At 43.6% G+C, this 57,671-nt stretch carries 54 protein-coding genes and 1 tRNA gene (1 of these 55 only partly in view); 19 read left to right on the forward strand and 36 right to left on the reverse strand.

Going from position 1 to position 57,671, the window contains the following annotated elements:
- Nucleotides 1-185, forward strand: partial view of a M14 family metallopeptidase gene (locus tag P855_RS0115410; protein ID WP_028784412.1) — the 3' end only. 937 nt of this gene lie to the left of the window's left edge; 185 of the gene's 1,122 nt are visible here — the last part of the coding sequence; its start codon lies beyond the left edge, outside the window; it ends in the stop codon at nucleotides 183-185.
- A gap of 101 nt (nucleotides 186-286) precedes the next feature.
- Nucleotides 287-637: a DoxX family protein gene (locus P855_RS0115415; RefSeq protein WP_028784413.1), complete on the forward strand. Its 351-nt coding sequence runs from the start codon at nucleotides 287-289 to the stop codon at nucleotides 635-637.
- A 107-nt stretch (nucleotides 638-744) separates the two neighbouring features.
- Here the strand turns inward: P855_RS0115415 and P855_RS0115420 are convergent, their stop codons facing one another.
- From P855_RS0115420 to P855_RS0115430, 3 genes are all read right to left on the reverse strand, one after another.
- Nucleotides 745-939: a DUF378 domain-containing protein gene (locus tag P855_RS0115420; RefSeq protein WP_028784414.1), complete on the reverse strand. Its 195-nt coding sequence runs from the start codon at nucleotides 937-939 to the stop codon at nucleotides 745-747.
- Between the two features lie 273 nt (nucleotides 940-1,212).
- A complete protein-coding gene (locus tag P855_RS0115425; RefSeq protein WP_028784415.1) occupies nucleotides 1,213-2,310 on the reverse strand; it encodes an NAD(P)/FAD-dependent oxidoreductase in 1,098 nt (365 codons plus the stop codon).
- A gap of 148 nt (nucleotides 2,311-2,458) precedes the next feature.
- Complete coding sequence (locus P855_RS0115430) at nucleotides 2,459-2,791, reverse strand: DnaB-like helicase N-terminal domain-containing protein (RefSeq protein WP_028784416.1); 333 nt, start codon at nucleotides 2,789-2,791, stop codon at nucleotides 2,459-2,461.
- 203 nt (nucleotides 2,792-2,994) lie between these two features.
- On the opposite strand from P855_RS0115430, the gene P855_RS0115435 reads away from it, so the two are divergent.
- The 3 genes from P855_RS0115435 (at nucleotide 2,995) to P855_RS0115445 (ending at nucleotide 4,520) form a co-directional block, all read left to right on the forward strand.
- On the forward strand, nucleotides 2,995-3,189 hold the full coding sequence (locus P855_RS0115435; RefSeq protein WP_028784417.1) for a hypothetical protein: 195 nt from the start codon (nucleotides 2,995-2,997) through the stop codon (nucleotides 3,187-3,189).
- A 2-nt stretch (nucleotides 3,190-3,191) separates the two neighbouring features.
- Nucleotides 3,192-3,317 (forward strand): DUF6254 family protein, encoded by a 126-nt coding sequence (locus P855_RS22565; RefSeq protein ID WP_235062658.1) that lies wholly within the window; start codon nucleotides 3,192-3,194, stop codon nucleotides 3,315-3,317.
- Nucleotides 3,318-3,629: 312 nt separating this feature from the next.
- On the forward strand, nucleotides 3,630-4,520 hold the full coding sequence (locus tag P855_RS0115445; protein WP_028784418.1) for a fructose bisphosphate aldolase: 891 nt from the start codon (nucleotides 3,630-3,632) through the stop codon (nucleotides 4,518-4,520).
- A 62-nt stretch (nucleotides 4,521-4,582) separates the two neighbouring features.
- Here the strand turns inward: P855_RS0115445 and P855_RS0115450 are convergent, their stop codons facing one another.
- Genes P855_RS0115450 through P855_RS21565 form a run of 3 tightly spaced genes read right to left on the reverse strand, consistent with a single transcriptional unit; the run spans nucleotide 4,583 to nucleotide 6,550 of the window.
- Nucleotides 4,583-5,026, reverse strand: coding sequence for an SgcJ/EcaC family oxidoreductase (locus tag P855_RS0115450; protein ID WP_028784419.1), 444 nt, complete (start codon nucleotides 5,024-5,026; stop codon nucleotides 4,583-4,585).
- Between the two features lie 20 nt (nucleotides 5,027-5,046).
- Complete coding sequence (locus P855_RS22140) at nucleotides 5,047-5,241, reverse strand: hypothetical protein (protein WP_152526247.1); 195 nt, start codon at nucleotides 5,239-5,241, stop codon at nucleotides 5,047-5,049.
- 25 nt (nucleotides 5,242-5,266) lie between these two features.
- The gene (locus P855_RS21565) at nucleotides 5,267-6,550 is read right to left on the reverse strand and encodes a GNAT family N-acetyltransferase (protein ID WP_051353251.1); all 1,284 of its coding nucleotides are present in this window, start codon (nucleotides 6,548-6,550) and stop codon (nucleotides 5,267-5,269) included.
- Nucleotides 6,551-6,730: 180 nt separating this feature from the next.
- Between P855_RS21565 and P855_RS0115465 the strand changes: the two genes are divergently transcribed.
- The 3 genes from P855_RS0115465 (at nucleotide 6,731) to wrbA (ending at nucleotide 11,107) form a co-directional block, all read left to right on the forward strand.
- The gene (locus P855_RS0115465) at nucleotides 6,731-8,665 is read left to right on the forward strand and encodes a DUF2075 domain-containing protein (protein ID WP_028784420.1); all 1,935 of its coding nucleotides are present in this window, start codon (nucleotides 6,731-6,733) and stop codon (nucleotides 8,663-8,665) included.
- 254 nt (nucleotides 8,666-8,919) lie between these two features.
- The gene (locus tag P855_RS21570; RefSeq protein ID WP_051353252.1) at nucleotides 8,920-10,056 is read left to right on the forward strand and encodes a thermonuclease family protein; all 1,137 of its coding nucleotides are present in this window, start codon (nucleotides 8,920-8,922) and stop codon (nucleotides 10,054-10,056) included.
- A gap of 439 nt (nucleotides 10,057-10,495) precedes the next feature.
- Nucleotides 10,496-11,107, forward strand: a complete 612-nt coding sequence (wrbA, locus tag P855_RS0115480; RefSeq protein WP_028784421.1) for an NAD(P)H:quinone oxidoreductase type IV — start codon at nucleotides 10,496-10,498, stop codon at nucleotides 11,105-11,107.
- A gap of 122 nt (nucleotides 11,108-11,229) precedes the next feature.
- Here the strand turns inward: wrbA and P855_RS0115485 are convergent, their stop codons facing one another.
- The 4 genes from P855_RS0115485 to P855_RS0115500 form a co-directional block, all read right to left on the reverse strand.
- Nucleotides 11,230-12,219, reverse strand: a complete 990-nt coding sequence (locus P855_RS0115485) for a LacI family DNA-binding transcriptional regulator (RefSeq protein ID WP_028784422.1) — start codon at nucleotides 12,217-12,219, stop codon at nucleotides 11,230-11,232.
- A gap of 69 nt (nucleotides 12,220-12,288) precedes the next feature.
- Nucleotides 12,289-13,119 (reverse strand): carbohydrate ABC transporter permease, encoded by an 831-nt coding sequence (locus tag P855_RS0115490; RefSeq protein WP_028784423.1) that lies wholly within the window; start codon nucleotides 13,117-13,119, stop codon nucleotides 12,289-12,291.
- Between the two features lie 18 nt (nucleotides 13,120-13,137).
- On the reverse strand, nucleotides 13,138-14,025 hold the full coding sequence (locus P855_RS0115495) for a carbohydrate ABC transporter permease (RefSeq protein ID WP_028784424.1): 888 nt from the start codon (nucleotides 14,023-14,025) through the stop codon (nucleotides 13,138-13,140).
- Nucleotides 14,026-14,194: 169 nt separating this feature from the next.
- Complete coding sequence (locus P855_RS0115500) at nucleotides 14,195-15,427, reverse strand: sugar ABC transporter substrate-binding protein (RefSeq protein WP_028784425.1); 1,233 nt, start codon at nucleotides 15,425-15,427, stop codon at nucleotides 14,195-14,197.
- Nucleotides 15,428-15,661: 234 nt separating this feature from the next.
- On the opposite strand from P855_RS0115500, the gene P855_RS0115505 reads away from it, so the two are divergent.
- Together P855_RS0115505 and P855_RS0115510 are read left to right on the forward strand one after the other, a co-directional pair.
- Nucleotides 15,662-17,824 (forward strand): glycoside hydrolase family 3 N-terminal domain-containing protein, encoded by a 2,163-nt coding sequence (locus tag P855_RS0115505; RefSeq protein ID WP_028784426.1) that lies wholly within the window; start codon nucleotides 15,662-15,664, stop codon nucleotides 17,822-17,824.
- A 119-nt stretch (nucleotides 17,825-17,943) separates the two neighbouring features.
- Entirely contained in the window at nucleotides 17,944-18,387 is a 444-nt protein-coding gene (locus tag P855_RS0115510) for a VOC family protein (RefSeq protein ID WP_028784427.1), read from the forward strand.
- 70 nt (nucleotides 18,388-18,457) lie between these two features.
- Here the strand turns inward: P855_RS0115510 and P855_RS0115515 are convergent, their stop codons facing one another.
- Entirely contained in the window at nucleotides 18,458-19,084 is a 627-nt protein-coding gene (locus tag P855_RS0115515; RefSeq protein ID WP_028784428.1) for an NUDIX hydrolase, read from the reverse strand.
- A 169-nt stretch (nucleotides 19,085-19,253) separates the two neighbouring features.
- On the opposite strand from P855_RS0115515, the gene P855_RS0115520 reads away from it, so the two are divergent.
- The 4 genes from P855_RS0115520 (at nucleotide 19,254) to P855_RS21875 (ending at nucleotide 23,107) form a co-directional block, all read left to right on the forward strand.
- The gene (locus P855_RS0115520) at nucleotides 19,254-20,222 is read left to right on the forward strand and encodes a M20/M25/M40 family metallo-hydrolase (protein WP_028784429.1); all 969 of its coding nucleotides are present in this window, start codon (nucleotides 19,254-19,256) and stop codon (nucleotides 20,220-20,222) included.
- A gap of 160 nt (nucleotides 20,223-20,382) precedes the next feature.
- Nucleotides 20,383-21,681, forward strand: a complete 1,299-nt coding sequence (locus tag P855_RS0115525; protein ID WP_028784430.1) for an MFS transporter — start codon at nucleotides 20,383-20,385, stop codon at nucleotides 21,679-21,681.
- A gap of 131 nt (nucleotides 21,682-21,812) precedes the next feature.
- On the forward strand, nucleotides 21,813-22,460 hold the full coding sequence (locus P855_RS21145) for a hypothetical protein (protein ID WP_028784431.1): 648 nt from the start codon (nucleotides 21,813-21,815) through the stop codon (nucleotides 22,458-22,460).
- 191 nt (nucleotides 22,461-22,651) lie between these two features.
- On the forward strand, nucleotides 22,652-23,107 hold the full coding sequence (locus tag P855_RS21875) for a staygreen family protein (protein WP_084315718.1): 456 nt from the start codon (nucleotides 22,652-22,654) through the stop codon (nucleotides 23,105-23,107).
- On the opposite strand, the gene P855_RS0115535 is transcribed toward P855_RS21875, so the two are convergent.
- From P855_RS0115535 to rlmH, 5 genes are all read right to left on the reverse strand, one after another.
- Complete coding sequence (locus tag P855_RS0115535; RefSeq protein WP_028784432.1) at nucleotides 23,061-23,348, reverse strand: hypothetical protein; 288 nt, start codon at nucleotides 23,346-23,348, stop codon at nucleotides 23,061-23,063. The two genes, P855_RS21875 and P855_RS0115535, sit on opposite strands and share 47 nt — an antisense overlap.
- A gap of 289 nt (nucleotides 23,349-23,637) precedes the next feature.
- Nucleotides 23,638-23,775 carry a hypothetical protein gene (locus tag P855_RS22290; protein ID WP_161628826.1) on the reverse strand — a complete coding sequence of 46 codons (138 nt, stop codon included), beginning with the start codon at nucleotides 23,773-23,775 and terminating at the stop codon, nucleotides 23,638-23,640.
- 78 nt (nucleotides 23,776-23,853) lie between these two features.
- Entirely contained in the window at nucleotides 23,854-25,452 is a 1,599-nt protein-coding gene (locus P855_RS0115545; RefSeq protein ID WP_084315719.1) for a malate:quinone oxidoreductase, read from the reverse strand.
- A 253-nt stretch (nucleotides 25,453-25,705) separates the two neighbouring features.
- A complete protein-coding gene (locus tag P855_RS0115550) occupies nucleotides 25,706-26,806 on the reverse strand; it encodes a flavin monoamine oxidase family protein (RefSeq protein WP_028784435.1) in 1,101 nt (366 codons plus the stop codon).
- Between the two features lie 68 nt (nucleotides 26,807-26,874).
- Entirely contained in the window at nucleotides 26,875-27,354 is a 480-nt protein-coding gene (gene rlmH / locus P855_RS0115555; protein WP_028784436.1) for a 23S rRNA (pseudouridine(1915)-N(3))-methyltransferase RlmH, read from the reverse strand.
- 154 nt (nucleotides 27,355-27,508) lie between these two features.
- Here rlmH and P855_RS0115560 point away from each other — a divergent pair, with 154 nt between their 5' ends.
- Entirely contained in the window at nucleotides 27,509-28,414 is a 906-nt protein-coding gene (locus P855_RS0115560; RefSeq protein ID WP_028784437.1) for a Gfo/Idh/MocA family protein, read from the forward strand.
- A gap of 107 nt (nucleotides 28,415-28,521) precedes the next feature.
- On the opposite strand, the gene P855_RS0115565 is transcribed toward P855_RS0115560, so the two are convergent.
- The 3 genes from P855_RS0115565 to ltaE all read right to left on the reverse strand — a co-directional run bounded on the left by P855_RS0115565 (nucleotide 28,522) and on the right by ltaE (nucleotide 32,458).
- Nucleotides 28,522-29,775 (reverse strand): S8 family serine peptidase, encoded by a 1,254-nt coding sequence (locus P855_RS0115565; protein WP_028784438.1) that lies wholly within the window; start codon nucleotides 29,773-29,775, stop codon nucleotides 28,522-28,524.
- Between the two features lie 160 nt (nucleotides 29,776-29,935).
- Nucleotides 29,936-31,192 carry a S8 family peptidase gene (locus P855_RS0115570; protein WP_028784439.1) on the reverse strand — a complete coding sequence of 419 codons (1,257 nt, stop codon included), beginning with the start codon at nucleotides 31,190-31,192 and terminating at the stop codon, nucleotides 29,936-29,938.
- 243 nt (nucleotides 31,193-31,435) lie between these two features.
- Nucleotides 31,436-32,458, reverse strand: coding sequence for a low-specificity L-threonine aldolase (ltaE, locus tag P855_RS0115575; RefSeq protein ID WP_028784440.1), 1,023 nt, complete (start codon nucleotides 32,456-32,458; stop codon nucleotides 31,436-31,438).
- Nucleotides 32,459-32,686: 228 nt separating this feature from the next.
- On the opposite strand from ltaE, the gene P855_RS0115580 reads away from it, so the two are divergent.
- Nucleotides 32,687-33,562 carry a DMT family transporter gene (locus P855_RS0115580; RefSeq protein WP_028784441.1) on the forward strand — a complete coding sequence of 292 codons (876 nt, stop codon included), beginning with the start codon at nucleotides 32,687-32,689 and terminating at the stop codon, nucleotides 33,560-33,562.
- 38 nt (nucleotides 33,563-33,600) lie between these two features.
- Here P855_RS0115580 and P855_RS21150 read toward each other — a convergent pair whose 3' ends face one another.
- Nucleotides 33,601-35,358 carry a glycoside hydrolase family 3 protein gene (locus P855_RS21150; protein WP_051353253.1) on the reverse strand — a complete coding sequence of 586 codons (1,758 nt, stop codon included), beginning with the start codon at nucleotides 35,356-35,358 and terminating at the stop codon, nucleotides 33,601-33,603.
- 465 nt (nucleotides 35,359-35,823) lie between these two features.
- Between P855_RS21150 and P855_RS0115590 the strand changes: the two genes are divergently transcribed.
- Nucleotides 35,824-36,021, forward strand: coding sequence for a cold-shock protein (locus P855_RS0115590; RefSeq protein ID WP_028784442.1), 198 nt, complete (start codon nucleotides 35,824-35,826; stop codon nucleotides 36,019-36,021).
- A 202-nt stretch (nucleotides 36,022-36,223) separates the two neighbouring features.
- Nucleotides 36,224-37,642 (forward strand): alanine/glycine:cation symporter family protein, encoded by a 1,419-nt coding sequence (locus P855_RS0115595; protein WP_028784443.1) that lies wholly within the window; start codon nucleotides 36,224-36,226, stop codon nucleotides 37,640-37,642.
- 130 nt (nucleotides 37,643-37,772) lie between these two features.
- On the opposite strand, the gene P855_RS0115600 is transcribed toward P855_RS0115595, so the two are convergent.
- From P855_RS0115600 to P855_RS0115670, 15 genes are all read right to left on the reverse strand, one after another.
- Nucleotides 37,773-38,615: an MBL fold metallo-hydrolase gene (locus P855_RS0115600; RefSeq protein WP_037986122.1), complete on the reverse strand. Its 843-nt coding sequence runs from the start codon at nucleotides 38,613-38,615 to the stop codon at nucleotides 37,773-37,775.
- Nucleotides 38,616-38,663: 48 nt separating this feature from the next.
- A complete protein-coding gene (locus P855_RS0115605) occupies nucleotides 38,664-38,975 on the reverse strand; it encodes an MGMT family protein (RefSeq protein ID WP_028784445.1) in 312 nt (103 codons plus the stop codon).
- Between the two features lie 395 nt (nucleotides 38,976-39,370).
- A complete protein-coding gene (locus tag P855_RS0115610; RefSeq protein WP_028784446.1) occupies nucleotides 39,371-40,594 on the reverse strand; it encodes a S1C family serine protease in 1,224 nt (407 codons plus the stop codon).
- A gap of 76 nt (nucleotides 40,595-40,670) precedes the next feature.
- Nucleotides 40,671-41,468, reverse strand: a complete 798-nt coding sequence (locus P855_RS0115615; protein ID WP_028784447.1) for an MBL fold metallo-hydrolase — start codon at nucleotides 41,466-41,468, stop codon at nucleotides 40,671-40,673.
- 20 nt (nucleotides 41,469-41,488) lie between these two features.
- The gene (locus tag P855_RS0115620) at nucleotides 41,489-42,409 is read right to left on the reverse strand and encodes a two-component system regulatory protein YycI (protein WP_028784448.1); all 921 of its coding nucleotides are present in this window, start codon (nucleotides 42,407-42,409) and stop codon (nucleotides 41,489-41,491) included.
- Nucleotides 42,390-43,739: a YycH family regulatory protein gene (locus P855_RS0115625; protein ID WP_028784449.1), complete on the reverse strand. Its 1,350-nt coding sequence runs from the start codon at nucleotides 43,737-43,739 to the stop codon at nucleotides 42,390-42,392. The genes P855_RS0115620 and P855_RS0115625 overlap by 20 nt, the downstream gene beginning before the upstream one ends.
- Complete coding sequence (walK, locus tag P855_RS0115630; RefSeq protein WP_028784450.1) at nucleotides 43,736-45,568, reverse strand: cell wall metabolism sensor histidine kinase WalK; 1,833 nt, start codon at nucleotides 45,566-45,568, stop codon at nucleotides 43,736-43,738. The genes P855_RS0115625 and walK overlap by 4 nt, the downstream gene beginning before the upstream one ends.
- Nucleotides 45,569-45,574: 6 nt before the next feature.
- Nucleotides 45,575-46,279 carry a response regulator YycF gene (gene yycF / locus P855_RS0115635; RefSeq protein WP_028784451.1) on the reverse strand — a complete coding sequence of 235 codons (705 nt, stop codon included), beginning with the start codon at nucleotides 46,277-46,279 and terminating at the stop codon, nucleotides 45,575-45,577.
- A 154-nt stretch (nucleotides 46,280-46,433) separates the two neighbouring features.
- Nucleotides 46,434-47,879, reverse strand: coding sequence for a M23 family metallopeptidase (locus tag P855_RS21155; protein WP_037986125.1), 1,446 nt, complete (start codon nucleotides 47,877-47,879; stop codon nucleotides 46,434-46,436).
- Nucleotides 47,880-48,197: 318 nt separating this feature from the next.
- Nucleotides 48,198-48,270, reverse strand: a tRNA-Phe gene (locus P855_RS0115645).
- 193 nt (nucleotides 48,271-48,463) lie between these two features.
- Nucleotides 48,464-49,756, reverse strand: coding sequence for an adenylosuccinate synthase (locus P855_RS0115650; RefSeq protein WP_028784452.1), 1,293 nt, complete (start codon nucleotides 49,754-49,756; stop codon nucleotides 48,464-48,466).
- Between the two features lie 368 nt (nucleotides 49,757-50,124).
- Nucleotides 50,125-51,483, reverse strand: a complete 1,359-nt coding sequence (dnaB, locus tag P855_RS0115655) for a replicative DNA helicase (RefSeq protein WP_028784453.1) — start codon at nucleotides 51,481-51,483, stop codon at nucleotides 50,125-50,127.
- A 36-nt stretch (nucleotides 51,484-51,519) separates the two neighbouring features.
- Complete coding sequence (rplI, locus tag P855_RS0115660; protein WP_028784454.1) at nucleotides 51,520-51,966, reverse strand: 50S ribosomal protein L9; 447 nt, start codon at nucleotides 51,964-51,966, stop codon at nucleotides 51,520-51,522.
- Complete coding sequence (locus P855_RS0115665) at nucleotides 51,963-53,939, reverse strand: DHH family phosphoesterase (protein ID WP_028784455.1); 1,977 nt, start codon at nucleotides 53,937-53,939, stop codon at nucleotides 51,963-51,965. The genes rplI and P855_RS0115665 overlap by 4 nt, the downstream gene beginning before the upstream one ends.
- A 33-nt stretch (nucleotides 53,940-53,972) precedes the next feature.
- Entirely contained in the window at nucleotides 53,973-54,920 is a 948-nt protein-coding gene (locus P855_RS0115670) for a YybS family protein (protein ID WP_028784456.1), read from the reverse strand.
- Nucleotides 54,921-55,150: 230 nt separating this feature from the next.
- Here P855_RS0115670 and P855_RS0115675 point away from each other — a divergent pair, with 230 nt between their 5' ends.
- Nucleotides 55,151-55,966 carry a histidinol-phosphatase gene (locus P855_RS0115675; protein ID WP_028784457.1) on the forward strand — a complete coding sequence of 272 codons (816 nt, stop codon included), beginning with the start codon at nucleotides 55,151-55,153 and terminating at the stop codon, nucleotides 55,964-55,966.
- A gap of 49 nt (nucleotides 55,967-56,015) precedes the next feature.
- Here the strand turns inward: P855_RS0115675 and serA are convergent, their stop codons facing one another.
- Nucleotides 56,016-57,602 carry a phosphoglycerate dehydrogenase gene (gene serA / locus P855_RS0115680; protein ID WP_028784458.1) on the reverse strand — a complete coding sequence of 529 codons (1,587 nt, stop codon included), beginning with the start codon at nucleotides 57,600-57,602 and terminating at the stop codon, nucleotides 56,016-56,018.
- Between the last annotated feature and the right edge of the window lie 69 nt (nucleotides 57,603-57,671).

Raw genomic sequence — 57,671 nt, forward strand, 5'->3', positions numbered from 1 at the left:
TCACAACGATTGTTCTCGAAAACCGGCTTTACTGGGAGGGTGCAGAAAAAGAAGAAGACCGGCAATGGATTCTTGATGAATTCAAAGCAATGTTCTATCCAAAAGAACAAGCATGGCGGGAAGCAGTTCTGAAAGAAGGACGTTTTGGTATAGAATCCATCTTGAAAAAAGAAGAAATAATATAACAAGGCTGCGCTCAGCTCTGTTTTTTTACGGTCAATAGACCCCAAACGATAGTCATTGTCTGTCACCCGCTTGCATAGTCTCTTACAAAGGGGGACAGGCGATGACGACAATGAAACTGATCCGTTATTTAGTTGCTTTTGTGTTCATTATATCTGCACTGATGAAGCTGCTGAACTCCGAGATGGGGAGTGTGTTTATAAACCTTGGACTGCCGAGCCCGATGCAATTGATGTACGCGGTTGCTACTGCAGAGCTGATTGCCGGCATCCTGCTGATTATGGGCAGATATGTAAAATATGCGACGATGATCTTAATGTTCATCATTATTGCTGCGATTATATTGACCAAAATACCAGCTTTGCATGGCGGATTTGTACATGCTTTGTTCAGCGCCAGGCTGGATATTGTCTTATTAGGCTTATTGGTTATCCTTTTTCGCAGTCATCCATAAGAATGAACAATCCAGTCCCTATGAATGGACTTTTTTATGTTGGAAATGAATCTCAGCATTTAAAAAGCAGGCCGTATCCGGATGTCCGGATACGGCCTGCTTTTCCTTTACTTCACCTTTTTCAAAAGCGTCAGAGAATAGATGGCTGCAATACCTACCACGACGTAAATAATTCTTGCAATCGGACTGTCCATTCCTCCAAAAATACCCCCGACCAGATCCCACTGGAACAAACCAAATAATAACCAATTCAAACCGCCCACAATAATAAGAATAAGTGCTGCCATGTTTAAACCTTTCATTTACATTTCCGCCTCTCTATATTTGTTTAACTATTGTATAGTTATTGTATAACCGTTTTATGATTTTGTAAAACCTTTTTATAACCAAAAAGTTAGTTTTTTTAAAAAGTAACAAAAAAACTTGGCTTTCGCCAAGTCCATAAATTGTGCGTATTAAATTTAGAGAATAGAAGAGGCAGAAGATTTGTTGTCTATGACATAGTCCCTGTTTCTGCAAAGCTGTTTCTTCCGCTATCATTCCATAGCAGTGGGGCTGTTTTGCTGGATATGCCTTTATTTTAATTCCTTCATCATAAACGGTTTCAACAAGTGGCTGAGACCTTTAAGCACACTCCTGTTCGGCTGAGTGGCCATCTTATTTACGATCGAATTGTGGAGTGATTTTGTTACCAGGTCCAGCTGATGGTTGTTCAGGCTTTCAATTGCTCTGCGCAGTACCAGAGAATCATCATAATCTTTATATAGCGGTTTACAAAGCGTTTCATAATCTCCAAGCCCACAAATATCCTGCGCTGCGTATATCCCGCTAAGGATAGAGCCCGTTTGTCCAAAACCTAAAAACGGGGTGATTGCACCAAAGCAGTTTCCGGCAAAGAACGTGTTGCCGATACGTGGATACTTGCACCTTCCAACCATGTAATCCTTTATCGTAAATTCTTCTTCTACAATGATGTCCTGGTTCAGCGTCCGTGAAGCCTGTTTTAACATCTCTGCCCAGAATTCACTTCGCTTTTCTACCCATTCCTCTTCATACTGAGGATAGACGATCACCAGCGTCGCTTCTGTTTTGGAATGAGGAAGCAAGTAGCCCATACCTTTCGGTGCAAAATCATTATTGAACCAGGTATGTACCTCATTTCGTATAAAATCACCTTTGACGATTGCCCCGGCAAATGTGGATTTGAGTGCTATTTCATATGGCTGGATTTGCTGGGTATCCTGAGGATCACCGGTCGCTAACACGACATGGGTATACGATTTGGAAATGGCTTCATAAGTCTCATGTTGATCATAATGTACCTTACTATGCACCAGTTGTTCGGCTAATTGTTTTTCGTAAGACTCTTTATAATTGCCCCGCATATTAACAAACCCGATATTTCCCTCCACGTAGGCAGACTCGTTTTCGGAGTGAGCATATATCTTTTGTATATTGTACGTCGGCTTTAAATGAATATCATGCGTTTCAGAAAAAAACTTCACCGCATCATTGATGGGAGCGTGAAGAATAGGCGTCATCAATTCTGCTATGTTATATCCAAACCCCGGTTCCTTTCGTTGCTCAAATATATCAGCAGTATGGCCGTGTTTTTCCAGCGTCAAGGCACAGGAAAGTCCGGCAAGTCCAGCTCCGATAATGGCTGTTTTCATAACATTCCCCCCTTTTTCCCTAGTGTTTGTAAGGAGAAGTAATTTATACTTGAGGACAAAGCCTTACTCAAACATCCTCGCAAGTCATATACTTTCCTGAACCGGTGACCGCCCTTCCCGGCTTAACTTTTCCGCTTTAAATTAAGAGTCATGGGTGGTTATTGTTAAACCTGCGGGAACAAACAGCCTCAAGCACAAGTTGCTGTTGCTGTTCGAAGGTTTCTAAAGTAGGAACTGCAGCGGCCAGTTTACTTAAATATCCAACACCGCCTACTGTCTGTATATCTTTTCCCAGTTCTTTCGTTACGGTTACTAATGTTATTGGCTCACTATGATCATGAATTTTAGCAATCGCCGCAAAAATCTTCTGGTGACAATGGGATTGAAAAAATTCAATCTTCAGCTTCGACTTCACCATCAGTGTACCATCCAGGAGAATTGCTCCTAAGACCGACTGTTCTGCTTCGTCATTATGTATCATCTTCTATCCCCCTTATCGGTTAGATACCTTCCATCTTTATAATCGAAATAAAACGGGATGGGGTGCTGTATTTTTTAGATGATTAAATTATAGAGGGAGTCTTCTCAAAGCAGGATGGTTCTTTTTGCTAACGCCCGTTATGGCTGCCACCGGAATATCGCGCTTCCTTTTACTTCATACTAAACAAAAAAGGAGGCAAAAACATGGCGAAACGCACAAAGAAAAATGATCCGCAGCAAAAAAATAAACAAGGCTTTGATTCGAGCAAAACGGATACCGAATTCTCCAAGGAATTCGGCAGTGCCAAAGCAAATCAGGCACACAAAGAGAAGGCCAAACGAGCAAGAAAGTCCAACAAAGCAAGCAATGATCTTAATAAAGAACAGGAGCAGCGATGACAATGACAAAATCCAAACGACAAGAAGAACGGGAATGGAAAGCCAGAAAGCATGCACAAAACCCCCACGGAAAAGTGAGATCGTTCGATGAAATAGCTGACGAAGCCAAGAAAAATAATGACCAATAAAGAACCAGGACCAGTCGCTAAGGTGTCTGGTCCTATTTTTTTCAATGAATTCATTCCATATCTGAACAGGAATAATTACCTTGGCTAAAGCACGCCCTCCTATTTCATTACCGCATACACTCCCAAAATTTCAGAAGAACTGAGAAGGGGCTTTACCGTAGACATTTTCTTCTTTTAAACAGAGTGGAAAACAATTAAGTTATTTACATGTTAAAATGGAACCAGCACATCCAACCTGTGTTATAGATGGCCGGATAACGGGAAGAGTATAGGTGGATGTAATAACGAATGCTATTAAAAGGAGTGGTAAGTATGAACAACACCCATTTTGACAAAATCAAAAACGGCAAAGGATTTATTGCGGCATTGGACCAGAGCGGTGGCAGTACGCCAAAAGCACTGGCGGCATACGGTGTACCGGAGGATTCTTATTCCGGCGAAGATGAAATGTTCGACCTGGTCCACCAGATGCGGACGCGAATCATCACGTCCCCTGCCTTCAGTTCTGACAAGATTCTTGGCGCTATCCTGTTCGAACAAACGATGGACCGTGAAATCGAAGGGCAGTACACTGCTGATTACCTTGCAAGTAAAGGTATCGTACCATTTCTAAAAGTCGACAAAGGACTTGCGGATAAAGAAAATGGCGTGCAGCTGATGAAGCCGATTCCTGACCTTGATGAGACGCTGCGCCGTGCCAATGAGCGTAACATCTTCGGTACCAAGATGCGCTCCGTCGTCCATGAACCGAACGAAAAAGCGATCAAGACAATCGTTGACCAGCAGTTCGATTTTGGTAAACAAATCATCGCAGCCGGGCTTGTTCCGATTATTGAACCAGAAGTGGATATCAACAGTAAGGATAAAGAGACATGTGAAGCCATGTTGAAAAACGAAATCCTGAAGCAGCTCGATGCGCTGACAGATGACCAGAACGTGATGCTGAAGCTGACCATCCCAACGAAGGCTAATATGTATAAGGAACTGATCGACCATCCACGCGTCGCTCGCGTTGTAGCACTATCCGGCGGCTATTCCCGCGACGAAGCGAACGAAAAGCTGAAAGAAAACGACGGTCTGATCGCCAGCTTCTCCCGCGCACTCGCCGCAGACCTGAATGCCAATCAGTCTGACGAAGAGTTCAACGAGAAGCTGCAGCAAGCGGTTGATAGCATCTATGATGCGTCTGTAAATAAGAAATAAGGAAAAACGTAGTGCCTGCCCCCTGCCATCAAGGGGACGGGCACTTTTTTACGGCTATAGGATTACAGTAATTCTCTCAATTCAGCTGACATTTTTTCTACCAGCTCCGGTCTGCCATGAAATTGAGCAGGTGTATTTTGAAAAAGCTCAATATTCCACTTGCCATTCTGGAAAGAAAGCAGCAAGGTTTGATGTGTGTTGACCTCTGGCTTAATATCCGACTCCCCAGGCGGAACCATTCCTGCTATTGCTCGTACAATCGCGATATCCTCTCCGAGAAAGCGGATTTCTTTTATTTTAGTAACGTAAGGAGCCGTTGGGTGGTCCCTGAATACAGGGTCTAAGTGAGAAAAAATCTCTTCAGGCCCTTGGGATTGGCTGCCATCAAAACCGATGCTCTCGCCATTTTTCGAAAATAAATCCGCCATCCCTTTGGCATTACGACGGTTCCAGGCAGAAATCAGCTGCTCATATAGTTTTCTTACTTGCTGTTCTTTATTTTCCATAACATATCCCCTGTCCCGCTTTATTTTAGTTTTCGAACCAGCCCTTCAACCGTGCGCCGGTCCACGACATGTTCTTTCCTTCCCCACATTCTCATGGTATACCCTAATAAAAACGTCATCACGAGCACGATCGAACCGATAAACGTATAGATGCTTGTCTCATGAGATGGGAAGTAATAGCTGACAATAAACGCATAAACTCCCAATACCAGCATATTGACGACCAGAAACAGCGATTTATTAGCAAAAGACAGCTGTTTTGCATTTTGAATATTCCCCTTTATCTATTTTTTTACCCGCAGTACTCACCCGCTTATATACCTTGTTCCTCTCTATAACCGTGCAGCCATTCGCTTCGAAGGTCTTGAGCATCGGAACATTCTTCCGGCTTGTAGAACCGATGTAATAGCAGGCACCAAATTTCTCCTTTAATAGACCAAGTGCCTGTCGGTGAAGTCGCTTACTCTTCCCTTGACTACGCGCTTCCGGTACAAGGCCAAAATAAAACAATCTTCCTTCATCGGTTGTGCCCGGTTCAATATGCGGCATGACAACTCCGATGGGAAGGCCGTCCTCATACGCAACCAGACAGGAGCTCTGATAATCTTCGCCAAGCTCGTCTTTGACACTTTGCATATGCCCGTCCATGTCGAGAGAAGAAGGTGCGTTTAACGACTGACTCATTGCCTGTTCCCAAATATCCTTGAACGCTTCTTCCGGGATATCATGGAGAGAGGCTGTGTCAAAATAGTGTGGTTGCCGCGTTTCCTTATTCCATGCTTTTTTCACCATGACGTTCTCATCGTGCAACCGGAAGCCATGGTTTGTTAAAAAAGATTCGATATTAACATTAAATTTATTAGGGATAAGGAGCGTCATTTCCTTAGAATCGAAAGACGGATCTTTCTGTAAGTGAGTGACGAGGTTTTTCATCTCCTGATCCGTCAGATCTCTGGTATCCTCTACCGTCACGTACTGCTCCCCTTCCACAAACTTAACTTTATCGTAAACCGCAAATCGATCAGCGATTTCCTGATAGGACGGCGTTTCCAATACATCCGTTAGGAAAGCGGCCTTCGCCTTCCGGTACGCCTCCATGTCCGCTCCTTCATACCGCTTTTTCAAAGAATTATACTGTTCGGTGTAAGACGGTTTTTCTATGAAAAATCGTGTCATCTGCTGAAAGTGGTCGACGGAAGTGCCTTTCACCGTCAACTGGAACCCCACCGGCAGCACATCTTCTTCAAACTCAAAAGCGCAGAAATAAGACGTTTGATCACTGCCTGTATTCACTGGATACAGCTCTGACAACTTTGTCTTCGCCTCGTCAAAACCCTCCTGAGTGACGCGCACCTGAAGATCGACATCCCCTTTCGTCAGCGAGCCTGTTACGGCTGTACTTCCAACATGATAGACTTCTGCTTCCGGTATTTTATTTTGAATTTTAGTTTTATGCTTTTCAAAAACCTTCACCGCTCTCTCCCGAAACTCCTCTTCCGGGGAGAAGATAACTTTTTCAATCATTTTATGACAACCTCCTGAGTTAGTATATCTGCTGGCTGAACTCAACAATCACATTGCTATCACCGCTTTAATTGAATTTACTTTTCTACAAACAGGTGGGAAAATAAGGTAAGCTTAATATATAATTCTTTCGACACGGAAAAATGATTACCTCTATTTTTGAATAAGGAGAGGGTTTAGATGATTATTTACGAGGCATCCAAAACAGAATTCATATCAGATGTCACTAATGAACTCTTGGTAGAACGTTTGTATAACTCTTATCAAGAAAAGATTGGCAGGACATCAAAGAGTGAAATCCTATCATGGGAAAATTCCCTCCAGCGTATGTCCAATGTCATGCAGGATAGAGATATTCCTAAAGATTCTTCCGTTGCCATTGAATTTAACATACCAAATACCTCCAAACGAGTGGATTTTCTGGTGGCAGGAAACAGCGGGTCTCAGGACCATGTGGTAATTGTAGAATTGAAACAATGGTCTGATGTGGAAAAGGTCGAAGGAAAAGACGCTTTAATCGATACATATCTAGGTGGTGGGAGAAGATCAGTCACCCACCCTTCTTATCAAGCTTGGTCTTATGCGGCATTAATAGAAGGCTTCAACGAAAATGTCCAGGAACAGCACATTAAGCTGAATCCCTGTGCTTATCTTCATAATTATCGAAAAGTAATGGATGATCCACTAACCGATAATCACTATGAGGAGCATCTGACAAAGGCCCCTGTTTTTACAAAAGGTGAGATCCAGAAACTTCGCAATTTTATTAAAAAATATATCCGCAAAGGCGATGAAAATCAACTAATCTATCAGATCGAGCATGGCAGAATCCGGCCATCAAAATCACTACAGGATTCCTTAAGCAGCATGCTGGAGGGAAATGAGGAATTCCTTATGATAGATGAACAGAAGGTATTTTACGAGGAGGCCTATCATCTGGCATTAAATGCGGTGAAAGAAGATAAAAAGCAAGTAATGGTCATCGAAGGCGGACCGGGAACCGGGAAATCCGTCATGGCTGTCCATTTACTGGTTAACCTGATCAACCAGGATTTGATGACTCTTTATGTCTCCAAAAATTCTGCTCCCAGGGAAGTTTACGCCTCGAAACTGAAGGGCACGTTGAAGAAAACTGAAATCGATAACCTGTTCAAAGGATCCGGGAGCTTCACCAACTCGGATTTTAACGAGTTCGACGTCATCGTCGTTGATGAAACGCACAGGTTAAATGAAAAGTCTGGGTTTTACGGAAACCAGGGCGAAAATCAGGTCAAAGAGCTTATTAAAGCATCTAAGTTCACCCTTTTCTTCATTGATGAAAAGCAGCGGGTAACCTTGAAAGATATCGGCAGCATGAATTTAATAAAAAAATACACCGAGGAATTTGATGCAGAGTTAATTACCGGCAAACTGATATCCCAATTCCGGTGTGATGGCTCGGATGCCTACATCGCCTGGCTGGAAGACGTGCTTCAGATTCGTGACACAGCAAACACCCATAACTATGGTGTCGACTATGACTTTCAGGTTTTCGATAACCCTCACCGGATGCTCGGAGAAATTGAAGAAAAAAACAAGGTAAACAATAAATCCCGTATGCTGGCAGGGTATTGCTGGGAATGGCCGACAAAAGAACGAAGAAACACTGAATTCAAAGACATCACCATCCCAGAGCATGAATTCGAAATCAGCTGGAACCTGCAGGATAGCATCTGGGCGATTGACCAGAATTCTGTCAGTGAGGCAGGATGCATCCATACCGCACAAGGACTGGAGTTTGATTATGTCGGAGTAATTATTGGTCCAGATTTATACTATGAAGATGGATATATCAAAACCGATTACACCAAACGCGCCCGCTCCGATCAGTCTTTAAAAGGGATTAAAAAAATGGCTAAAGAAGATCCGGTGAAAGCTCAGAAAGTTGCCGATGAAATCATCCGTAACACTTACCGGACGTTAATGACGCGAGGGCAAAAGGGTTGTTTTATTTACTGTGTCGATCCAGCATTGAATGAGTATTTTAAGTCACGTTTGAAGAAAACAGTACTTTATAATGATTTGTCACCTGGTAGTTTTGATAAGGTTGCTGAAGATAAGGAAAGGTATAAATAAAATTGTCTGGAAAAGTAATAATTTCCTTCAAAAATGCCTGCCCCATTGTTTGAATTAGCGGGAGCAGGCATTGTTTTAGGTATGCTCCAGGAGACAGCTATTATTCCAATTAATGGTAAGTTAATGATCTACGTAGTTTGTTTTCTTTTAAAATGTCCTTCCCCCTCCCTCGTTCCCAATCTTCTCCTCTTGAAAAATCCAGCATTTTCCTTAGAATGATAGTGTAAGATTTTACTAGGGGGAGGTTACGTACAGTGGATACATTATTTGCATTGCTTGCCTTCGCGACCCTCATTCTTATGGTCGTCGGGTTGTTCTCGCCAAAACGCGCATTGTTCTGGTCGAATAAAAAGCAGACTCGTAAGCGTGTGCTTCTCATCTACTCCCTCGCCTTCATCATCAGCATGACCTTGTTTGATATGACCTACAGCGAGGAAAACGAAACGACCGAAGAGTCCCAGGAAGACAAGGTAACAGACGATAAAGAAGCAAAAAAAGAAGATCCGTCCGACGATCAAGCAGACACCTCAAGTGATTCCGATTCTGCAAAATCAGATAAAAAAGCTGAAGATAAGAGTCCAGCAGCCGATGACAGTTCCAATGATACAGGGAGCTCATCAAAAGAGAAAAACAACAGTAGTAAGGAAGATAAATTCGTTCCTTCTGAGAATAATACCTCGAAACAGCAGGACAACAGCCCGGATACAAATGCTACAGTCAGCCACGTCGTCGACGGAGACACCATCGAAATCAACTATAAAGGCACAAAAGAAGATGTCCGGCTGTTGCTTGTCGATACACCGGAAGTACACGGTGTTAAACAGAAATTTGGCCCGGAAGCATCTGCTTTTGCCAAAGAACTGCTGAAGCCCGGCACAAAAGTTAAATATGAAACCGATGGACCGAAGCGCGACCATTACGGCCGACTGCTCGGCTATCTTTGGGTGAACGGCGAACTGTTCAATGAAAAACTGCTCGAGAACGGGCTCGCCCGCTATGCCTATGTGTATGACCCGCCTTATAAATATCAGAACCGGCTGAAACAGGCGGAAACGCGCGCCCGCAATCAAGGAATTGGTATCTGGAGCATTGACGGTTACGTCATGAGTGACGGGTTCGCAGCCGGAGCGTCTTCCTCAGGAAGCTCAGGCGGTTCACCGTCCGGCGAATCTGATTCCGACAATGACTCCGGGGCAGCCGGAAATGCTGGCGGCAGCGATTCTTCCTCAGGTTTGAAATACGACCCGAATGGACCGGATCGTGACTGCGGTGATTTCGACACCCAGGCAGAAGCCCAGGCATTTTATGAAGCAGCTGGAGGCCCTGGATCCGATCCGTACCGCCTCGACGGTCATGACGGAGACGGGGTTGTATGTGAAAGTTTACCTTAAATGAAAAGTGCCCGTCTCACTGCGTTATTATTTTTATCCAGAAATGGTGGGGGTAGTTCATGCAGGGGACATGGGCACTTTTATTTTATAAGAATGAAAATTCTATTTACACTCATCATGGCAATTTGACCCTTCCAAAAGAGAAAATCAAATAACAACCAGTTGACTTTATCTCAAATTCGAGATATGATTATCTTGAATTTGAGATAAATGATAATCACCTCTACATGGGTGTTTTATTTTTCGCTATATATCTTGAATTCAAAATACTATTTCTTAATAAACTTCCTCCATTTGGGCATAAGAAGAAAAGAAGTGAATGAGTTGTATTTTTTTATGGAGGTGTGCCTTAAGGATAGCCAGTTAAAGTACAGGCAGGAAGGTGTTAAACATGGGATTTTTAGATAAATTATTTGGAAAATCAAAGGAGATGGAAGAAATGTCAAACGTAAAATTAGCTGTCATTTTCTACACAATGGGTGGAACGAACTATCAAATGGCCAAGTGGGCGGAAGAAGGAGCAAAAGAAGCCGGGGCCGAAGTAAAAGTATTAAAAGCCGAGGAACTGGCACCGCAATCCGTCATTGAGGCTAATGAAGCTTGGAAAGCAACCGTCGAAAAAACAAAAGACGTACCTGTCGCGACATCCGCTGACCTCGAATGGGCAGACGCCATTATTTTCAGCATCCCGACACGCTTTGGCAACATGCCATCGCAAATGAAGCAATTCCTTGACACACAGGGCGGCCTTTGGGCAAGCGGCAAGACGATCAACAAAGTCGTCAGCGGTATGACTTCTGCGCAAAACCCCCACGGCGGCCAGGAAGCAACTTTGTTGGCTCTGTATACATCAATGATGCACTGGGGCGCGATCATCGTTCCTCCAGGTTACACCGATGAAGTACTATTCGGTGCAGGCGGAAACCCATATGGAACAAGTGTATCCGTGGATCAGGACGGTAATATGGTCGAAGATGTAGAAGGCGCAGTCAAGCATCAGGCAAAACGTACCGTCACTGTTGCCGACTGGGTGAAAAAAGGAATTCAATAATTTAGAAGTAGCCAGAGTACCCAGGTGCGGACGTCAAATTCACTCACCTGAGCACCAGATAATATAAAGATGCCTGGATCCTTGTTTGCTGATAATGCAGTACAATAGGAACCAGGCATTTTTTATCTGCTTTTCACAGAATCACGTTCGATAAACTCAGTTGCAAGTTTATAAGTCTGATCGACCGATTCACCGGCGAGCATCTGGAAAATCAGATGGACGGAGAGCGATCCCGCTTCGTATTTCGGCTGCCTTACTGTTGTGAGCGGAGGATGTACGTATGCCGCTAGTTGAATATCATCAAACCCGATGATAGAAATATCTTCCGGCACCCGAATTCCTTTTTCTGAAAAGGCCTGCAGTCCGCCGATGGCCATTTCATCGTTAGCATAGAAGATAGCTTCCGGTAAATTTTGCTGGGCGATCAAGGTGCGGGTTGCCCGATAGCCGCCTTCTCTGGTGAAATCACCGTTGATCTTCCAGCGGGAATGATATGGGATTTCGGAAGCCGCTAACGCAGCTTTATAGCCTTTGAACCGCTCCATGCTATCATGAGAAGCCAATGGGCCGCTGACATAAGCAATCGAGCGATGACCTTTATCCAGTAGATGTTTCGTCGCATCATAGCCGCCCTGCTGGTTATCGACTTCCACGTGGATTACATTGGGATTGTCCACTTCCCGATCGAGCACTACAATCGGAAAATCTTCCCGTGCCGAAGCTTTAATGGCTTCGGTACTGATATTCATTGCGAGTACAATCGCTCCGTCGACACGCTTCTCCCGCAAAAACTTCGTCGCAGTCGACTTATCTCCGCCTACCGAACTGCAGGCAATCAGATCATATCCGTTCGATGTGGTGACGTCCTGTACGCCTTTGATCAGTTCCGAAAAATACGGACCTGATAGATCGCTTAATATCAACGCAATCGTATTGGTCTTCGTCCGTTTCAGGTCGGAAGCGATACCGTTTTTTTGATAATTCAATTCCTGTGCCGCTTTCAGCACTTTATCGACGGTTGCCTGACTGACTTTATTTATCCCATTAAGGGCATAGGATGCTGTCGACACAGCAACTCCTGCCCGTTTCGCTACATCTTTAATTGTCGCCATCTAATACTCCCCCCCAATCACGCAGCACTGTCTATTTCTATTGTAAGCTTTCCCGACCCTGGCATACACTCATTTGATTCCAGACATTGTAAATCCTTCGACAATGTACTTCTGGAAAAAGGAAAAAATTATAATGATCGGAATAACCATAAACGCCGCACCCGCCATTTGCAAGGCGAAGTTATTGGCATACTGCCCTTGAAGCAAAGACAAGCCAACCGATAACGTGTACAGGCTTTCGTCATTCGCGATGATCAACGGCCATAGGAAACTATTCCATCCGGCAATGAACGTCAATATTCCCTGCACGGCAAAAATCGGCTTGGCAATCGGGGTGATCAGCCGGAAGAAAATATAGAACTCGCCGGCACCATCAAGTCTTGCCGCTTCCAGTAAGTCATCGGGAATCGTGGCCATGAACTGGCGGAACAGGAAGATACTGAAAGCAACCGCAAGGCCTGGCAAAATGATCCCGGCCATTGTGTTGGTCAGTCCCATGGCATTCAAAATCAAATAAACAGGAATCATCGTTACCTGTCCTGGAATCATCATCGTTGCAAGAACAAGGTAAAAGATTTTTTCCCGGCCCTTAAAGTGATATTTCGCAAATCCATAGCCTGCCATGGCATTGAATAACAGGCCGAGGAAAGAAAACAGTACAATAATAATGGTATTTCGTAAGTAAACCGCGAAATTCATACTCGTAAATAGCTTGATATAATTTTCTATGGTAGGATTATCCGGAATGATCGTCGGCGGGATCGCCAGCACTTCATTTTCCGGCTTGAATGAGCTTGAGATCATCCATAGAAACGGGATGGAAACCAAAACTCCGCCTGCAATCAGAAGAAAGATGACAAGCGCTTTTTCCGGCTTGCTTCTTTTTGTAGCTGTAGCCATATCCTCCACTCCTCCCTATTATAATTCCGTGTCTTTTTTTTGAACTTTGAACTGGAAGACCGTTACGATAATAATCATCGCAAACAGGATGAACGAACCTGCAGCCGCATAGCCGAATTCACTGTATTGGAAGCCTTCCTGATAAATGAAGAGTGCAATTGATATCGTTCCGTCCAAAGGTCCGCCATCAGTCATGACAAATGGTTCTTCGAAGAACTGCATCCAGCCGATCAGTGTCGTCACTGTAACGAAAAAAGTGGCATACCTCAGTAATGGTAATGTGATATGGAACAATACCTGAAGACGGCTTGCTCCATCCATTTCGGCTGCCTCATAGTAGGATTTCGGAATCCCCTGAAGTGCTGCGAGAAAGATGATCATATTGATGCCGATGCCTTTCCAGACGGCCAGGATAATCAACGAAATTTTTGCAATCGTCGGTTCCTGGAGCCAAGGAATATTATCGACAGAAATCAAAGACAGTAAGTAATTGAACAGTCCATATTCAGTGTTATATAAGTATCCCCAGATGACGGCAACCGCGATGATGTTGGTAATCGACGGCATATAGTAAACCGCACGGAATGTATTGAAGATCCAGCTGGTACCATAGTTCAAGAGTAATGCAATCGATAATGAACAAATGATGACAAGAGGTACACCAATGATGACATAGAAAAAAGTGTTGAAAATAGATTTAATGAACGTTGCATCGGAAAACAGATCTTTATAGTTTTCTAAACCGATAAATGAAACCGCCGACCAGTCCGCCAGCCCTTTTAAATTCATATCCGTGAAGCTGATCACCAGCGCAACCAGAATAGGAATCAGACTGAACAACGTCAGTAAAATGACAGCTGGAGCGATAAACATATATGGATGCCGATTATTCAGTAATTGTTTCATAGAACCACCTACCTCCACTTGGTTAGAAAAACTTGGCTTATCGCCAAGTCCTTATGGCAGAAGCCTTAGTATTTTCTTATACTTTACCAAAGTTAAACTTTCCTAAAGTGTAAATAGAAAAGGGAATGAAATCGACTTCCATCCCCTTCTCCCTTCAACATACAAGCTTTTATTCTTCTAACAGACTTTGCGCTTCTTTATTGAATGCTTTCAGCTCTTTTTCCAAATCAGCACCACCCTTGGTGATTCTTTCAATCGAGCTAAGCAATTCCTGGGCAATTCGTTCAAACTTTTCGGTTTGCAAGCCTGGTTTCGCATTTTCCATCTGTTTCCCGAATGTTGCGAACATCGGATCATCTTTAAGCATCGGATCTTCCCAGGCTTCAGTACGGGAAGGCAATGTATTGGAAGTTTTTGCCCATTCTAATTGTGTTTCGGTTTCAGTCATATAGGAAATGAACTCCATTGCCCCTTTAGGGTTGTCAGCACTTTCAAATACGGATAGTACAGAGCCACCCATGCTGGATGTATTGGTTTCTTTTTTCGGCATAACAGCAGTCGCCCATTTTCCTTTGAGATCCGGTGCCTGGTCGTTAATGATGTTGACCATCCAAGGACCACTGAAGAACATCGGCTTCGATCCATCCGCGAATGCTTGTGTGATGTCTTTCCCTTGCTGTGCCTGACTGATTCCTTCTTCGAAATAGCTGGTGTAATATTCGATTGCTGTTTTGAATTCAGTTGTATCAAAGTTCAAGTCATTGTTTTCCAAATCCGCTTCATAACCATTTTGCCAGGCGAAAATGAACGGGGTGATCTGGTCGTTAAGGTCAATATCAAGCCCATACATATCGTCGCCACGAGCAGCAAGTTTACCTGCTGCATCTTTCAATTCGTCCCAAGTCTTCGGCGCTTCGTTATAACCCACTTCTTTCAACAGATCAGTACGATAGAATAATACCCGTGTATCAACATACCAGGGAATACCGACGACTTGATCGCCATGTTCCATCGATGCAACAGCACCTTCAAAGAAATTGTCTTTTGCAAAAGAATCATAATCTTCCATGGAATCGGATAGATCTTTCAATGCGCCGGCTTCTGCAAATTCCGGTACCCAGGTCGTACCCAGCTGCACAACATCCGGCCCATTACCGGAAGCAACAGCTGTAAGCAGTTTATCGTGAGCCTGATCCCAAGGAATAGCTTGTACATCTACCTTATAGTCAGAATTCTCTTCAAATTTTTTACTGAAATCTTTTAACAGCTTGCCTTCTTCTCCCATCGCCCAAACCGTAACTTCTTTATTATCTTCACTGGATCCCGATTCATCACCGGAAGAACAAGCCACCAAGATACTGGATAAGACTACAATCAGCAAGATCATCAATTTACCCTTCACAAACAAGCACCCCTTTTTAAGTTTTAGTGAAATTAGTTGAAACGTTTCGATAACTGCATTATAATTTATTTTGAATCCGCTTTCAAGTATGTTTTCTAACTTTTTTGATAATTTCTAAGGGACTGTTAAAAGGTGGCATTATTCGTATTGACTTAGAAATCGCTCCCATTTATACTGCAATTATTATTAATTTCGAAACGTTTCAATAAAAACGGTTTTATAGGAGGATGTAATATGCCAGAGAATAAGATGGAACAATTACTGGAACAAATGACGGTGGAAGAAAAAGTCGGTCAGCTCGTTCAATTGGCTACCCCTTTCTTCCGGGGTGCTACCGACCGCGGGGAAATCACAGGTCCGATGGTACAAATGAATATCGATGAAGAAGATATCAAAAACACTGGTTCTGTGCTGGGCGCATCCGGCGCAAAGGAAACGAAAAATATCCAGAAAGTCCATATGGAAGAAAGCCGCCTCGGCATTCCACTTTTATTCATGTCTGATATCATCCATGGTTTTAAAACGATCTTCCCTGTACCATTGGCAATCGGCTGCTCGTGGGATATCGAACTGGCAGAAAAAAGTGCAGCGATTGCAGCTAAAGAAGCAGCTGTAGCCGGCGTCCATGTTACATTTTCACCGATGGTTGACCTCACCCGGGACCCTCGCTGGGGACGCGTGATGGAGTCGACTGGTGAAGATATGTTTTTAAACAGTGAATTCGCCCGAGCATTTGTACGAGGCTTCCAGGGGGATCTCGATAACGAAAAATATAAAGTCGCCTCCTGCGTGAAGCACTTTGCGGCATACGGTGCTCCTGAAGGCGGACGTGACTACAATACCGTTGACATGTCAGAATGGATGCTCCGGGAAAATTACTTACCGGCTTACAAGGCAGCGCTGGATGAAGGCTGTCAAATGGTGATGACGGCTTTCAATATTTTGAACGGCATCCCATCAACCGGGAATGAGCAATTGATGCGAGGCATACTGCGTGATGAATGGGGATTCGATGGGGTTTTGATTTCCGACTGGGGTGCGGTAAAAGAATTGATCCCTCACGGTGTCGCCGAAGGTCAGAAGCAGGCAGCTGAACAAGCATTGAAAGCTGGCGTTGATATTGAAATGATGACCTCCTGCTATGTCAATCATGTTGAAGAGCTGATACAAGAAGGTACGTTGGAGGAAAGTTTGCTCGATGAAGCTGTGCTGCGGATCTTGAAATTAAAAGAAAAGCTCGGACTGTTTGAGAACCCGTATCGTTTCGCCAATGAAGAGGAAGAAGAAAGATATATTCTTTCGGAAGACCACCGTCAGGCCTCAAGAGATCTGGCTGCAAAATCGATTGTGTTACTGAAAAATGATGACATGCTCCCACTGGCATCCGACAAAAAAGTCGCGCTCGTCGGTCCGTTTGCTGACAGTACGGATGTGCTTGGGCCATGGTCCTGGGGAGGACGTGCAGAAGATACCATTACCGTCAAAACCGGACTGAAAGAATATCTTACTGATGAAAACCTGCTTGTTGCTAATGGCACCGGGGTCGAAGAAGGCACAGAACAACAAATCAAGGAAGCGTTGCAGGCGGCAAAACAGGCAGAAGTCGTAGTGCTGGCGCTTGGCGAGGATTCTGATATGAGCGGAGAAGCCGGCTGTCGTGCCGACATTCGACTGCCGGAAGTTCAGCTGGATCTTTTGAAAAAGGTAAGAGCACTAGGTAAGCCCGTTGTAGCCGTTTTATTCAATGGCAGACCACTGGATTTACGAGAAGTTACTGAAAATGCAGATGCCGTACTAGAAGCATGGTACCCAGGCACCGAAGGCGGAAATGCAGTCGCCGACATCCTGCTCGGCAAGGTCAACCCTTCCGCCAAGCTGTCAATGTCCATGCCTTACTCGGTCGGACAAGTCCCTGTCTACTATAACAGCTACAACACCGGACGTCCGAAAGACGCACCAGACGCCCAGGAACGCTATGTATCCCAATATCTCGACATTCCGAATGGCCCACTTTTCCCATTCGGCTACGGGTTGAGCTACAGCCAATTCAGATACTCAGATCTGCAGCTTTCCAGAGAAACGCTTGCAGCTGATGATACCTTGAACGTAAGTATTAATGTGACCAACACCAGCGACCTGGCCGGTGAAGAAGTAGTGCAACTGTATGTCCGTGACCATGTTGGCGAAGTCGTAAGACCGTTGAAAGAACTGAAAGCTTTTGAGCGGATTTCGCTGGAAGCAGGCGAATCTCGAACGATTTCCTTCAAGATAACGGAAGAACAACTGCGCTATTATCACGCCAACCTTGAACATAAAAGTGATGCCGGCGAGTTTACAGTGTTTGTCGGAACCAACAGTGAAGATGTACTCGCAAAGAGCTTTCGATTACAAAAATAACTGGATGATCAGACCAAATCGCAATTGGATTTGGTCTATTTTTTTAATCAAAGGAAAATTGTAATTTTATGTGGAATTAAATATAAATACGGAAAAGTGATATTAAAGGAGAAAACGTGATGAACCGATTAAATCTTATTACCCTGGGTACGAAAAACATTGTCAAAGCACATCAATTTTTTAAGGAGCTTGGCTTTGATACCTCCATTAGAGGGACAGAGTCAAATCCAGTTATTATTTTCTTTAAAAATCAAGGGACGAAGATCGCTTTGTACCCTTTAGAAGAACTGGCTAAAGATGTGAATAATGACAATCCCCCTGCTATAGCAAATGGGTTCTCAGGCATAACATTAGCTTATAATGCAAAGTCCATGGAAGAAGTAGATGAAGTATTGAAAAAAGCAGAGGCAGCTGGTGCTGTCATCCAAAAAGAGCCTGAAAAGACGGACTGGGGAGGCTATGGAGGATATTTCACCGACCTTGATGGCTACTATTGGGAAGTTGCCTACGGAGAAGATTGGGAATTTGACGAGTCCAATATGTTAATTATTAAGGACGAATAATAGCTATTCCACTCATAAAAATAATGCCTGGGACTATTCCCAGGCACTATTTTTAGTTCTAGTATATCTACTATCCAGTTTCCTCCTGCAGAATATCTATGAAATTATAAAGCACCCGGGCGGTAAGCCCCCAGATCACTTTTTCTCCATAGATATAGAAATATTCCTCCATCTGCCGAGGTCGCCAGTTATAATCCCTGCCATTCGGAATAAGTTCGTAAGGAAAATTCTCCGGCGGCTTCACTTCCAATGTCACATAATGGACTTCCGGTTCATTATTGAGGAAGAAAGAAAGCGGAACGGTGAACACTTCCCCTACTTCATCCGGGTTAGGGAGTATTTCCTCCAACGGACAGTTAATAAAACCAACATAGGTATTGACGCGCATATCCATAGAGCCAATCAATTGTCCTAATGGAAATACCTGCTCGATATCCTTGTCATCTACCCCAAGCTCTTCCATCGATTCCCGCACTGCAGTGTCCTGATCGTGCCTGTCTTCTGCATCTTTTTTTCCACCTGGAAAACAGACTTCTCCCGGCTGCCTGATGTTATGCGAACGCACTTCAAACAGAAGATGCAGCTCGCCATCTTTTTCTATTAAAGGTAGCAGGATGGAAAATGGCTTCATTTTTTGCTGACCGAGGATAGCTGGCGTATGATTTTTCATTTTAGTCATGATGGCATCGAGATTCATTACTTCACCCCACCTAGCTTTTACTTATATCTACTATATCAAACTTCGGGTTATAACCTCGTAATAAAGTCTCTATTTTGTACAGTGCACTTTACTATTCAAATTCAAACCTTTTTGATAGATTAATAAGTAAGAATTTTTAAATAATTTACAAAAGAAAGGTGAGATTATGCTGAGAAAACTATCTTTTTCCCTGATGGCTGTTATGATTGGTTTAATGACAGTTGTTGGAAGTGCTTCCGCATCAACCGTTACATACCCAAACTCAATTGTACACAAAGACGGGGCACTGGCTTATGAACATATGGATTATCTCGCAAATGAAATCGGCTCACGCATAGCCGGCACAGAAAATGAAAGATTAGCAGAACAGTATATCTATGAGCAATTCGAACGGATCGGCTACGAGACAGAGATTCAGGAATTCAGTTTTGGTGAAGGTTACGATTCTTCCAATGTGATTGCTTATAAACCTGGTAAATCAAACGGACAAATTATGGTGGGCGCCCATTATGACTCGGTATCAGCAGGAAAAGGTGTAGACGATAATGCATCGGGCGTAGGCGTGATGTTAGAAGCAGCAGAAGTATTGAAAAATATCAAGACACCCTACTCTGTTGTATTCATCGCTTTCGGAGCAGAAGAATGGGGCCTGCAGGGTTCAAAAGCATATGTCGAGCAAATGACAGAGGCGGAAATAGATAACACGGTAGGAATGATCAATTTAGACAGCTTAGCTGTCGGAGATCAGATGTATGTATACGGGAACGCTGGCAAGGACGGTTTCATCCGTGACCAGGCATTAAACATTGCGGAAAAGAAAAAATTAGATTTAGAAACCAACCCAGGGCTCAACCCGGATTATCCTGCTGGAACAACCGGTGACTGGAGCGACCATGCTCCATTCAAGGCTGCAGGCATCCCATATGGGTATCTAGAAGCGACAAACTGGGAAATCGGCGCGCTTGATGGCTACGACCAGACGGTAGAACATGGAGGTATCTGGCATACCGAAAAGGATACTCTGGCCTTCATCGAGCAGGAATATCCAGGAAGAATTCAGGAACACCTCTCCACTTTTAGTACCGTATTAACTGATTTGCTCAAGTTCATGAATAAAACCAGCACATCAAAATAAAATGGAAGGATAAACAAGACTGGCCTGAAATCGTCGGAGATATTTCCGACAGAAAGGCCAGTTTTTTCTTATGGTAAAAAGAAGCGATTAGCGTTACAATAAAGAAGTCGATATACCTTTAAGGGTATGTAAGGTTTACCATTAGAAAGGAAGAAACGCCATGTCTGAAAAAGCTATGAAAGTCGATCAGTCAAACAGCCATCCTGAGTGGCTGCAAAATTATATAAATTCTACCGAAAAACTAAAAAGTCTGTATAGACGTACGCTCATCATCGTTATTATCGCGCAAATCTTCGGAGGTGCAGGACTTGCGGCCGGAATTACAGTCGGAGCCCTGCTTGCGGAGGATATGCTTGGCACTAACAGCTTCGCCGGGCTACCAGTTGCACTGTTCACACTCGGTTCTGCAGGAGCAGCGATGGTTGTTGGGCGACTGTCCCAGCAGTTCGGACGACGGCCAGGACTGACGATCGGGTTTGTGGCTGGTGGTCTTGGGGCAATCGGGGTTATTTTTGCTGCCATCATCAATAGTGTTATTTTATTGTTCGCTTCTCTATTAATCTATGGTGCTGGCACGGCTACTAACCTGCAGGCACGCTATGCAGGTACCGATATGGCCAACACAAAGCAGCGGGCCACCGCCGTCAGTATGGCGATGGTTTCTACTACGTTTGGGGCGGTAGCCGGACCGAATTTAGTCGGTGTCATGGGTAATTTTGCTACGTCCATCAGTGTGCCTGCATTAGCGGGGCCATTCATTCTGGCTGCTGCTGCCTACATCCTTGCCGGATTGGCCATTTTCATCCTGATGCGCCCGGATCCACTCCTTGTTTCCAAAGCGCTGGCAGATGTCCAACCAGTCGATGACAGTGCCGCACCAGGGGTAACCCTGCCTGCTTCCTGGAACAAACGAGGCGTGATCATTGGCGCAACCGTCATGATCCTGAGCCAGATCGTCATGGTCGCCATCATGACCATGACTCCGGTACACATGGGAGCACATGGGCATGGCCTTAATGCCGTCGGACTCGTCATCGGAATCCATATCGGGGCCATGTACCTGCCTTCACCACTTACCGGTATTCTCGTTGATAAAGTGGGACGGTTCACGATGGCGATCGCTTCAGGAGTCACCCTGCTTGCGTCGGGGATTTTAGCTGCTACTGCTCCTGGTGAATCAATGACTGGATTGGTCATTGCCTTGGCTTTACTCGGGCTGGGGTGGAACTTCGGTTTGATCAGCGGAACTGCTATTCTCGTTGACGCTACAACTCCAGATAACCGAGCCAAAACACAAGGCAGCGTCGATGTCTTTATCGCGCTGGCCGGTGCATCGGGCGGAGCAATTTCCGGTGTGATCGTAGCGCTTTCGAATTTTCCTACACTATCTATTATCGGAGGGGTTGTCTCGATTTTACTTGTACCATTTATCATTTTATATCGAAGAAGTACTAATTGAGGTAGATAACATTTTGTTATCTACCCCTCTTTTTAGCACGCATTTGTGATCGTCACCTAACCAAATCCCTCGAATAACATAGCTGTAGATTGCTTAAAAATGTACGAAATGAAAGAAAAGAGGGATTTTACATGTATAATTGCTTCAGACGAAATGTCACCCATCCCTGGCCAGTACCCTATTACTACTATCCTCAAGTCAACCCGGCTTTTTCACAAATACGGCCTGTCAAGTGTATCAGCCCGGCAGAGGATAAGCTGAAAAGTGATATGCGAAGCCTGTGGGAAGAGCACGTTGCCTGGACCCGAATGACAATTATCAGCTTAACCTTTAATTTGCCAGATGTTAATGAAGTTATTACACGACTGCTTCAAAATGCAACCGATATGGGAAATGCGCTTAGACCATTGTATGGTGACCAAATAGGTCATAAGTTTGGAGATTTAATAAAGGAACATTTGCTTATTGCTGCTGATCTTGTCAAAGCAGCACTGGCAGGAGATCAGCAGGCAGCCGCCGAGGCGGAAAAAAAGTGGTATGCCAATGCAGACGAAATAGCTGTTTTCTTAAGCACAATCACCCCTTTCCTAACAGAAGACTCAGTACGTGAGATGTTTTATAAACATTTGGATCTGACAAAAATGGAAGCAGTAGTCATGATACAGATGGATTACAAGAAAGACATTGCCATCTATGATGAAATCGAGGAACAGGCACTGGAAATGTCCGATGCCATCACAGATGCAATTGTTAAGCAATTTCCAGGGGTATTTGGATGACATACGCAAAAGCAGCCTCTTTTTGCTTAAAGAAGAAGCTGCTTTTCATGTTCACGCTCAAACCCATTTTATCTATCACCCTACCTTAACTTACCTATCCGAGGGATCAATTATGTATTCGGTAATAGGCATTTTCCTTATTCGATAAGAATAATTTTGCCTAAGGAGATTTTTTCGAGAGGAGTGAGGCTTTGAAGAAATTAAATCCTGAAAAGCTTTCGGTGGAATTCAGAGAAAGAGTCACCGAAACCACGCCTATCCTGCCAAGGCGCTACACGCTTACGCACTCGGACATTACCGCTGAGCTTTTTTTAACCATTGGACGGAATTATGCCTACGATACTATCAACCCGATGAGGGATGAAGTACTTGGCGAATGGCTCAATACAGAAGACGGCTGCTACTACCAGGCGTACGTTTTTGTAGATGGCACAGGGCCCTTTAATCAGTCCACAGCTTCTATTCGCAATACGATATTCAGACGGGAATTACCGCTAGCTCTACAGGCGATCCGTTATGGAGATAAACAATTTTTCATACACCACCCCCAATTAAATCAAGCTCCCCTCTTCATCCATTTTATTTCGGTGAGTCCACAGTTTAACCGGAATGAATCTTGGGGTACGTTTTCCGAATATGAAATCTGACATAGCTTCCTATTGCCTCCTTCCCTGCCCTAAAAGTTGGCCCTCTAATTTGCACAAAACTGTTTTCGTGAGCAAAACCGGCAATCACTTCTGTGCCTGTTGTTAATTTATCACCAGCCATTCCTTCCTCATTGAACAAGATGCTGTAATAACTTCCTAACGCCATTTTCACCACTTTGATCACTGGGAAAATTCCAACCAGCATCACAAACCCCAACACAACACTTAATAAATTATCCATCCAATCCCTCCTAAAATAAATTTGGTTATACTTGCTAATTGGCTAAAACATGCCGATTTCCTTTTATTTTCGTTCCTCAAATTCACTGAAAAACTTACAAGAGCACGGCTGTTTTTGCCGCATGGTGTCCACATTCTTATGAAAAGGAAGAACGTCGTCGCGTTAAGTCAGAAGTTGCTGGTGTTAGGGAGGAACATATGGGGGTTAGGACAGAACACATCCAGGTTCATAAAGAGAATATGAAAAAATGCCTGCCCCCACTCTACATTCAGCAAAGTGGGGCAGGCATTTACAAACGTGAACCAATATAATCCTGCACAGAGTCTGGTAATACACGATATCCTAATCCTTTATATTTCAAGTCTAACAAAGCAGCAACTACAAAAACCATTCCCGCTATTGGCCACAACCATCGGCTGTTTCTCATCTGTTCCATCCCTTCCTTCATTAAAAATAAAGGAAGCATAAATGAGCTGAAACAGCCCATTACACTTCCTTTACCCTCTTAGTTTGAATTTGCTATTTTTTCATCTTCTGCTAAACCCAGTGCCCGGTCATTTGTCGTATTAATCTTTTCGAGAAGGTCCGGATTCTCAGACAACACCTTGCCATAAGAAGGGATCATATCTTTAATTTTCGGTTCCCATTCTTTGATGTGCTGCGGGAAGCAATGTTCGAGTACTTCAAGCATAACGGATACAGCGGTAGAAGCACCTGGGGAAGCACCCAGCAGGGCAGCGATCGATCCATCGGAAGAATTGACCACTTCCGTACCGAACTGTAGTGTTCCTTTTCCGCCGGTCTCTGTATCTTTGATGACCTGTACACGTTGACCAGCTACTACCAGATCCCAGTCCTCACTGTTGGCATCCGGGATGAATTGGCGTAAAGCTTCCATACGCTGTTCTTTCGACTGGATCACCTGTTCTATCAAATATTTGGTCAACGAAACATTTTTCACCCCGGCCCCTAACATGGTAAGGAGGTTATCCGGTTTTACTGACGTCACCAAATCTGTCAGAGACCCTGTTTTTAGGAATTTCGGTGAAAAACCGGCAAATGGTCCGAATAACAGCGACCTTCTCCCATCGATAAACCGTGTATCGAGATGCGGCACTGACATTGGAGGTGCTCCAACCTCAGCTTTCCCGTATACCTTTGCATGGTGTTTTTCAATGACTTCCGGATTTTTACAGACCATGAACTGGCCGCTTACCGGGAATCCGCCAATATGCTTAGATTCAGGAATTCCGGTCTTCTGCAGAAGATGGAAGCTTCCGCCGCCTCCGCCGATGAAAACAAAGTTCGCGGTATGGTATTCGATTTTATCGCTAGCCATATCAAGGACTTTCACTTCCCACGCGCCATCACTGGTACGTGTAATATCTTCTACATTATGTTTGTAGTAAACTTCAATGTCTTTACCCTCTAAATGATCGAACATTTTACGCGTTAACGCGCCAAAATTGACATCGGTTCCGGTCTCGATTTTTGTCGCCGCAATCGCTTCGTCTGCCGGCCGATTTTTCATGATAAGCGGAATCCAAGTTTGCAGTATTTCCGGATCATCGGAGAATTCCATCTCCTTGAACAGCGGATTGGCAGACATGGTTTCGTAACGCTTTCTTAAAAATTCTACGTTCTGCTTTCCTCGTACCAGACTCATGTGTGGCAAAGGCATAATGAATTCCCGTGGATTACGGATTTTATTGCTGTTTACCAGGTGAGCCCAGAACTGCTTGGATACTCTGAATTGCTCATTGACTTTAAGCGCTTTCTTGATATCGATGGAACCGTTCGGTTTTTCCGGAGTGTAGTTGAGCTCACACAACGCAGCATGTCCTGTCCCTGCATTGTTCCATACATTCGAACTTTCCTCTCCTGCACTTTCGAGCCTTTCAAACACTCTGATGTTCCAGTCAGGTACTAATTCTTTCAGTAGTGACCCCAATGTTGCACTCATAATTCCTGCACCAATTAAGATGACATCTGATTTCGTATATTTTTCGCTCATTTTGACTTTCAAACTCCCTAAGCATGCAGAAAAGATGCAGTATCCAGCCTGCTGATAGATGATCAGCAAGACAAAATTCGGCTTGATCATACACCTTTTCCGGTTATTTTTATTCCCATCTCAGTGTATCATTATTATCATTATTTTAAAATATTTATGACGTATGTATAGTACTAAGATGATTTGATTTTTTGTAAATATTACCCAAACATTTATTCTTCCGTTTACATCAAGCAAAAGGAAAAGCACACTTCCATGACGCCTGGGACAATTTTCAGGTATCAGGTAAGGTGCTTTTTGTTGAACGAAGTGTAAATTTCACTTGCAAAGTTTGTTTTAAGGGTTATTTATATAACGTAATAATTTCATTATAAGCGCGTTCAGCCGATCGCAGCGCTCCTTCCAGGTGTCCCCCATGTGCCGGAGAGGTTTCCGTACCAGCAAAAATAACCCTTTTATCCCAGGCGTGGGCACTTTCCGGGCGTCCATAATCCGGAAAATTGATGAGCGGAGTGGAGTCATCGGCCACAGCAGTGTCAGCATCACTTGACCAATCCTTATAAAGAAGGGAAATCGGTTTTTCAGCGGACGGTCCAAACAGCCGCACCAACTGATCGACGACAAGCTTGTGAATTTTTTCCTCACCCAGCTTTTGGCGCATTGTGGCAGGCATCCCAAAGAAACCAAAGAGGGCTCCGCAACCTGTCTCAGGTGATGCATCATGGATTTCCTGCAAAGGACCAGCCCAGCTCATGACCTGTCCGGAAAGGTCATTCTCCCGCCAAAACGGACGATCATAAATCGCAACTGCCTTAGCCTGACCCGCCATCCATGTGGGCTTATCCAGCAAGCTATCCGTAAGCTTGACAGGAAGAGCAGGCGAGAAGATGATGTGCCGTGCCACAATCCGGGGCGGTAATGCCAGGATCACCGCTTCTGCCCGCATGCTTTCTTGCCTTCTATCTGCCTGCAATGTTTCCAGAGAAATTGTTTCTCTTTCATCCATACGAATTGCTGTTACACGTGTCTCCAGTTCTATCGTTCCATCAGGGAGTGTGGCTGCTATGGCATCAATAAGAGACTGAACGCCTCCCGCGAGGCGATCTGACCTTTCAACCGCGCGTTCTGGTAACCTTCTCCGCTGTACAGGTTGATGCTGAGATTGTTCGAAAAGGATCGCTCCTTCGGTATGCTGTACGAATGTTTGTAACTCAAGTTCTTTCACCAGATGGGAGATAACGGGCTCATGTTGTGGCCAGAACCACGTTGGTCCCAGGTCAAACTTGCCCAGTTCAGGCCTGTCCACGACTGACTCGCTTAAAACTCTTCCTCCAATTCGCCCTCTCGCCTCCAGCACCTTGCACTCGATCCCCTGCGAAACAAGCAAAGACGCGGTACGAAGGCCGCTTAAACCGGCTCCAACAATGATAATAGGTTCATTCATATTCTTATCTCCAGCCTTTTTGTTTACGTTTCTTAAATCCAAACTAATTATAGCTTTTTATACTTTCATTACTTATGATACGGTTCATTTCGATTGATCTTAAACGCACGGTAGATCTGCTCGACCAAAATCAGCCGCATCAGCTGATGGGGAAATGTCATTTTTGAAAAAGAAAGCCCCATGTCGCTGCGACGCAACACTTCATCACTTAACCCGAGCGATCCGCCAATCACGAAGGTTACCTTGCTTTTTCCGTATGTAGCCAGGTCGTCCAACTTTTTCGCCAGCTTTTCTGATGTGAGTTGTTCACCTTCGATTTCAAGCGTGATGACGTAGCTGTCCGGATTAATTTTAGCTAAAATACGTTCCCCTTCTTTATTTTTCACTTCTTTCATGTCCGCTTCACTCAGGTTCTCTGGTGCTTTTTCATCTGCTACTTCTACGATATCTATGGATGCATAAGGACCCAGGCGTTTGACGTATTCCTGGATGCCCTGCTTCAAGTATTTTTCTTTCAATTTCCCTACGGTTACAATCATGATTTTCATGGAGACTCCTCCTTTATTAAGGATAGCCTTAGTTTATCATAGCTGAAAACGACTAAGAACAAACACACGCCGTACTTACTCCACAAATGCAAATGACAAGAGCTTTTTGCTGTTCCATGTTACGCTGACATCAACTAATAGCGGGGTGATAACTTTGAAAATTGGAATTGTTGGATTAGGAGACATCGCTAAGAAAGCCTACCTGCCTGTCCTTTCAGAAAAAGAAGGGATCGAACTTATACTCTGTACCCGAAATAAAGAGACGCTGGAGCAGTTATGCGCTAAATATAGGATTACGGAAAAAGTCCAGACCGTCGAGGAGCTGATTGAGAAGGATATCGATGGCGCAATCGTCAGTGCGGCGACAGAGGCACATGTGGAAATAGCGGAGAAGCTGCTGTCGCATGGCGTCCATACCTACATAGATAAGCCGATTTCGATGCATTTTCATGAGACCCAAAGAATCGTACAACTGGCAGAAGAAAACAGGACAATAGCCATGGTCGGTTTTAATCGGCGCTTCATTCCTCCAGTCAAAGCTTTGAAAGAAAAAGGAAAACCAAACCTGGTCATCATGCAGAAAAACCGCTTCAAGCTTCCCGATTATGTCCGGCGTTTTGTCGTCGAGGATTTTATCCATGTCGTTGATACCCTTCGTTTTCTGATGGATACCGAAGTGAAAGACATCCATGTTCGGACCCTGAAAAACGGCGATATGATGGACCACCTGATCATCCAGCTGGCCGGTGACGGCTGCACGGCGATGGGGATCATGGACCGCAATGGCGGCGTTACGGAAGAAACCATCGAATACTCCGCGGGAAATCATAAGTATGTCATCAAGGACCTGGTGGAAACGACCCATTATCACAATAAAGAGATATGCCTCTCCCAATTCGGCGGCTGGGATCCAACCTTGTATAAACGTGGTTTTTACCAGATTACCGAGCATTTCATCGACTGTATTGCCAACAACCGGACGCCGGACCCATCCATTCAGGATTCGTTTACCACTCATGAGATCTGTGAACAGATTGTAGCAAAAATAGAGTCAGAATAAGCAAAACAAAAACGGACGCGCTAAAGGCGTCCGTTTTTGCTCTCATGTATAGTAGGGGGTCACACAAGAATATCTACAAAGATGCAAGAAGCATCCTGTATACCAAATTAGTTTACTTGCGGGAAGCCGAAACCAGACGCGTAATCATCGCCTGATGCAGCTCCTAATCCACCAAGGATATCATTGGCAGTTGCACGGTTTTGAAGTTCTGCACGCAAGTCTGTGTTGCTGAATCCAGGGTTCTGAGCCCAGATTTTAGCTGCCAGACCGGATACATGTGGAGTAGCCATTGATGTACCGCTAATGGTGTTGTAGCCGCCATCATACCAGGTAGATTCGATAGCCCTTCCAGGTGCGGATACTTCTACATCCAAACGGCCGATCTGATAGTCGCCATCCGTATTCGGATTACCACGGGAAGAGAAATCAGCCACGCGGTAAGTTCCATTTTCCTGCGTATCTTCAAGCGCTGCTACTGCAACTGCATCTTCTAAGGCACCTGGGTAACCGATAGTGTTGGCGTCTGGCCCAGAGTTACCGGCAGCTGCTACCACAAGTGCACCATTATTATTAGCGTAAGTGACAGCGTCGGAAATCAACGTGCTCTCAGAGCTTGCTCCTAGAGACATAGAGATAACGACATTCACACCGTTAGCCTGTCCTTCGTCCGCAGCCATTTTGATTGCATTCGCAATATCATCAGAGTAACCGGATCCACGGTCATTCAAAACTTTGTAAGCCCATAGTTTGGCATCCGGTGCTACACCATAAACACCAAGTCCATCTGCTCCACCATCCGCAAGTACGGTACCTGCTACGTGTGTGCCGTGACCGTTTTTATCAGTACATGTACCTTCTTCCAGGGAAGTGCGCATTTGGCTGAAGTCCTTACATTGCTCCACATTTGAATTTAAATCCACATGGTCGGCAACGCCTGTATCAAGTACAGCTACCCGGATATTATCTCCACCATCTGTAGTCGTGATGGAGCTGTCATTATAGATGGCTTCCATTCCCCAAGGCGTTTGATCGGAAGGTAAAGCGCGATTATTAGAACTCCCCGGTTTAGCCTCCAATGACACCTTGTCTACTTTCGATACTTCTAAATTCTTATTCTTTTGCAAAGCATCGAATTGCTTCTGGTTTACATTGGTAGTAAAACCTTTGGCATTAAAATCGTGGCGGACACCATAATTCGCTTTTGCTTTTTCTTCAACAGCATCATTAGCTGCCTGGATCAAAACACGAATTTGTTCCTGTCCATTAGCTTTGGCATCATCCGCTGCAGCAGCAAATGCACCGACAGCAAATAAGGATATAAGTAATAGAGTGGTAGTAACCGAGAATAATAGTTTCTTCATTCTATTCCGCCTTTTCTAAGTATTTTTGTATAGATTTCTGGAATCCATCGAATATTATCCGAAGATTCTGTTAAATTTAATGATTTTAATTTTAGCATAGCCCATCCCTCTATTTATTGAGCAGTTAGAGGTGAATAAATAGGTGATAGGACCTATTTTTCTATTGTGCTAGTGGAAAACCGAATCCGGAAACATAATCGTCACCTTCAGCGGCTCCTGTTCCGCCAAGGATGTCATTCGCTGTCGCACGGTTCTGCAATTCGGCACGTAGATCCGTATTGCTTAGTCCAGGGTTTTCCGCCCAGATTTTAGCTGCAAGACCGGAAACATGCGGAGTCGCCATCGACGTACCACTGATTGTGTTATAACCACCGTCATTCCACGTGGACGCAATCGCTGCTCCTGGAGCAGCAAGTTCTACATCACGCTCCTGAATGACATAGTCGCCATCCGTGTCAGGATTTCCGCGGGAAGAAAAGTCAGCAACACGATACGTTCCATTTTCCTGAACATCCTCTAAAGCTGCTACAGCCACAGCATTTTCAACTGCCCCCGGGTAGCCGATTGTATCAGCATCGGGACCAGAGTTACCTGCTGCCGCCACCACCAGTACACCCTTGTCATAGGCATAGTTGATGGCCTCTGTTATCAAGCTGCTTTCTGAGCTGGATCCCAACGACATAGAGATGACCACATTCACCCCTTTTACTTGTCCCTGATCGGCAGCATGGCGGATCGCATTGGCAATGTCATCAGAAAAACCAGTGCCTAAATCACCCAGGACCTTGTAGGCCCATAGTTTAGCATCAGGAGCTACGCCATAGATACCTTCCCCGTCAACCCCGCCATTGGCCAGAACAGTTCCGGCTACATGGGTGCCGTGCCCATTTACATCGTTACAGGAACCGTCTACGCGGGAAAAAAAGAACATACTGAAATCTTTACATTGTTCCACGTTCCCTTCCAGGTCGGCGTGGTCGGTTTTTGAACCGGTATCAAGAACAGCTACACGGATGTTATCCCCGCCGTCAGTGGCTGTAATGGAGGCATCGTTATAAATGGCTTCCATTCCCCAAGGGGTTTGATCAGAAGGGGTAGCGCTACGATTAGCCGCAGCTTGAGGTTTGCTTACTAAAGAAACTTTGTCCACTTTAGTAACATGGAGATTTTTATTATGTTGCAAAGCTTCATATTGCTGGAGTGTCACATTGGTAGAAAAACCTTGTTTCCCAAAATCATGTCTGACATCATACTTTTCTTTCGCCTGGTTTTTCGCGTTCTCATTAGTAGAATCAATTAGAACCCGGACCCAGTTGTTGGCATTCGCTTGTTCTTTCTCAGGAGATGCCCAGGCACTCATCGTGAAAATGGACATCATCAATAAAGTAGACGTAAACAGGAATAAACCTTTTTTCATAAGCATCCCTCCAATTTAAAATTTAACAGACAATAGATTAGTAGATTGCTGTTAACCTCCTTTTGTTCAGAAAATTTAGTCTATTGCGTTGAATTTGATTTTAGCATAGCCATTACATAAATTGATTGAGTAGTAGGAAGTAAATTGCTAGTACTTATTAACCATTTATCTAAATTTTCCGACATTTTGTCGCAAAAAAAACCGCCCTCTCCTCGTGGGACGGGAAACGGTTCTTTTTACATACTAGTTGACCAGTTGATTTACCTTCATCAATACAGTGTCGATATCTTCTTTTGTAATATGATAATTGGTGACGAACCGGACGGTGTGCGGGCCGAATGGTACTGCCAAAACCCCTTCCTCTTTCAAAGCAGCCAAAAACTGTTCTGCCGTATAGCCTGCCTGCTTTGTATTGATGAGGATAATATTCGTTTCCACTTCGTTTTCCACGGTCAGTCCATCAACCTCTGCCAATCCTGCCGCCAGCTGTTCCGCACGCTCATGGTCATCCACCAGCCGCTCCGTCATTTCATTCAAAGCGACTAAGCCTGGTGCTGCGATAATCCCAGCCTGCCTCAGTCCGCCTCCCAATCGCTTCCGCCACTTCCTTGCTTTCTTAATGAAATCCACGGAGCCAGCGATGATAGAACCAACTGGAGCTCCAAGACCCTTGGACATGCAAAACTGGACGGTATCGGCAAGCTCTGCATAACGTTCGACTCGTATTCCCGTCGCAGCTGAAGCATTAAAAAGCCTCGCCCCATCAAGATGGATGGGTACATGGTGTTCCCGTGCAATTTGAGCGATCGTTTTCATATTTTCCAGTGGGAGCACAGCTCCTCCAGCTTTGTTGTGAGTATTCTCCAGACAGATCAGACCAGTTTCCGGGAAATGGATGTCCTCACCACGGATCGCAGCAGCCACATCAGTAGGGGACATCGCTCCCCGCTCTCCTTTGATTGTACGCGGCTGCACTCCTGCCAATGCTGACATAGAAGCTCCCTCATAAACAAACAGGTGGGCATCCTGCTCCAGAATCACCTCATCCCCAGGCTTACAATGAGTCAGGACAGCAATCTGGTTCCCCTGCGTACCACTGGTCACAAACAAGGCCGCTTCTTTACCAAGCAATTCCGCCGCCCGCTCCTCGAGCTTATTGACCGTCGGATCTTCTTCATATACATCATCGCCGACTTCCGCTTCATACGCTGCTTTCCGCATCGCTTCTGTCGGTTTCGTTACCGTATCACTTCGTAAATCAATCATGGCTATTCCTCCATCGTAGTGACGTTTATTAAAAGTGTACTAGATTAAGAGGTTCTTTACCAAGATGAAGCACTATTAATGGTTTTCATACATGGAGGGTTGGATCAGAGAAACTTATAAATACTTACATAAAGCAAGAAACTTTTCCAGGGGTTAATTTTGTATTAGGATGGTTAGAGTGTGTAACATGTAACATCATCAATTCTTTCAAATAGATGGAGGAAGCTTATGAAAGATCGAAATAAAGGAATCATCTTGTTATTGATATCAGCGTTTGGTTTTTCGGTGATGGCCGCCTTTGTCAAGCTGTCAGGCGACTTGCCTACCGTGCAGAAAACGTGGTTCAGGAACATCATTTCCGTCCTTATATCGTTCGGATTTGTGATGTACTATAAAGAAAGGCTATTCGGAAAAAGGGAAAACCAGAAGTACCTGCTCATACGATCAGCGATGGGGATGCTCGGCATGGTGCTGTTTTTCTATTCGATCGATGAACTGGTTTTATCCGATGCGGATATGCTGAATAAATTAAGTCCGTTTCTGACGATTATTTTCTCTGCCATCTTCTTAAAAGAACGTGTGAAATTATTCCAAATGGTGGCGATCGTCATCGCCTTTATCGGAACACTGTTTATTATCAAGCCGCAATTTTCCGTGGATATCGTACCTTATTTAGGCGGGATTCTCGGAGCCGTATTTGCTGCGGGAGCCTATACGGTGCTTCGGATTCTTGGCAATAAAGAGAAGTTTTATACGGTTGTCTTCTACTTTTCCTTTTTCACAACCGTGGCGCTGCTGCCATTCGTCATTATCTTCTGGGAACCGATGACCATGCAGCAGCTGATTTATCTCCTCTTAGCAGGAGTGTTCGCTACGATGGGCCAATTCGGGATCACCGTTGCCTATAAATTTGCCCCTGCGAAGGAAATCTCGATTTTCTTCTATTCAACCGTGGTCTTTTCTACGTTGATCAGTATCGTCGTTATCAACCAGGTACCTGATATGATGAGCATCACGGGGTATATCATCATCTTTGGAGCATTATTATACATGTTCATCAAAAACAACCAGCTCGATAAAAAATATCAGCAAAAACAAAGCTAAACGGCGGTCCTCTTTAAGGACACGCCGTTTTTCACTGGTTATTCATATGTCAACCCTGAACCCATTTGGTATAGACCTTCGATATTGACTGGCAGCTTTCCTCCTGGATTCTCTCCAAAAATTACATCTACTGCTCCGGTCCAGGCAGTCGGGTTCGCTGTACCCCACCTGTCCAGTGCATACGAAGCAAGATAAGCATCTACTCCCGGAAATTCCTTGATATCATATGGCAGGCCTAGTGAAACGACAGCGACAGGCTTCCCGGTATCATTAAGTGCTTTCACTAAGTCAGCTTGTCCTTCAGGCAGCACGCTTGCTGAGTACGTCGGTACAATCACGCGTTCCGCTGCCTCTGCCAGTGCGACCGCCTCCTGGATTTGTGTGGCATCAGGGTTTGTGCTTGGAGCCGCCCAGCTCATGACCTGACCATTCGATTTTTCTTCAACCTTTTCTGCAATTTGTTTAATGTATTTCGTTCCGGCAACTAATGTTGTTTGCTCCGATTGATTATCAAAAGGAAGCACTCCTTCATTTTTAAGCAATGTCATGGAGTTGATCGCTATGTTGGATGCAGCTTGCTTATGAGCAGGTGTATGAGTGATATCCAGAGCTTCTTCCGGATCTACTAACCTTTCATTGAATAGATTATATTTAAACTTTTTCGCTAAAATCCGTTCCAGAGAGTCATGGACCCGCTTCTTGGAAATTTCACCAGTTTTATAAGCGTCATATAACGCTTCAAAGGTTTCTATCTGATCTTCCTGGTTTCCTGTCGCCATGATGATATCAGCTCCAGCATTGATCGCAAGAACAGCTGCGTTCCCTGCTCCCCAGTGGTCATCAATGGCTTTCATGCTCATCGCATCTGTTACAATTAAGCCATCAAAACCCATATCCTCACGTAAAAGTCCTGTCAGCACTTTTCTCGATAAGGTCGCAGGAAGTTCCGGATCGATCGCATCGACAATGACATGGGCAGTCATGATTGAATCAGTACCCGCTTCAATTGCAGCTTGAAAAGGAGGCAGATGAATTTCCTCCAACGTTTCACGATCGTACGATACCCTTGCTATCCCATAATGAGAGTCGACACTAGTATCTCCATGGCCTGGAAAATGTTTCGCTGAAGCCATGACGCCCTCTGCCTGGTTTCCAATTACTTGTGCAGCTGTCATTTTCGCTACCAGCTCTGTGTCTTCCCCAAAGGAGCGCACTCCGATAACTGGATTTTCAGGATTCGTATTCACATCAGCAACAGGAGAGTAATTCCAATTGAATCCCATCGCTCTCGCTTCTTTTCCCGTTATACGGGAAACAAGCTCTGCATTCTCTATACTGTTCGTTGCACCGATTCCCATCTGCCTAGGAAAAGTAGTCGCATCTTCTGGTACACGTTGAGACGCGCCATATTCAAGATCAGCTGAGATGATGAGCGGAATGCTTTTATCCGTTTCTGCGGCCCATTTCTGCAGTTGGTTATTGTAGGCTGCCTGATGGTCCGCCGTACGCTTTCCATAAACAATCACTGATCCTGCTTTATACTCCTGGATCGCTCGTTTCGTGAATTCATTTGGCATACCTGTCCCATCATCAAAGGTAGAAGGCATTACCAGCTGGCCGATTTTTTCCCGATCCGTCATTTGAGCGATGATACGTTTGATCATTCCATTTTGCGCCTCTTCAGCTTCAGGATCTGGCTGGTGATAATCTTTTGGAGTCGTCTTAGCAGTAGCGGCAGGAATCAAAAGTGAAAAAACAAGCATGAAACAGCTGAGTGATGCTAATACTTTTTTCAATTTGAAGACCTCCTTATATGTTTTAAAACGATTTTCCAGCGGTAACCCTTTCCCTCCTTTGCAAAAGTATTAAAATCAGAATAGCAAGGTTGCAGCCTAGAGGTCTATACCAATTGACAGAAAATGTTAAATTCATACAATTAACGCATTGCTTATGCACTAAGGATCAGTCAAAAAATACGACGAATGGAGGAATTGCGAAATAGATTTCTTTTCCCTGCGCCCAGCCAATAGACATCCTTTTTAGTGAAGAATTCATGTCTAATGGAATCGAATACTGTCGCATTCACACTAATATGAAAGTTTTTGGGCGCAAAGCTTGCTTTTCCTGCATTCAGGTGCTATGCTTAGAGCACTTATTATTGTTCGGATATGAGTGAAAGAAGAAAAGTGTTTTCGTCTTGAATGAATATGAAGAGCAAGAAGAGTAATACAATGTGGCATAGCCACGCAGGAGGAATTACCATGGTAGAAGGTACAGTAAAATGGTTTAACGCAGAAAAAGGTTTCGGTTTCATCGAAGTAGAAGGACAAGACGATGTATTCGTTCACTTCTCTGCTATTCAAGGCGAAGGCTTCAAAACTCTTGAAGAAGGTCAAACAGTAACTTTCGATATCGAAGAAGGTCAACGTGGACCTCAAGCTGCTAACGTTCAAAAGTAATTGACGTTACAAAAAGGACTCCTGTATAGGGGTCCTTTTTTTGTTTGCAAAATGCCTATCTATTCAATCGTACTTATCTGGCCCGTCATACAGCTCTTTTCCTTCTTTTTTCCCTTACCATACTGGTAAATATATAACGCTTTACCAATTGGAAAATCGGGTAAGCAACTACTAACACCGATAACATGGAAGGAGCTTAACCATGGAAAACCTGATTACTCTGATTGAAACAGGGGTAGCTGATATCTCAAACTTCCTCTGGACTTACGTTTTAGCTATCATCCTTATCATTGGCGGCTTATTCTTGACTGTCCAACTTAAGTTTTTCCAATTCCGATTTTTCGGTCACGTACTTCAACGGACAATCGGGCAAATATTCAAGAAGAACAAGCACGAAGGAACCATCACCCCGTTCCAGGCATTCACGTCTGCCCTTGCCTCGACGGCTGGAGCGACTAACATTGTAGGAGTTCCGCTTGCTATTGCCATGGGCGGCCCCGGTGCCCTTTTCTGGATGTGGATGGTTGCCTTAATCGGGATGGCAACGAGATATTCGGAAATTCTGCTCGGGCTCAAGTACCGGGAATTGAACAAAGAAGGAGTCTGGGTAGGAGGACCGCAGTATTATATCAAAAAAGGCTTAGGCTGGAACAAAATCGCGGCCTTATTCGCCTTTTTCCTCATGATTGAAATCATTCCGAGTGTCATGGTCCAATCCAATTCCATTGCCACCCAAGTAGAAGGGGCTTTTGGGTGGCCGGCATGGATTACGGGCCTCATCATCACCGCGTTGATTGGTGTCATCATCTTCGGAGGAATTAAGCGTATTGGGAAAGTAACCGATAAACTGGTCCCATTTATGGTATTATCTTACTTAATTGTTTGTTTCATTGTCATTTTCGCGAACATAGGATCCATCCCCAGCGTTTTTGGCCTTATTTTCGCTAATGCTTTCACCCCGATTTCGGCAGCTGGAGGATTTGCCGGTGCCGGGATTGCTCAGGCTATTCGCTGGGGAGTCGCACGAGGTCTATACTCTAATGAAGCAGGACTTGGTACAGGTCCAGTCGCTCATGCTGCCGCACAAACCGATCATCCAAGTAAACAGGCGCTATGGGGGATTTTCAGTGTCTTCGTCGACACGATTGTCATTTGTACCGTAACCGGACTAGCTGTCCTGACTTCCGGAGCCTGGAAAGAAGTAGGCGCCGATCAATCCTCCAACATGGTGAATATCGCATTTGCCGATGTTTTCGGCGAACAATTCGGAGGTACATTTGTCGCTATCTTTTTATTGTTCTTTGTACTGACCACGGTAGGAGTCATCATTTTCTATGGAGAAAAGCAGGCAGAGTACTTATTCGGTCTGAAAGCTTCCAAAGGGATGCGTGTCCTCTATGTCATTTCTATTTACCTGGGAGCCATCGGCGGTCTCCAGTTCGTATGGCAGTTCCTTGATTTACTGCTGGCAGCGGCGGTGTTGTTCAACATCTTTCCAGTGCTGTTCATGTATAAAGACATCAGAGCGATTACGGAAGATTATGTTGAGCGGATCTATCGTGGGAAAGGCGGTAAGCCTGGCGTCACCTTATTCAGCGATCAAGCCAAAGACACAAACTGAGGCAGGTCAGAATTTTATTAGTGAGATAGTTTTTCATTGGCGAGTTCACCAGTATATTTGCGACTTTTCCAATATATTTACTACTTCTAAGTATTCTCACATAGAATAAGCCGGGGCCCAGTGCTCCGGCTTATTTTTTATTTTCCTCTACATACCGCCCATAATCAGGGATAGCTATTTTGTCAAAGTCCCGATTCAATCTGGCAAGATTTTGGGTCAATTCGTCCCCGCTCATAGGAAGCCCGTGCCCCGTGACAGCCAGTTCTGGCTTCAGTGCTTCCAACTTCTTTACTGATTCCCAGGCGGCCGTCCAATCCGTTGTCAAATAACGAGGAGGACCGCTGATCTCTTGCTCTTGAGTCAGTACTTTGAATAAATATTCCTGTTTTACCGTTACAAAAGCATCCCCCGCAATCAGCGAACGATCAGATTCCCGAAACAGAGAAATATGGCCCTGGGTGTGGCCTGGTGTGTGCACCCATCGCCATCCTGGCATAAATGGCACCGTCCCATCATCAGGGAGCATATGAACATGGGTTCCAAGGTCAATGCCTTCATTAGGGAACATCCGTGACATTTTTGCTACCATACCGCCTTCGACACTGGTATCGGGCTCCGGATAATCCAATTTACCGGTAAGGTAGGGCAGTTCCAGTTCATGGGCATATACGGGGACCTCCCAATGGTCCACTAACTCCTCGACTGCCCCTACATGGTCAAAATGGCCATGCGTAAGGACGATTGCCTTCGGTCTGTTATTTTCTCCATAAAGCTCCTGCGCTGTAGCTAAAATTTCATCAGCAGACTTAGGCATGCCTGCATCCACCAATACCCAATCCTGCGGATGAGCCGGACTCCCGACAAAACAAACATTAACCACCTGAATCGGCAGGCAGTGAATATCAGGTGTCAACGGCTGTTCGGTGCCGCTTCTTACAGAAGTCACGGGTATCAATTTATCCTTCACTCTCATTCCCTCCTTCCTTCTTGTTAGTTATTCTCTTCCTAAAAATCATTTTTATTAAACGTGAGGATGATACTGATATACCTTCAAATCAACATACCGTTCCTTTTCCACCCTGACTTCTTCACTTTCCAGGCGAATTCTTTGCTCTTCTGCAGCTTCTTCATCCCGAATGGCAATTTGTCCTTTCGAATTGACCACACGGTGCCAGGGAAGCTTATATTTTCGACTCAAGGAGTGAAGAACACGTGCAACCTGTCTCGCACCGCGAGGGCTGCCGGCAAGCTTGGCAATCTGTCCATAGGTCATCACTTTCCCTTCCGGAATAGATGAGATGAGGTGAATGACTTTCTTTGTGAATTTTTCCATGACAGCCTCCTTTAATGACAAATTGATCATAACCAAAATTACAATTCAGTAAGTTAACCGTTATCCAAATGCATTAATTTAACTAATTGCTAATAGCTAATAATAAATCATCCACACGTGTAAAATTTTTAATTTTTCTGAGACTTACTAACAATTATCCACAGACTTATTAACACATGGTGTTGATTTTCATTTATTCACAAATTTTCATACGATGTAAACAGGTTATGCACAGAAGTTATACACATATTCACAGGTCATACCAGTTATTTAGTATAGGAATTTATGTTCGCTACTATATATATATCATTTATCCTCATGATACCCACAACTTGTGGATAATTTTATGTATGTAAAAAGCTGTCCCTTGGATAAAGAGACAGCTTTACAATGATTTAAAAATCTTCTTGTGCGGCCAGTGTTACCGTGGTTTCTTGTTTTTCACCATTGCGATAGTAGGTGACTGTCATTTCCTCTCCAACTTTTTTCTCATGGTAAAGGTGCTGACGAAGTTCAATAATATTTTGAATAGGTTCCCCGTCCAATTGGGTAATGACGTCCAACTGCTCCAATCCAGCTTTCGCAGCAGGAGACATAGGTTCAACAGAACGTAAGTATACGCCACCGTCCACTTCTTCTGGAAGCTGTAACGTATTTTGTCTTTCACTCTTCGGCACATCAGCAATGGAATAAGCTTCTACTCCCAGGAATGGGCGTGTTACTTTGCCTTCTTTTTCTAATTCATCAATAATAGGTTTAGCCTCGTCGATCGGAATAGCAAAACCGATTCCCTCTACCGCAGAACGGGCAATTTTCATCGAATTGATCCCGATCAGCTGTCCTTCTATATTGATTAATGCGCCCCCACTGTTGCCGGGGTTGATGGCTGCATCCGTCTGGATGACATCCGCCTGCCAATCGGCTTGTCCGTCGCCGTTGAAATCCTGTGGGATAGCCCGTTGTTTTCCACTGATGATCCCTTTAGTAACCGAACCGGAAAACCGTAGACCTAATGGGCTGCCGATCGCAATTGCAGGCTCACCCACTTTGATATTTTCCGACTTACCGATAGGAATTGCTTTTTCAACCTTGTCAGCCGGCATTTTCAACACTGCCAGATCGGTAAACAAATCACTACCGACGATTTCAGCAGTAACCCTTGTTTCGTCGGCTAACGCTACTTCCACTTTGTCTGCTCCCTGGATGACATGATGGTTGGTGACCACATAGGCTGTATCCCCATCGATTTTATAAATGACTCCGGAGCCTGTACCAGCCTCTCCTTCTTCCTGTTCCTGCCAAAAATTAGAGCGGGACTGCATGTTGACTACCCCTACAACTGCGGGCGCGACATTTTCCACTACTTCGGTAACCTGAGTGGAAACATCCACCTCGACATTTTGTGTGGTACCCGACAAATTCTGATCCTCATCTACAAGCCCACTTTCATCCTCTGGTATAGTCATATCATAAGGGAGTAAGTTGGACTGTATTAATGCAGGAAGTGCCAGCAACACCAACACAGCACCCAGTATAATCCCTACGATCGTAGGCATTACCCAGTTCTTTTTCTTCTTATGCTGTCTAGTCTGAGGAGAATGGTCGTCATAATAACCCATATGCTCTACCATTCCTTTCTATTTATAATGGAATATCCGTACTACCCTTAGAAAAATTTCAGCATATAATCAGCATTCACCCAACCACATATAAAGGCGTGGGTTGTTTAGGATCGGTATCATGGAGCTCTACACGGGATCCTACTTCAAACCCTCTTTCTTTCAGCACATTGCTGACAGACATACGGGCAAGATCTTTCATATTGTTATCTTGACTTAAATGTGCTAAATAAATACGCTTTGTTCGATCTGTTATAATATCAGTCAAAGCGAGGGCACAATCTTCATTGGACACATGGCCGGAATCACCAAGGATTCGCCGTTTGGTATTCCACGGATACCTTCCCATCCGCAGCATTTCAACATCGTGATTCGATTCAAAAATATAGGCATCCGCATCTTCTACGGTTTTTTTAATACGTTCTGACACATACCCTAAATCGGTGACCAATGAAACTTTTTTCCCATTATGCCTGAATGTATAAAACATTGGATCTGCGGCATCATGAGAAACTCCGAACGATTCAACCTCAAGATCACCGAAACTCTTCACTTCTTGCATCCCGAAATGAAACTTTTGATCCAGGGTAAGTTTACCAAGGGAACCATCCATAGCATGCCACGTTTTCTCATTTGCATAAATCGGCAAATTATATTTCCGTGCCACGATACCCAATCCCTTGATATGATCACTATGTTCATGAGTTACTAAAATTTTAGTAAGTTCTTTTGGATCCATGCCGACCTCATGCATCGCCTGGTCAATTCTTTTGCCGCTTAATCCAGCATCCACTAAAATCTTTTCCTGATCTGTTTCTATATAAAAAGCATTCCCCGTACTTCCTGAAGCTAACACGCTAAAACGTAAGGTCATTCAACGACCCTCCATCTAAATTATTCATTATTATTTTCCGTCTCTTGTGCAGATTCGGACTCTGGCTCTTGAACGCTTTCTGCCTGATTAACATCCTGAGTTCTCTCAATTCCTGCCGATTGCAGGGCCTTCGTAATAAATTCGTTTTCATTCACTTCCACAACTCTTCCTTCTGTTGTTGCTGTTACAAAATGAATGTCTTCATTATTGACCGTAATCTTCCATGTCGGGGCGAATACTTGGATACCATTCGAATCCCCCTGAATTTGAGAGTGATAGCCTACTATCATATCAGTAATTTTATCTTCAGAGCTTATCTCTCCATTATCATATAACTGATATACGGCTTGAACAGGCTGAAGCAGTTCCGATTTCTCGCTTTCTTTTTCAATATCCCCAAGCCTGGTCTGATAATATCCCGTTATTTCACCATTTTCAACTAAAAACATCAGTAGTCCGCTTTCATTGAAATAAATCGTACTATTATTGCTTTTTTGAAAAAACAAAATGACATCATGTTCGTCATTCTTACCCCAATAGGAATACTGATCATCGTAGATGACATAATCCTCTGCCTTAGCCATAATTGCTTCGCCGTCATCCTCCTCCCCAATCGGAATCGGTTCCTTTAGTTTTACATAAAGTGAATTCGGATTTTGAGTATCCAGTTGGGGATCAACGCCTTCCATCGCTTCAAGGGCTTTCAAGTCTTCTTCCGTGAAATCCGCTCTCCTGCCGTTAATGAAAGCCATCGGAGGTTGTTCTTCTGGTATATCGGAGATATCGATATTTTCAAGGCTTAACTGCTCTGCAGCAGAAGTGTTCTCATCTAATTGTTCGAGCTCGGTATCATCGGTTTTGGTTAAAAATTGCTGCAGTAAGAAGAGATCCAGGATCAGAAAGCTCAGGATAAATAATGTTTTAATTTGCCCCCATTGCATCCTGATCCGCTCCTTTCGTTAATGGGATGGTCTCTAACTTTTCACTGATATTTTCCCATTTTCCATTTTGCTTAACATACCAGGCAGGCATCAAGGTATAAAAAATGTTCTGTTTTCCAGGGTTAGAAGGAATTAAACGATAACCGATGGATATATCCTGGATTTTCTCTTGATTGATAGATGGTGTATTTTCCAATACTTCTAAGACACTTTCACCGGAATCCAGGACAATCTTTCTTTCGTCCTCCTCCTGGGCATATACTTTCTTAATATCATACAAAGGGCGCTTATACCTGTATAACTCCTCCTGCCGATACTGGACAGTGATTTCTGATAATCGGCTTGGTGAAAGTACAGGGTAGCCATCGTAATCCATCCGATAAGATACCTGATGATTGGAAGTATCTAGATCAAACAAGTAATAATCATCTGTCCATCCTTTATGATTGTTGACCATTGCCATACTTTCAGAAATCAGTTCATAGTTATTCAGAAATGTCCCTTTTCCAAATAAGGCTCTTTCCAACCTCATGCTTTTTCCATCTTCTGCTATTATCATCTCACTGTCATAATCAGAAAAACTGGTTGTCCCATCACTACGTTTACTTTTTTTCACTCGGGAGACGTCATCAAAAAGGGCATGCAATAATGGTTCTACCTCTAAAGGGGTGACGGAAATGAAATGATCGGTCATTATCACTTCGTTTTTCGGTATAAAAATTCGTGTATTTTTATTTTCGTATTTAATCAATGCTTGTTTATTTTCTAAAGATTGATGTTGAGAGATTAAATTGGCAAATGCATCAGTAGCCTGTACCTGGGCACGAATGGCATTTTCTCCATCCTTGGATACGAACCTCACTTCGGTGATGGACTCTTTACTTTCATCCATAATAAAAAATATATGTTTGAAATTTCCGGCAGGAAGCCCTATTTCCTGCTCCTCTTCACTCACTGTAAAAATGCTGCTAAGTGTCTGGATTGGCAAACCAGTCGGAAATACTACTTCTGACATCACTTCCCCTTCTGGAAAACCATTTTTGGCAGGCTCAAAATTGTAAAGTGTCCAGTTTTGCATTTGCTGATAGAAGAGCGCTTCATCCTGAGATTTTTTAAAACCGTAATCGCCGGTCGAAGTATGAAAGACGATATTACTCGGCTGTATGATATCGGTCATCGTCTGTTCCAGCCCACCGACATCCGTGTTTACTCCCATATCATCTTCTACTCTGTCATGATTGGGCTGATAGTTCCATAAAGCAACGGTCAAAAACAAGCTGAGCATAATTAAAATAAATAATATGATAGATTTTAAGGTTTCAAAATTCATGTGCTACCCCTCCGCTTCTTTTTCACAAGCGGCAATGTAAAATGGATGGTGGTTCCTTTGTTTTCCTTGCTTTCTGCCCAGATTTGTCCATGGTGGGCTTCTATCATTTCCCGGGCAATAGCAAGGCCGAGCCCTGTGCCTCCAAGTTTCCGGGTACGGGCTTTATCGACACGATAGAATCGATCAAAAATCTTATCGACTTTTTCTGCTGGAATTCCCATCCCCTCATCCGAGACACTTATCTGAAGTTTGTTATTATATTTTTTGGTCCAAAAACGGATGGTTCCTCCTTCTGGAGAATACTTGATCGCATTGGAAATGATATTATCCATGACCTGCGTGATCTTATCTTTATCCATCCATACATATACCGCTTCCTTAGGAAGGTTTCTTTCAAAAGTAATGCCTTCCTCTTTGTTCATCTCGAAACGGTCGATGATATGATGATAAAACTCAGTGAATTCCACACGGTCTTTGAATAATTCATGCCCTTTGCTGTCCATTTTGGATAATTGCAGTAAGTCATTGACCAGGCGGATCATCCGCTCTGTTTCATTTTGAGTTACTTCCAAAAACCTTGGTGCAATCTCTTTATCCGTCCAGGCTCCTTCTGTCAACGCTTCTAAGTAACTTCTCATCGTAGTCAAAGGCGTGCGCAGTTCATGGGATACGTTCGAAACGAATTCCCTGCGTTCCCGCTCGACTTTCTCCTGCTCCGTTACATCGCTGATCACTGTTATGAACCCATTCATATTCTGTCGTTCATCTAACACATAAGAAAAGTTAGCCTTAAGGACCATATATTGTTCGTCTGTACTCATGTCGACCAGCATTGAACCGGTGTCCTGTACTTCTGAGATATCAGTAATCTGATCGTTAAGATCCAATACATCAAACAAAGATTGTCCTTGAACATCCTCAAAACTCTGGCCAATCAAATTCGATGCAGGCTTGTTCATCAAAGTGATAGCTCCGAGACGATCTGTTGCTATTACACCATCCGACATATTAGACAATACGGAACTAAGCTTCCTCCGCTCACCTTCTGTGGTGGCTTGAGCAAGCTGGATTTTATCATTTAAATCATTGAAGGTGACTGCCAATTGACCAATCTCATCGGATCCATAGACATTTACTTTTTGAGAAAAGTCACCAGCTGCCATTTTCTTGGCTTGTTTTCTCATTTCTGTAATCGGTCGTGTAATTGTCCTGGCAACCAGAATCCCAAGCAGGGCTGTAATAGTCAAAGAAATCAATGTACCCTTAGCAAATATTCCATTGATTTCACTCATCTGGGTATATATCTCATTCATTCTGGCTCTTAGATAAATAGCTCCGACGGTTTCATCATCTACGGTAATTGGGAAAGTCCGGACAAAGATCCGGTCATTATCTTCGTCGACAAAGATTTTATCCTTGGGATCACCTAACAACAAGGTACTTTGTACAAGGGAATCACGGGTTTTTTGCCCTACATTATCCTGCTGGTCATATTGTTGTCCGTAGGTAGCTAAAATACGGCTGTTTTTATCCACTACGAACAGCTCCTGGATGTCACTACTATCAAAGTCCCCCAGAATTCCCTGGACTTCTTCTTCTAATGTAACCTCATCATCCGTCCGTTCCATCTCATTCTCAAAAGCCTGGGTAAGACTGTAAGTAAGCCATTGAACGCGCTCATTGATTGAATTTTTAAAGTTCTGCTCTAAATTATTTTCCAAATTCTGTGCGAAATAAGCCCCAATCACTTGTATTCCTAACAACAGAAGCAAAATATAGACAAGGATGAGCTTTAATCGCACAGATTGGAAAAAACCGACTTTATTCATTAAAAACTACTCCTGCTCTGGATTACGTAAATAATAACCTACTCCACGGCGCGTGACGATCCACGTAGGATTACTTGGGTTCTCCTCGATTTTTTCTCTTAGTCTTCTTACTGTTACGTCTACAGTACGGACATCACCATAGTAGTCGTAACCCCATACTGTCTCCAGCAAATGTTCTCTCGTCATTACCTGTCCTGTATGTCTCGCCAGATAATGAAGCAGTTCGAATTCCCGGTGGGTCAATTCGATATAATCTCCATCGCGCGTTACTGTATAAGCGTCAGGGTGAATGACCAACCGGCCGATCTTGATGTCTTTCGACTGAGTTGCTTCGTCTTCCGGCTCCTGGAAGCGACGACGCAAATTCGCTTTGACCCGCGCGATCAGCTCCCGGTTATTGAAAGGCTTGGTCACATAATCATCAGCACCCAGCTCAAGGCCCAGGACCTTATCGATCTCTGAGTCTTTTGCCGTCAGCATGATAATCGGCATGTTATGTTTTTTACGGACTTCCCGGCAAACTTCATTCCCATCTTTATTTGGAAGCATGATATCAAGCAAAATCAAATCAGGATTTTCCTGATCAGCAAGCTCGATCGCTTCATCACCATCATAAGCACATACGACGGAATATCCTTCTTTTTCTAAGTTGAATTTCAAAATATCTGCAATTGGTTTTTCATCATCTACAACTAATATTTTTTGACTCATTCAATACACATCCCTTTTCCATCCGAGTTTGTGTTACTTTAGTTTATTTTAACTCATTTTAAATGAATTGTCTTTTTAAGCCAAAGACTTACTCTTACAATAACATAGCCGCGCTGCAAATACTTGCGCGCGGCTATTATTTCAACTATCCAATTTATTTTGAAACATAACTTAAAGGGTTTACCGGTGAACCATTCTTATGCACTTCAAAGTGCAAGTGGACTCCTGTAGATTGACCTGTGGTGCCCATCACTCCGATTTTATCCCCAGCAGCTACTTTTTGTCCTTTGCTGACACTGAGGGAACTCATGTGAGAGTAGGTGGTCACATACCCATTTTTATGATCGATTTTTACTTGGTTCCCATAGCCACCGTTATTGAACTGAGCATAAGTGACAACGCCGCCGTCAGCTGCTTTGATGGTTCTGTCACTTACCCCGGCAATATCGATACCATCATGGGATTCACCCCAGCGCGGTCCCATCTTACTTGTGATTGTGCCACCGACAGCAGGCCAGGAGAAGATACCATCACCTTGAGCAGGCTTCTCTTTGGTGCCTTTTAAGATAATTTCTTTGACTGGTTCTTTTACCGTTTTTTCATCAAGCTTTTTGGTTTCCGTTGTTTCCCCGTTTACTTTGGTTACGGAATAATGGATTTCTTTTTTTCCATCTTCCCCTTTTTGTTCTACTTTTGTCTCGCCCTCATATAAGTCGTCTGTACGTTTCGTTTCCGTATCATGGGCAATCGAGGCTTCCTTGATTTCTTCTTCTTTCACAATCACTTCCAAATAAGGACGCTGTTCTGTTACTTTTAATGTTTCATTTACCTCCAAATCGTCGGAGCTTTCAATATTGTGGTTAAGCTGCATAAATTTCTCTTCGGTCAGATCATACTCACTTGTTATCTCACTAATAGTGTCTCCCTTTTCCACAGTATGTTCTTTTTCAACCTTTTTTCCAGATTTTAAAAGTTCCACTGCTTCTTCTACGGTTGAAACTTTTTCCGGATTCACTTTAGCTTTGGAATGGGATATTTCCTTCGACAAGGAAATATCTACTACAGCAGGGTCTCCTTTTTTCACTTCTGGATTTTTTTCATTTTTCATGTTTGACTCTGCTTCTTTCAGGGTAGATTCATCCATGTATTCCAATTTGAATTGATGAATCGTCTCTTCTGCTTTCTCTTTAGAAGGAAGGTACGCGACCACATCACCATCCGCTTCTACGGTGAAAACTTTCGCTTGAATCGTCAATTCCTTATTGATTTTATCTGTTACTTCATCATTGTTATTGGATGGTTCGAACAGTTTCTCTGCAATGAAACTTACTTCCTTTGAAGTTGTAAGTTTCATACGTTCGTGTTTTTTTTCTGCTTTTTCGACAAGTTCCTCAATCTCACTTTCGACCATTTCCTTCTTATCAACAGCACCTATGTAGTCATCTCCTACATAAACATGGTAGATTGTGGATAGTTCGCCCTCAGCCTGCACTGAAGGATTTACCGAAAGCACTATACTGAACAAAAATGCAACAAATAACTTTCCCCAAAAACCTGAATAGCTTGACCTCCGCTTTTCGTTAAAACCTTTTCCCTTCACTATGTAAATCCTCCTAAGCTTTACCAAGTCAATTATTCTATCTTTCTCTCTAAATTGCTTAATAATTTTTTTCACTTCATTAATCTATCATAGGGTAGAAGGTTGTCGAAACAGGAAACCTGTATTTGTAATACACTTATAATTTTCATGGCAGATAACGGTAACATTGGCAACATTAGCTTAATTTCAAGATTTACGAGAATGTTGAAATATCAAGGTTTATAAGGGTAATTGTCGAAATATTTAACATTTTTGTTACAATCAGTTTTCAACCACGCAAAAAAGAGGCCTGAACAAATCCAGACCTCTTCTTCGCAGTGGCTTGGGACGGAATCGAACCGCCGACACACGGATTTTCAGTCCGTTGCTCTACCGACTGAGCTACCAAGCCTTAATAAAATAACGTTTTTCGTTTGTTTTCGACAACGTGGTTAATAGTATCACAAATATATTCATGATAGCAATAGTTTTTATATAATTCCCTTTAATTTAGTATGAGATTCTCCATAGCTTTTATAGTTGAACATACCTATCCAACAAAAAGAGAGCTGACATACCAGTCAACTCTCTTTATTATAGAAGTTTTAATCTGCGCTATATACGCTGCGAACTACATTGGTCTGGGAACGATCAGGCCCTACAGAGAAAATCGATAACGGGATACCCGTCAACTGAGAAACACGCTCCACATAATGTCGGGCGTTGGCTGGAAGCTCGTGAAGACTTTTTACTCCTGTGATATCCTCGGTCCAGCCTGGCATTTCTTCATAGACAGGCTCACATTCCGCCAACACTTTTAAGCTTGCCGGAAATTCTTCGATAACTTCCCCTTTATAGCGGTAAGCTGTGCAGATCTTTAACGTTTCGATCCCTGTCAGGACATCGATGGAATTCAAAGAAAGATCAGTGAGACCGCTGACTCGGCGGGCATGACGAACTACCACACTATCAAACCAGCCTACTCTTCGTGGCCGGCCAGTTGTTGTACCATATTCACGACCCACTTCACGGATCTGTTCTCCAATTTTATCGTCCAGCTCAGTAGGAAACGGTCCGTCACCGACTCGGGTGGTATATGCTTTGGAAACGCCGACGACATGCTTGATTTTAGTAGGACCGACACCTGAACCGATGGTCACCCCACCTGCAATTGGGTTAGAAGATGTAACAAATGGGTAGGTTCCCTGATCGATATCGAGCATTACTCCTTGGGCACCTTCAAACAAAACGCGGCGTCCTTCATCAAGATTATCATTTAATACCTTAGAAGTATCGCAGACATACTGCTTAATCTGCTGACCATACTCGTAATACTCTTCCAGGATATCTTCTACATTCATTCTATCGGTACCATATAACTTTTCAAAATGACGATTCTTCTCTTCCAGGTTCAGCGCAAGCTTTTCATGAAAAGCATCCTTATCCATTAAATCTGCGATACGAATGCCGACACGGGCCGCCTTATCCATATAAGCAGGGCCTATTCCTTTTTTGGTTGTTCCTATTTTATTGGCGCCTTTTTCTTCTTCCTGTAACTCATCTAACTTCAGATGATAGGGAAGAATCACATGGGCACGATTACTGATTCGCAAATTATCCGTAGAAACACCTTTATCATGTAAATATTCCAGTTCCGTGAGCAGAGCTTTAGGATCAATGACCATTCCATTTCCCAGAACGCATATCTTATCGTCAAAGAAAATACCAGATGGGATCAAGTGCAATTTATAGGTTACACCATCAAACTTAATTGTATGCCCTGCATTATTACCGCCTTGATAACGAGCAACTACTTCGGCGTTTTGTGATAAAAAGTCCGTAATTTTACCTTTTCCTTCATCTCCCCATTGGGTTCCGACTACAACTACTGAAGACATAAGGCACCTCCGCCAATCATTAAATTTATTGTTTATATTTTCTGTAGACACTCGTAAGTTTACCAATAGAACAGAGTTTCGTCAATGTAATAACCGAACATTAAATATACATTAAAAATATTCGTTCGTGATTTTAATAGGGTATATCGACTTTTATCGACATTAGACCACTATTTAATGGACACCCAGTCCAGATATTTGTTGTCAAACGCAGTATTTATTGGCTGATTTTATTATATTCTGGCAAAATTTCAGATTGAATGGCTTTTTTCTCTCAATATTAGCTAGTAGCAGGGCAGACGGATTCTCCTGTAAAACAAATAGGGTAAGTCCCAGCAGCTTTACTCAGCTTGGACTTACCCTTTTTATCAGGCTGGCGGTATATCGCTCTCCTGATAACGGTGATCAAGATCCACGAACTTGTTATATTGTTTTACGAACGCAAGCTCTACGGTGCCAACCGGGCCGTTACGCTGCTTGGCAAGAATAATTTCAATATTATTATTCTCTGATTCTTGTTCATAGTAGTCTTCACGATATAAGAAACCGACGATATCGGCATCCTGCTCGATACTTCCTGATTCACGAAGGTCGGACATCATTGGCCGTTTATCCTGACGTGATTCTACCCCTCGGGAAAGCTGGGATAAAGCGATTAAGGGTACATTCAGTTCACGGGCCAGCCCTTTCAGGGATCTGGAAATCTCGGAAACTTCCTGCTGCCTGTTTTCTTTGGAATTGGCACTTCCCTGAATCAACTGGAGATAGTCGATCAATATCATGCCAAGCCCATGTTCCTGTTTCAGACGCCGGCATTTTGACCTGATATCACTGACCCGGATACCTGGTGTATCATCAATGTATATACCTGCGTTAGACAGACTTCCCATCGCCATCGTCAGCTTACCCCAATCTTCCGCTTCAAGATTTCCGGTACGGAGCCTCTGGGCGTCGATATTGCCTTCAGCGCAAAGCATACGGGACACAAGCTGATCCGCTCCCATCTCCAGACTGAAAATCGCTACGTTTTCCTCCGTATTGATTGCAACGTTTTGAGCAATATTCAACGCAAATGCTGTCTTACCCATAGAAGGACGGGCAGCGACAATGATTAAATCATTCCGCTGGAAACCGGAGGTGATTTTATCTAAATCACGATAACCCGTAGGAATACCGGTGACACCTTCGGAATTATTATGAAGCTGTTCGATATTATCATATACATCAATCAAAACATCCTTGATGTTCTTGAATGATCCTGAATTTTTCCTTTGGGAAACATCAAGGATATTCTTTTCCGCATCATTCAGGACACTATCGACATCTTCTTCGTCCGAATAGCCGGTAGTTACGATGTCTGTAGCTGTCTTTATCAGTCGTCTCAGTATCGCTTTTTCATCAACGATCCTGGCATAGTATTCAATATTAGCGGCAGTCGGAACAGAGTTAGCTAAATCACTCAGATAAGAGACACCGCCAACTTCTTCCAGCACCTTGGCATTGGATAAGGCAGTTGTCACGGTAACAAGATCAATCGGTTCTCCTCTGTCAGATAATGTTAACATCACTTCAAAAATACGCTGGTGGCTTGCCCGGTAAAAATCATCAGGCAACAATTTCTCGGATGCAGTCGACATAGCTTCAGGCTCTAAAAAGATCGCACCGAGGACCGCCTGCTCGGCTTCGACGTTATGAGGCGGGGTGCGATCATTCCATAATTCACTCACATGCTGTTCCTCCCTTTAGAAGAAAAAAGGATGGCATTATTGTTCTTCCACGTGCACCTTGATGGTACCTGTAACTTCCGGATGAAGTTTAACAGGAACATTCGTATAACCAAGGGTGCGAATTGGATTGTCTAATTCGATTTTACGTTTATCGATTTTGATTTTGTGGGTCTTCTTCAATTCATCAGCAATTTGCTTGCTTGTAATCGAACCGAATAGACGCCCGCCATCACCGGATTTAGCTGTCAGCTTCACTTCCAGACCGGCTAATGTTTCCTTCAGTTTTTCTGCTTCTTCTAATTCCTGCTGTTCGAGTTGTTTCTCTTTATTTTTCTTTGCTTTCAATTCTTTCATATTGCCAGGAGTCGCTTCTTTAGCCAGATTATTTTTCAACAGATAGTTACGTGCGTAACCATCAGATACATTCTTCACTTCGCCTTTTTTACCTTTTCCTTTTACGTCTTCTGTAAAGATAACCTTCATTCTGATGTTCCCCCTTCAAAATATTCATCAATAATATCTTGTAACAATGCTTTCGCATCGCTTATGGTGGTATCTTCAAGTTGAGTAGCGGCATTTGTCAGGTGACCACCGCCATTCATACGTTCCATGACCACCTGTACGTTGACATCCCCAAGAGAGCGGGCACTGATACCGATACGACCATCTTTTCGTTCCGATATGACAAAGGAAGCAACGACACCACTCATCGTCAGTAAAGTATCTGCTGCTTGCGCAATCAATACCGGACCATAAGATTCACCTTCATTTCCAGTAGCAATGGCGACTCCATCCCTATAAATAGTTGCCCGTTCAATCAATTGACTGCGTCGTACGTAGACATTCAAGTCTTCTTTCATGAATTTCTGCACCAGTACGGTATCCGCACCTTTGGAACGAAGATAGGAAGCTGCATCAAACGTACGCGATCCCGTACGCAAGGTGAAACTCTTGGTATCGACAATAATTCCCGACAGTAAGGCTGTCGCTTCGAGCATCGAAAGCTTAAGTTTCTTCGGCTGGTACTCCAATAGTTCCGTCACTAACTCAGCAGTAGAGGAAGCATAAGGCTCCATATAGACAAGCGTCGGATCAGAAATGAACTCTTCCGCTCTGCGGTGGTGATCGATCACTACCACATGCTCGGTCTTACTTAAGAGTTTTTCTTCTACAACCATCGAAGGCTTGTGGGTATCGACCACTACCAGGAGAGTTTCATTCGTTACCACATCCATGGCATCTTCCCGTGAAATGAATTTCGCCCAAAGTTCTTCATCATCTTTCACTTCTTCGATCATTTTGTCGACACCAGTATCGATTTCATCTTCGTCCATGACGATATGGCCTTCCTTATCATTCGCCTGGGCAATCTTCAAAATGCCGATTGCCGCACCGACCGCATCCATATCAGGTGCCTTATGTCCCATAATCAAAACACGGTCACTCTCTTTGACTAATTCTTTCAAAGCATGTGAAATGACCCTGGCACGTACACGTGTACGCTTCTCCATCGGATTTGTTTTCCCGCCATAAAAACGGACTTTACCGGTATCATCCTTGATTGCAACCTGGTCACCGCCTCGTCCTAAAGCAAGATCCAGACTTGACTGGGCTAATTCCCCCAGTTCAGGCAAGCTGACCGGACCGACACCAATACCATAACTTAACGTCAACGGGACATTTTGATTGGAAATCAATTCCCGTACTTCATCTAATATCTCAAACTTGGATTTCTCCAATTGATACAGGATCTCTTGATTCATCACCGCTACAAAGCGCTCTTGCGATGTTCTTTTCAAATAGATCCCATATTCGTTCGACCACTTATTGAGAATGGAAGTGACCTGGGAGTTGAGATGGCTTTTAGCAGTGTCATCCATCCCCTGCGTAATCTCTTCATAGTTATCCAGAAATATGATCGATAATACAGTCTGTTCATTCTGGTAAAGATCCTGGATTTCGGTCTGCTTCGTCCGGTCGAATAAATACAAAAGACGTTCATCTTTTTTGATGAAAACCTGGAATTCGTAGTCCTTCAGTGTAATCCATGCTTCCTTTTTATCCTCTTTAATACAAGTAATCAAGTCGTCAGATAAATTCTGGAGCGATTGACCGACCAATGTCTCTTCATCACCAGCAAAATCATTCATATAGGGGTTCGTCCATTCCACACGATACTCTTCACTGAACAGGACAATCCCCAATGGCATCTCTAATAGCGCTTCCTCCCCGACTTTTTTCACCCGGTAGGAAAGTGTGGTGATGTATTCCTCGGTTTCATTGATCATGTTCTGTTCTGCCCGGACCGTATAATAAATGGAGGCAGCCAGAAGCAGGGTCATCAATAAACCGAGCGACCATTGGTAATACCAAATGAAAGCAAGCAAAACGATGGACAGCGAATAAATGATCCAAAAGTGTCTGCTTATCTTTGGTTTTTTAACAAATTTCGTCATGAATGTCAGCTCCTACAATCAATATCCACGCATTCATTTATCTTTTTTTAAGCGATTCCGCATCGAAAATCCTAAATCAATTATACCTAAGATTCTTACAAGATAAAGCAGAACTGTTGGTAAAAGCATGGTTAAAATAATAGTAAAAACAGGAATTGCTTTGGATAGCTTTTTTACATGGGTATAGTAGAAAATGAAAGCAAAACCCTGAAGGGCTATCAATAATCCCGTAACAATAAAGATATTAATCGCTGCCAGGTACAGCATACTTTCTGTATCTGAATTGATCCATGTGAAAATCATTCCAAAGAAATAGTACCATAATATCGATGTCGGTAATTTAAAGTCTCTGAATTTAGCAAACTTCAACTGCTTTTGTTCCATTCTATTCAGAATTTTATAGCTCAGCAACTGGCTGATGAATGCCAAAACAAGTGCCATGATCGCAAATAGGCTTGGAATAATATCAGGAAATTGATTCACTTGCTCCTGAAGTGCCTGCATTTGCTCTTCTGTTGCTTCGTTTTCGCCGATTACGTTGTCCATCATTCCCTCTGTCATCGCAAAGGATTCATCGAGCATCGTGTTGATTTCATCGATCCAATTGACTCCAAACAACATTTGCGTCACCAGAAAGACAGATACTAAGCCTAACAGGAATCCAACGGTCCCAGTCGCGAGCGTTTCATATGGTGAACGCTTTTTATGGAGGGACAGGCCTGTAAATAGTCCTCCAACTCCCGCCAGTAAGGTGATTGGCAAGGAATAAATGGTTGCTGCCAATAAAGAGAGTAGGACAGCAGTCAACAACATGAAAGCACCTGGTTTGAAACCATGTCGATAACTATATATGATAAAAGGAACAGGTAAAGCAAAGAATACCAATATTCCAATAAACGGGACAAAAACGTTTATCAATAACATTATCAGATAAACACCAGTCATTAAAGCCCCATCTGTAATTTGTTTGGACCCCATCATTTTCCATGACACTCCATTCTCTCTCTACACACAGTAATATTCTGTATCTTTTTTGTGCATTCCTCTGATTAAAGTACCATTTCATTCTAACACGTTTCTTCTTGTTACAATAATTAAATACACCAATGCATGGTAGCTCTTCTTTCTGTTTAAAGGTAATACCTCTTGCCTTTGCTGTTAACGTAATAGTTTGATAAGATTAGTCCAACCCAAATCAGAGGAGGAGAACCATGCGGACAGATTATCATGTACATATGCATGAGACAGGCGATTTTTCAACGGAATATTTAAAAGAATATCTAGCTAAAGCTCAAGAAAAAGGAATTGAGGAATTAGGAATATCCGAACATGCATACTTCTTTAATGAAACCAAAAACATTATATCCAATCCCTGGATCGATAACCGTCGTGGTCTTGATTTCAAAGATTACCAGGCTTTATTCGACAAGGCGGAAGATGAGGGGCTCTCTGTGAAAATGGGGATTGAAATGGACTATACACCAGGTAAAGAAGCTGAAATGAAAGCATTCATCGAATCTCATCCATTTGATTATGTTATTGGTTCTGTTCATTGGATTGGTGATTGGGGTATCGACCTGGCTACTTTCCGTGAAGAATACGAAAAACGGGACATCAAGGAAGCTTATCGGCAATATTTCGATCAAGTCGTCACACTTGCGGAATCGAATTTGTTTGATTTCGTCGGACATATCGACCTGATTAAAATATTTTCCTATTGGCCCGACGATAAAGACTTCCTGTACGAACAATATGACCGTGCTGTTAAGGCACTGGCAGAGTCAGGCACCTGTATTGAAATAAGTACAGCGGGGCTCAGAAAACCTGTGGGAGAAATTTACCCGGACCCTGTGTTATTGAAAAAATGCTATGAAGCCGGTGTAGGCATCGTTTTGTGTTCGGATGCTCATAAACCGGATCATGTCGGATATGAATATGACAAATCTATCGAACTGGCTCGCTGGGCCGGTTATGAGGAAGTCCGCATATTTTCACAACGCACTTCCAAGAGTGTACCGCTGGACTAAAAAAATACCCACCAAAAGAGGATAGGCTTTCCTCCAAGGTGGGTATTTTTTATAGTTGTAAACTATGGACTTGGCGAACTTCTTCCATTTGGCTGATTTTATTTGTACACGTCTTTTCAAGCGGTTTATCGACAGTCAAAACCATGACAGCGTGTCCGCCAAGGTCGGTACGTCCCACCTGCATGGTTGCAATATTAATATCATCTTCAGCTAATAAGTTACCGACTTTACCGATTGCCCCAGGCTTATCATGGTGACGTATTACCACAAGGTTACCCGCCGGAAGTACATCGACAGAATATTGATCAAGCTTTACAATCCTAGGTCCAAGCCCGTTCAATAACGTACCTGAAACTGATCTCGTCTCTTCATTGGTCTGTATTTCTACGGTAATTAAATTAGTGAAGCCACGGGAATGGGTAGTCTTTTGTTCATTAATGATAATACCTCGTTCATCAGCTGCCATAAAGGCATTAACTTCATTGATCCGCGACCCGAGATGGAGCCGCAAAATCCCCTTCACCGTATTCCTTGTCAGTGGATTGGTTTGGTGGTCTACCAGCTCACCCGCATAATAAATATTGATTTTCTCCAATACTCCCCTGGTCAAATGCGATATGAATTGCCCCAGCTTTTCTGACAATGTGAAATAAGGAGCCAGTTGATCCATTACTTCTTCGGAAACAGAGGCGATATTCACTGGATTCCGGGCATTACCATCACGCAGAATATGAACGATATCCTTACTGACATCAACAGCGACGTTTTCCTGGGCTTCAATCGTGCTCGCTCCTAAATGAGGCGTAGCAATGACTTCATCCAGTTCCAGCAGCTTATGACCGATGGCAGGTTCTTCTTCGAATACATCCAGCGCAGCACCTGCAATCTGCTTATCAACAAGGGCGTCATATAAGGCGTCTTCATCAATGATTCCGCCACGGGAACAGTTGACGATTCTCGCTGATGGCTTCATCAGTTGGAAGGCCTCCCGGTCAATCATGTGTCTCGTTTCTTCCATTAATGGTGTATGGAGCGTAATAAAATCACCTGTTTTTAGAACTTCCTCTACACTACCGTATTCAACGCCCATTTTCTCAGCCTTCTCTTTCGTCAGGAATGGGTCATAAGCGATAACATTCATCCGCTGACCTTTCGCACGACGGGCTACCTCCGCTCCAATCCGGCCAAGGCCTATAATGCCGAGGGTCTTATCTTTCAGTTCGACGCCAATCATCGCTTTTCTTTCCCATTTATCTTTACGTAACAGGTTATAGGCCTGTGGAATATTCCGAGCTAAAGACATTAGCATGGCCATCGTATGTTCAGCAGCTGAGATGGTATTTCCATCTGGAGCATTGACGACTATCACTCCATGTTCGGTTGCTGCATCTAAATCAATATTATCCACTCCGACGCCCGCTCGTCCAATCACTTTCAAATTCGGCGCCGCTTCGACAATTTCCCGGGAAATACGCGTTTGACTCCGTACAATCAAAGCATCCACATCATTCACTTTTTCTAAAAGTTCTTCATGCTGCATCCCCGGGGTATTGATAACCTCAATATCTTCTGCATCCTTCAATGGTGTGAGACCCTCTTCACTTAAGGGGTCACAAATCAACACACGAAAACTCATTAGCCTGTCTCCTTTCATTCCTGTACCGGATTTCCCTTCAGTAATTTCCATCACTAAAGTAAATAATAT

It is taken from the genome of Thalassobacillus devorans MSP14, assembly GCF_000496835.1.
GTDB lineage: Bacteria > Bacillota > Bacilli > Bacillales > Halobacillaceae > Thalassobacillus > Thalassobacillus devorans_B.

Excerpts from the sequence above, each read along its gene's own strand:
- P855_RS0115590 (WP_028784442.1), top strand. The coding sequence starts at position 35,824 with ATGGTAGAAGGTACAGTAAAATGGTTTAACGCAGAAAAAGGTTTCGGT.
- P855_RS0115520 (WP_028784429.1), top strand. The coding sequence starts at position 19,254 with ATGCTGAGAAAACTATCTTTTTCCCTGATGGCTGTTATGATTGGTTTA.
- P855_RS0115605 (WP_028784445.1), bottom strand. The coding sequence starts at position 38,975 with ATGGAAAAATTCACAAAGAAAGTCATTCACCTCATCTCATCTATTCCG.
- P855_RS0115670 (WP_028784456.1), bottom strand. The coding sequence starts at position 54,920 with ATGATGGGGTCCAAACAAATTACAGATGGGGCTTTAATGACTGGTGTT.
- P855_RS0115580 (WP_028784441.1), top strand. The coding sequence starts at position 32,687 with ATGAAAGATCGAAATAAAGGAATCATCTTGTTATTGATATCAGCGTTT.
- P855_RS0115565 (WP_028784438.1), bottom strand. The coding sequence starts at position 29,775 with ATGAAGAAACTATTATTCTCGGTTACTACCACTCTATTACTTATATCC.
- serA (WP_028784458.1), bottom strand. The coding sequence starts at position 57,602 with ATGAGTTTTCGTGTGTTGATTTGTGACCCCTTAAGTGAAGAGGGTCTC.
- P855_RS21565 (WP_051353251.1), bottom strand. The coding sequence starts at position 6,550 with ATGATTGAAAAAGTTATCTTCTCCCCGGAAGAGGAGTTTCGGGAGAGA.
- P855_RS0115650 (WP_028784452.1), bottom strand. The coding sequence starts at position 49,756 with ATGTCTTCAGTAGTTGTAGTCGGAACCCAATGGGGAGATGAAGGAAAA.
- P855_RS0115595 (WP_028784443.1), top strand. The coding sequence starts at position 36,224 with ATGGAAAACCTGATTACTCTGATTGAAACAGGGGTAGCTGATATCTCA.
- P855_RS0115550 (WP_028784435.1), bottom strand. The coding sequence starts at position 26,806 with ATGAATGAACCTATTATCATTGTTGGAGCCGGTTTAAGCGGCCTTCGT.
- P855_RS0115425 (WP_028784415.1), bottom strand. The coding sequence starts at position 2,310 with ATGAAAACAGCCATTATCGGAGCTGGACTTGCCGGACTTTCCTGTGCC.
- P855_RS0115415 (WP_028784413.1), top strand. The coding sequence starts at position 287 with ATGACGACAATGAAACTGATCCGTTATTTAGTTGCTTTTGTGTTCATT.
- P855_RS0115525 (WP_028784430.1), top strand. The coding sequence starts at position 20,383 with ATGTCTGAAAAAGCTATGAAAGTCGATCAGTCAAACAGCCATCCTGAG.
- ltaE (WP_028784440.1), bottom strand. The coding sequence starts at position 32,458 with ATGATTGATTTACGAAGTGATACGGTAACGAAACCGACAGAAGCGATG.
- P855_RS0115465 (WP_028784420.1), top strand. The coding sequence starts at position 6,731 with ATGATTATTTACGAGGCATCCAAAACAGAATTCATATCAGATGTCACT.
- yycF (WP_028784451.1), bottom strand. The coding sequence starts at position 46,279 with ATGAGTCAAAAAATATTAGTTGTAGATGATGAAAAACCAATTGCAGAT.
- P855_RS0115495 (WP_028784424.1), bottom strand. The coding sequence starts at position 14,025 with ATGAAACAATTACTGAATAATCGGCATCCATATATGTTTATCGCTCCA.
- P855_RS0115450 (WP_028784419.1), bottom strand. The coding sequence starts at position 5,026 with ATGGAAAATAAAGAACAGCAAGTAAGAAAACTATATGAGCAGCTGATT.
- P855_RS0115485 (WP_028784422.1), bottom strand. The coding sequence starts at position 12,219 with ATGGCGACAATTAAAGATGTAGCGAAACGGGCAGGAGTTGCTGTGTCG.
- P855_RS0115665 (WP_028784455.1), bottom strand. The coding sequence starts at position 53,939 with ATGACGAAATTTGTTAAAAAACCAAAGATAAGCAGACACTTTTGGATC.
- P855_RS21145 (WP_028784431.1), top strand. The coding sequence starts at position 21,813 with ATGTATAATTGCTTCAGACGAAATGTCACCCATCCCTGGCCAGTACCC.
- walK (WP_028784450.1), bottom strand. The coding sequence starts at position 45,568 with ATGAATAAAGTCGGTTTTTTCCAATCTGTGCGATTAAAGCTCATCCTT.
- P855_RS0115615 (WP_028784447.1), bottom strand. The coding sequence starts at position 41,468 with ATGACCTTACGTTTTAGCGTGTTAGCTTCAGGAAGTACGGGGAATGCT.
- P855_RS0115445 (WP_028784418.1), top strand. The coding sequence starts at position 3,630 with ATGAACAACACCCATTTTGACAAAATCAAAAACGGCAAAGGATTTATT.
- P855_RS0115600 (WP_037986122.1), bottom strand. The coding sequence starts at position 38,615 with ATGAGAGTGAAGGATAAATTGATACCCGTGACTTCTGTAAGAAGCGGC.
- P855_RS0115515 (WP_028784428.1), bottom strand. The coding sequence starts at position 19,084 with ATGAATCTCGATGCCATCATGACTAAAATGAAAAATCATACGCCAGCT.
- P855_RS0115490 (WP_028784423.1), bottom strand. The coding sequence starts at position 13,119 with ATGGCTACAGCTACAAAAAGAAGCAAGCCGGAAAAAGCGCTTGTCATC.
- P855_RS0115435 (WP_028784417.1), top strand. The coding sequence starts at position 2,995 with ATGGCGAAACGCACAAAGAAAAATGATCCGCAGCAAAAAAATAAACAA.
- rplI (WP_028784454.1), bottom strand. The coding sequence starts at position 51,966 with ATGAAGGTTATCTTTACAGAAGACGTAAAAGGAAAAGGTAAAAAAGGC.
- P855_RS0115510 (WP_028784427.1), top strand. The coding sequence starts at position 17,944 with ATGAACCGATTAAATCTTATTACCCTGGGTACGAAAAACATTGTCAAA.
- P855_RS0115675 (WP_028784457.1), top strand. The coding sequence starts at position 55,151 with ATGCGGACAGATTATCATGTACATATGCATGAGACAGGCGATTTTTCA.
- P855_RS0115420 (WP_028784414.1), bottom strand. The coding sequence starts at position 939 with ATGAAAGGTTTAAACATGGCAGCACTTATTCTTATTATTGTGGGCGGT.
- P855_RS0115430 (WP_028784416.1), bottom strand. The coding sequence starts at position 2,791 with ATGATACATAATGACGAAGCAGAACAGTCGGTCTTAGGAGCAATTCTC.
- P855_RS22565 (WP_235062658.1), top strand. The coding sequence starts at position 3,192 with ATGACAAAATCCAAACGACAAGAAGAACGGGAATGGAAAGCCAGAAAG.
- P855_RS22140 (WP_152526247.1), bottom strand. The coding sequence starts at position 5,241 with ATGCTGGTATTGGGAGTTTATGCGTTTATTGTCAGCTATTACTTCCCA.
- P855_RS0115535 (WP_028784432.1), bottom strand. The coding sequence starts at position 23,348 with ATGGATAATTTATTAAGTGTTGTGTTGGGGTTTGTGATGCTGGTTGGA.
- rlmH (WP_028784436.1), bottom strand. The coding sequence starts at position 27,354 with ATGAAAATCATGATTGTAACCGTAGGGAAATTGAAAGAAAAATACTTG.
- P855_RS0115620 (WP_028784448.1), bottom strand. The coding sequence starts at position 42,409 with ATGCAATGGGGGCAAATTAAAACATTATTTATCCTGAGCTTTCTGATC.
- P855_RS0115570 (WP_028784439.1), bottom strand. The coding sequence starts at position 31,192 with ATGAAAAAAGGTTTATTCCTGTTTACGTCTACTTTATTGATGATGTCC.
- P855_RS22290 (WP_161628826.1), bottom strand. The coding sequence starts at position 23,775 with ATGAGAAACAGCCGATGGTTGTGGCCAATAGCGGGAATGGTTTTTGTA.
- P855_RS0115505 (WP_028784426.1), top strand. The coding sequence starts at position 15,662 with ATGCCAGAGAATAAGATGGAACAATTACTGGAACAAATGACGGTGGAA.
- P855_RS0115610 (WP_028784446.1), bottom strand. The coding sequence starts at position 40,594 with ATGGGTTATTATGACGACCATTCTCCTCAGACTAGACAGCATAAGAAG.
- P855_RS0115625 (WP_028784449.1), bottom strand. The coding sequence starts at position 43,739 with ATGAATTTTGAAACCTTAAAATCTATCATATTATTTATTTTAATTATG.
- P855_RS0115545 (WP_084315719.1), bottom strand. The coding sequence starts at position 25,452 with ATGATCAAGCCGAATTTTGTCTTGCTGATCATCTATCAGCAGGCTGGA.
- wrbA (WP_028784421.1), top strand. The coding sequence starts at position 10,496 with ATGTCAAACGTAAAATTAGCTGTCATTTTCTACACAATGGGTGGAACG.